The 48,430-nt window shown below is 37.0% G+C and carries 40 protein-coding genes and 1 riboswitch (1 of these 41 cut by a window edge); of the genes, 37 read left to right on the top strand and 3 right to left on the bottom strand.

Annotation, left to right across the window (positions count from 1 at the left end):
- Both ade and DFR79_RS02495 read left to right on the top strand, forming a co-directional pair.
- Positions 1-1,450 carry the 3' portion of an adenine deaminase gene (ade, locus tag DFR79_RS02485; RefSeq protein WP_133513917.1) on the top strand. The gene continues 302 nt to the left of window position 1, outside the view, so the window shows 1,450 of its 1,752 coding nt (coding positions 303-1,752); its start codon lies beyond the left edge, outside the window; its stop codon occupies positions 1,448-1,450.
- 148 nt (positions 1,451-1,598) lie between these two features.
- Positions 1,599-1,698, top strand: a riboswitch (purine riboswitch).
- A 247-nt stretch (positions 1,699-1,945) separates the two neighbouring features.
- Positions 1,946-3,262 carry an NCS2 family permease gene (locus DFR79_RS02495; protein WP_133513919.1) on the top strand — a complete coding sequence of 439 codons (1,317 nt, stop codon included), beginning with the start codon at positions 1,946-1,948 and terminating at the stop codon, positions 3,260-3,262.
- Positions 3,263-3,428: 166 nt separating this feature from the next.
- On the opposite strand, the gene DFR79_RS02500 is transcribed toward DFR79_RS02495, so the two are convergent.
- Complete coding sequence (locus DFR79_RS02500) at positions 3,429-4,688, bottom strand: APC family permease (RefSeq protein ID WP_133513920.1); 1,260 nt, start codon at positions 4,686-4,688, stop codon at positions 3,429-3,431.
- Between the two features lie 217 nt (positions 4,689-4,905).
- Between DFR79_RS02500 and DFR79_RS02505 the strand changes: the two genes are divergently transcribed.
- The gene (locus DFR79_RS02505) at positions 4,906-5,256 is read left to right on the top strand and encodes a cupin domain-containing protein (RefSeq protein WP_133513921.1); all 351 of its coding nucleotides are present in this window, start codon (positions 4,906-4,908) and stop codon (positions 5,254-5,256) included.
- A 131-nt stretch (positions 5,257-5,387) separates the two neighbouring features.
- Here DFR79_RS02505 and DFR79_RS02510 read toward each other — a convergent pair whose 3' ends face one another.
- Complete coding sequence (locus DFR79_RS02510) at positions 5,388-5,909, bottom strand: TlpA family protein disulfide reductase (protein WP_133513922.1); 522 nt, start codon at positions 5,907-5,909, stop codon at positions 5,388-5,390.
- Positions 5,910-6,270: 361 nt separating this feature from the next.
- On the opposite strand from DFR79_RS02510, the gene DFR79_RS02515 reads away from it, so the two are divergent.
- The 24 genes from DFR79_RS02515 (at position 6,271) to DFR79_RS02630 (ending at position 39,550) form a co-directional block, all read left to right on the top strand.
- Positions 6,271-7,521 (top strand): adenosylhomocysteinase, encoded by a 1,251-nt coding sequence (locus tag DFR79_RS02515; protein ID WP_133513923.1) that lies wholly within the window; start codon positions 6,271-6,273, stop codon positions 7,519-7,521.
- 75 nt (positions 7,522-7,596) lie between these two features.
- Positions 7,597-8,847 (top strand): nickel-dependent lactate racemase, encoded by a 1,251-nt coding sequence (larA, locus tag DFR79_RS02520; protein WP_133513924.1) that lies wholly within the window; start codon positions 7,597-7,599, stop codon positions 8,845-8,847.
- A 67-nt stretch (positions 8,848-8,914) separates the two neighbouring features.
- Positions 8,915-9,853, top strand: coding sequence for an AAA family ATPase (locus tag DFR79_RS02525; RefSeq protein ID WP_243727686.1), 939 nt, complete (start codon positions 8,915-8,917; stop codon positions 9,851-9,853).
- Positions 9,846-11,189 carry a DUF58 domain-containing protein gene (locus DFR79_RS02530; protein ID WP_133513925.1) on the top strand — a complete coding sequence of 448 codons (1,344 nt, stop codon included), beginning with the start codon at positions 9,846-9,848 and terminating at the stop codon, positions 11,187-11,189. The genes DFR79_RS02525 and DFR79_RS02530 overlap by 8 nt, the downstream gene beginning before the upstream one ends.
- On the top strand, positions 11,170-12,624 hold the full coding sequence (locus tag DFR79_RS02535) for a DUF4129 domain-containing protein (RefSeq protein ID WP_133513926.1): 1,455 nt from the start codon (positions 11,170-11,172) through the stop codon (positions 12,622-12,624). The genes DFR79_RS02530 and DFR79_RS02535 overlap by 20 nt, the downstream gene beginning before the upstream one ends.
- Positions 12,625-12,751: 127 nt before the next feature.
- Complete coding sequence (locus DFR79_RS02540) at positions 12,752-13,513, top strand: alpha/beta hydrolase family protein (RefSeq protein ID WP_133513927.1); 762 nt, start codon at positions 12,752-12,754, stop codon at positions 13,511-13,513.
- Between the two features lie 197 nt (positions 13,514-13,710).
- On the top strand, positions 13,711-14,643 hold the full coding sequence (locus DFR79_RS02545; protein ID WP_133513928.1) for an ArsR/SmtB family transcription factor: 933 nt from the start codon (positions 13,711-13,713) through the stop codon (positions 14,641-14,643).
- Positions 14,644-14,881: 238 nt separating this feature from the next.
- Complete coding sequence (locus DFR79_RS02550) at positions 14,882-16,123, top strand: ABC transporter substrate-binding protein (protein ID WP_133513929.1); 1,242 nt, start codon at positions 14,882-14,884, stop codon at positions 16,121-16,123.
- A gap of 79 nt (positions 16,124-16,202) precedes the next feature.
- Positions 16,203-17,093, top strand: coding sequence for a carbohydrate ABC transporter permease (locus DFR79_RS02555; RefSeq protein ID WP_133513930.1), 891 nt, complete (start codon positions 16,203-16,205; stop codon positions 17,091-17,093).
- Position 17,094: 1 nt separating this feature from the next.
- Entirely contained in the window at positions 17,095-17,925 is an 831-nt protein-coding gene (locus DFR79_RS02560; protein WP_133513931.1) for a carbohydrate ABC transporter permease, read from the top strand.
- A gap of 78 nt (positions 17,926-18,003) precedes the next feature.
- Positions 18,004-19,782 carry a glycoside hydrolase family 2 protein gene (locus DFR79_RS02565; protein WP_133513932.1) on the top strand — a complete coding sequence of 593 codons (1,779 nt, stop codon included), beginning with the start codon at positions 18,004-18,006 and terminating at the stop codon, positions 19,780-19,782.
- A gap of 311 nt (positions 19,783-20,093) precedes the next feature.
- Positions 20,094-21,356, top strand: coding sequence for an ABC transporter substrate-binding protein (locus DFR79_RS02570; protein WP_133513933.1), 1,263 nt, complete (start codon positions 20,094-20,096; stop codon positions 21,354-21,356).
- A gap of 67 nt (positions 21,357-21,423) precedes the next feature.
- Positions 21,424-22,314 (top strand): carbohydrate ABC transporter permease, encoded by an 891-nt coding sequence (locus DFR79_RS02575; RefSeq protein WP_133513934.1) that lies wholly within the window; start codon positions 21,424-21,426, stop codon positions 22,312-22,314.
- A gap of 3 nt (positions 22,315-22,317) precedes the next feature.
- On the top strand, positions 22,318-23,151 hold the full coding sequence (locus DFR79_RS02580) for a carbohydrate ABC transporter permease (RefSeq protein ID WP_133513935.1): 834 nt from the start codon (positions 22,318-22,320) through the stop codon (positions 23,149-23,151).
- Between the two features lie 196 nt (positions 23,152-23,347).
- Positions 23,348-26,422, top strand: a complete 3,075-nt coding sequence (locus DFR79_RS02585) for a glycoside hydrolase family 2 TIM barrel-domain containing protein (RefSeq protein WP_133513936.1) — start codon at positions 23,348-23,350, stop codon at positions 26,420-26,422.
- 94 nt (positions 26,423-26,516) lie between these two features.
- A complete protein-coding gene (locus DFR79_RS02590; protein WP_133513937.1) occupies positions 26,517-27,830 on the top strand; it encodes an alpha/beta hydrolase family protein in 1,314 nt (437 codons plus the stop codon).
- Positions 27,831-27,917: 87 nt separating this feature from the next.
- A complete protein-coding gene (locus tag DFR79_RS02595; protein ID WP_133513938.1) occupies positions 27,918-28,922 on the top strand; it encodes a LacI family DNA-binding transcriptional regulator in 1,005 nt (334 codons plus the stop codon).
- Between the two features lie 144 nt (positions 28,923-29,066).
- Complete coding sequence (locus DFR79_RS02600; protein WP_133513939.1) at positions 29,067-30,314, top strand: ABC transporter substrate-binding protein; 1,248 nt, start codon at positions 29,067-29,069, stop codon at positions 30,312-30,314.
- A gap of 105 nt (positions 30,315-30,419) precedes the next feature.
- Complete coding sequence (locus DFR79_RS02605; RefSeq protein WP_133513940.1) at positions 30,420-31,286, top strand: carbohydrate ABC transporter permease; 867 nt, start codon at positions 30,420-30,422, stop codon at positions 31,284-31,286.
- Positions 31,286-32,128 (top strand): carbohydrate ABC transporter permease, encoded by an 843-nt coding sequence (locus DFR79_RS02610; RefSeq protein ID WP_133513941.1) that lies wholly within the window; start codon positions 31,286-31,288, stop codon positions 32,126-32,128. The genes DFR79_RS02605 and DFR79_RS02610 overlap by 1 nt, the downstream gene beginning before the upstream one ends.
- A 171-nt stretch (positions 32,129-32,299) precedes the next feature.
- Positions 32,300-33,430, top strand: coding sequence for an aminotransferase (locus DFR79_RS02615; protein ID WP_133513942.1), 1,131 nt, complete (start codon positions 32,300-32,302; stop codon positions 33,428-33,430).
- Positions 33,414-34,514 (top strand): Gfo/Idh/MocA family protein, encoded by a 1,101-nt coding sequence (locus tag DFR79_RS02620; protein WP_133513943.1) that lies wholly within the window; start codon positions 33,414-33,416, stop codon positions 34,512-34,514. Before DFR79_RS02615 ends, DFR79_RS02620 begins: the two co-directional genes overlap by 17 nt.
- A gap of 170 nt (positions 34,515-34,684) precedes the next feature.
- Complete coding sequence (locus DFR79_RS02625) at positions 34,685-38,302, top strand: 5'-nucleotidase C-terminal domain-containing protein (RefSeq protein WP_133513944.1); 3,618 nt, start codon at positions 34,685-34,687, stop codon at positions 38,300-38,302.
- 147 nt (positions 38,303-38,449) lie between these two features.
- A complete protein-coding gene (locus tag DFR79_RS02630; protein ID WP_133513945.1) occupies positions 38,450-39,550 on the top strand; it encodes a DUF362 domain-containing protein in 1,101 nt (366 codons plus the stop codon).
- A gap of 71 nt (positions 39,551-39,621) precedes the next feature.
- On the opposite strand, the gene DFR79_RS02635 is transcribed toward DFR79_RS02630, so the two are convergent.
- Positions 39,622-40,521 (bottom strand): prenyltransferase, encoded by a 900-nt coding sequence (locus DFR79_RS02635; RefSeq protein ID WP_208107477.1) that lies wholly within the window; start codon positions 40,519-40,521, stop codon positions 39,622-39,624.
- A 199-nt stretch (positions 40,522-40,720) separates the two neighbouring features.
- On the opposite strand from DFR79_RS02635, the gene DFR79_RS02640 reads away from it, so the two are divergent.
- The 10 genes from DFR79_RS02640 (at position 40,721) to DFR79_RS02685 (ending at position 48,022) form a co-directional block, all read left to right on the top strand.
- Positions 40,721-41,626 carry an ABC transporter substrate-binding protein gene (locus DFR79_RS02640; RefSeq protein ID WP_166637945.1) on the top strand — a complete coding sequence of 302 codons (906 nt, stop codon included), beginning with the start codon at positions 40,721-40,723 and terminating at the stop codon, positions 41,624-41,626.
- On the top strand, positions 41,623-42,384 hold the full coding sequence (locus DFR79_RS02645; RefSeq protein ID WP_133513947.1) for an ABC transporter ATP-binding protein: 762 nt from the start codon (positions 41,623-41,625) through the stop codon (positions 42,382-42,384). Before DFR79_RS02640 ends, DFR79_RS02645 begins: the two co-directional genes overlap by 4 nt.
- Positions 42,365-43,120: an ABC transporter permease gene (locus DFR79_RS02650; protein WP_133513948.1), complete on the top strand. Its 756-nt coding sequence runs from the start codon at positions 42,365-42,367 to the stop codon at positions 43,118-43,120. Before DFR79_RS02645 ends, DFR79_RS02650 begins: the two co-directional genes overlap by 20 nt.
- A 151-nt stretch (positions 43,121-43,271) precedes the next feature.
- Entirely contained in the window at positions 43,272-43,463 is a 192-nt protein-coding gene (locus DFR79_RS02655) for a YgaP family membrane protein (RefSeq protein WP_133513949.1), read from the top strand.
- Between the two features lie 163 nt (positions 43,464-43,626).
- A complete protein-coding gene (gene wrbA, locus DFR79_RS02660; protein WP_133513950.1) occupies positions 43,627-44,253 on the top strand; it encodes an NAD(P)H:quinone oxidoreductase in 627 nt (208 codons plus the stop codon).
- A 147-nt stretch (positions 44,254-44,400) separates the two neighbouring features.
- Complete coding sequence (locus DFR79_RS02665; RefSeq protein ID WP_133513951.1) at positions 44,401-45,000, top strand: nitroreductase family protein; 600 nt, start codon at positions 44,401-44,403, stop codon at positions 44,998-45,000.
- Between the two features lie 139 nt (positions 45,001-45,139).
- Positions 45,140-45,373, top strand: coding sequence for an AbrB/MazE/SpoVT family DNA-binding domain-containing protein (locus DFR79_RS02670; protein ID WP_133513952.1), 234 nt, complete (start codon positions 45,140-45,142; stop codon positions 45,371-45,373).
- Positions 45,357-45,827 (top strand): type II toxin-antitoxin system VapC family toxin, encoded by a 471-nt coding sequence (locus DFR79_RS02675; protein WP_133513953.1) that lies wholly within the window; start codon positions 45,357-45,359, stop codon positions 45,825-45,827. Before DFR79_RS02670 ends, DFR79_RS02675 begins: the two co-directional genes overlap by 17 nt.
- Before the next feature lie 150 nt (positions 45,828-45,977).
- Positions 45,978-46,985 (top strand): LacI family DNA-binding transcriptional regulator, encoded by a 1,008-nt coding sequence (locus tag DFR79_RS02680; RefSeq protein WP_133513954.1) that lies wholly within the window; start codon positions 45,978-45,980, stop codon positions 46,983-46,985.
- 254 nt (positions 46,986-47,239) lie between these two features.
- The gene (locus DFR79_RS02685; protein ID WP_133513955.1) at positions 47,240-48,022 is read left to right on the top strand and encodes an IclR family transcriptional regulator; all 783 of its coding nucleotides are present in this window, start codon (positions 47,240-47,242) and stop codon (positions 48,020-48,022) included.
- Positions 48,023-48,430: the final 408 nt, after the last annotated feature.

A 48,430-nucleotide genomic window follows, 5' to 3' on the forward strand; every position in this document is an offset into this window, starting at 1 on the left:
CCACGAAATTGCCAATGTAGCAGGTTTAACCGGGATTAAATACCTGCTGAAAGCCGGTAATTCTCAGCCCTGGAATTTTAATCTGATGCTCCCTTCCTGTGTGCCAGCTTCTAAATTTGAAAATTCAGGGGCTAAACTTTCGGCAGCTGATCTCAAGACATTAATTGATGAAAAGGGCATTTTTGGGCTGGGAGAAGTGATGGATTTTCAGTCAGTAATTAATGGTGAGCCTGGAATCTGGGATAAAATTGAAATGGCTTCTGACTTATTTAAAGATGGTCATTCTCCAGGTTTATCGGAGAAAGATTTAAATGCCTATTTACTGGCAGATATTAAAGCAGATCATGAGGCAACAACTGCTGCAGAAGCTTTAGAGAAGGTTTCTAAAGGAATGTATATTATGATCAGAGAAGGTTCGGTTACCAGAGATTTAGTCAGCCTGCTGCCCGCTGTTAACAGCAGCAATTCTTCCCGATTCCTGTTTGCAACAGATGACAGACATCCGGGAGATCTGATCAGCGAAGGTCAGATTGATTTTGCTGTCCGGAAGGCAATTCAGTATGGTCTTTCTCCTTTAAGAGCAGTTAAGATGGCGACAATTAATGCCGCTGAAGCTCTGGGGATGAAAAAACTGGGAGCCATTGCCCCCGGTTATCAGGCAGATTTATTAGTTTTTGATAATTTAAGAGAATTTGAAGTAAAGAAAGTTTATAAGGATGGGCGTCTGGTCGCTGAAGACGGAACTTTGCTTAAATCAATTGATGATAAAATCTCCCTGGATCAAGAAGATTTTATGAATCAGGAAATTGAAGAAAAAATCTTTAACTCAATCAGAGTTGGAGAAATTTCGGAAGCTGATTTTCTACTGCCGGCTGCCAGCAAATATAGGGTTATAGAACTGATCAAAGATCAGGTAGTAACTGGAGAGTCCCTTTATCAGACGGAGGCAGAATATGAGGAAGAACCGCCTGCAATCGAGCTGATTGGTCACAATCTGGTTAAACTGGCTGTTGTAGAAAGACACCACAAAACCGGAAATGTTGGTCTGGGTCTGCTCCGCAATTTTGGCCTGCGTCAGGGGGCAATTGCAACTTCGATCGGACATGATGCTCACAATATAATTGTGGCAGGAGTGGGAGCTAAAGATATGGAGCTTGCTGTTAGAGAAATCGAAAAGATGCAGGGCGGCCTGGTGATAGTTGTTGACGGGAAAGTAAAAGCATCACTGGCTTTACCGGTAGCTGGATTAATGGCTGTTAAGTCGGTCAAAGAGGTTGCAAACTGCTTAAATAAAATGAGGGAAATCGCAAATGATCTGGGAGTTAGCAGGGATGGTCCTTTTATGACTTTATCCTTTATGGCCTTAACTGTAATTCCAGAACTCAAATTGACTGATCAGGGATTATTTGATGTTAATAAATTTGAAAAGGTTGAGTTGATTATAGAATGATTTAAAAGCCTATTTAAAATATTGTATTTATGTATTTCAGGAACTGATTTTAAAAGTTTATTGACAAGCTGCTCAACATTATCTATAATAATAGATGGAATTAAAATCAGCTCATTATTTTTAAAGATGTAAATAATTATAAATTTAATCTATAAATTTAAATAGGCCTCGTATAATTGTGATGATATGGTTCACAAGTTTCTAGTGTCAGCCGATAACTGACAACTATGAGGGAAATAAATTAGTCTATCTGTTTTGAAAAAGGGAAATCTTTATCAATTTTTAATGGATAAAGAAAGCAGTAGAGCTAATTTATACATGGAGTACATGTTTTATCTTGCGGATATAACCCGTGAAGGTAGATTCCTCTTAGTTGAGGTCTCTATTTTTGCGGGTTTTTTTATTTTTGATAGATCAGAATTATGGGCGAAGGGCGGTGAAAACTTTAATTCAGTTTTAGATATCTAGATAAAAAATAAGGAGGGTATTTAATTAATGACTAATAACAATGGAACTTTAGAAAATTTATTTAAGTTAAAAGAAAACAATACTGATGTAAAGACTGAGGTTATTGCTGGTTTCACTACTTTTATGACAATGGCTTATATTATTTTTGTTAATCCGAATATTTTAAGTGCTGCAGGAATGCCTTTTGATGGAGTATTTATTGCTACTATTATGGGTGCAATTTTAGGTACCCTGGCCATGGCGTTTTTAACAAACTATCCCTTTGCTCTTGCTTCTGGAATGGGTCTTAATGCATTTTTTGCCTATTCTGTAGTTATTGGGATGGGAGTTACCTGGCAGGCGGCACTGGGAATTATATTCCTGGAAGGTATTATCTTTATTATTTTGAGTGTGACCCCTGTTAGAGAAATGATTGTAAACAGTATTCCGATGGCTCTAAAAACAGGTATCAGTACTGGTATCGGTTTGTTTATTGCCTTTATCGGTCTGCAGAATGCAGGAATAGTTGTAGCAGATCAGGCAACATTAGTTTCAATGGGTAGTGTTTTAACAGGTCCTGGTCTGGTTGCTTTATTTGGTCTGATCTTAACAGGTATTTTACATGCCAAAAGGGTAAAAGGTGCGCTGCTCTGGGGTATCCTGGCATCTACAGCTTTTGGCTGGATTAATGGTGTAACTCCTGCATTTAGTGGAGTAGTTGCAATGCCGCAGATGGCTGACTGGTCAGAAGTATTATTTCAGTTAGATATTGGCTCAGCTTTAAGTATGGGAATGTTTGGAGTTTTACTTTCATTCCTCTTTGTAGATATGTTTGATACAGCCGGGACTTTAGTTGGTGTAAGTCAGCAGGCTGGTTACTTAGATGAAAATGGAGATTTACCAAAAGCAAGTAAAGCTCTTTTAGCTGATGCTATTGGTACTACTGGTGGTGCTTTATTCGGTACCAGTACAGTAACAACATATGTTGAGTCTGCTTCTGGTGTAGCTGAAGGTGGACGTACAGGTCTAACCGGAGTTGTAGTTTCTATACTATTCTTCCTGGCTTTATTCTTTAGACCTTTAATTGGAATAGTTCCTGGAGCTGCAACTGCACCAGCCTTAATTGTTGTTGGTACAATGATGATGACAAATATTACAAAGCTGGACTGGGATGACTTTACTGAAATTCTGCCTGCTTTTATAGCGATGATTGCTATGCCTTTAACCTATTCAATCTCTAATGGTATTGCACTTGGATTTATCGTTTATCCATTAGTTAAGCTCTTTACTGGTAAGGGTAAAGATGTTCACTGGTTGGTATATGTCCTGGGTATAGTATTTGTATTCTATTTTATTGTGCACTAACAGTTATTCAAGCTTCAAATGATTTTAAAAAGGTAATAATATTTTTTAAGCGGTTAAAGCTCTTTTTACTGGGCTAAAACCGCTTTTTTTAATTTCTAATAAATTATCCTGGTAATTTATTGTAAAGATTGATATTTTCTATTTTTAGTTATTTATAGATATTCAGTTAAGAACTATGGCTGTAAAACAACTTTCTTCCTAAAGTTGCCAGGATTAGTAAAATAGTCAGGGTTATAATTATTTCTAGATCCCGCTGTAAAAATCGAATGAATAATAAAACTGAAGCAAGTGCTGCTCCAGCCCCTCCTAAAAAGGAGATGATCTTAGTTTTAGCAATCTTTTTAAAGGCTACAAAATTGACAATAGCGAAGGTAACTAAGAAGATAAAACTGGCTGCCTCTACCAGAGAAGAAAGATTTCCAAAGGCTGCAAGTAGTGCTCCAACTCCCCCTATTATATAAATTGATCTATCAGGAATACCGGCCTGGTTTTTGTGTGCTAGAAATGAAGGCAGTTCTCCATCGTCAGCTACCTTAATAGCCAGTCTTGAAGTAGCAAAGATTGTCGAGTTGATGGCAGAACCAGTTGAAAACAGAGCCGCAATTGAAGCAATTATTAGACCGGCTGTTCCCAGAATATTTTTTCCAGCAATTGCCAGCACAACTTCTTTTTCTTCAATAATTGTTTGATAACTGACCAGATTAATCGTCCCCAGGGTAACTATAATGTAGACAATAATAACAGAAATAACTGCCAGTATTTCAGCTTTATAAATTGTATTATCAGGATCTTTTATTTCATTATAGTCATAAGTTATCAGCTGAAATCCTTCATAAGCCATAAAAATCGTTGAGGCCCCAATAATAGCATTAACAAAAGTCCCCCCCGACCTCATTGGTTGACTGTTAACCATTTCTGGGTTAAAATTCGACAATCCTACTCCGGCAATTGCTACTAAAATGGCCAGCTTGGCCCAGACAATAAAAACTTCTAAATGAGATGCGTCACTAACACCTCTCAGATTAAAGTACATAAAAATAAGAATAATAGAAATAGAAACAAGCCTGGGGAACCAGGGACCAAAATTTAATAGCTGCTCTAAATACTGACCAAAAGTAAATGCATAAACTGAAAGAGTAAGAATATATCCTATAATTAAAAGCCAGGAAAGTCCACCGGCTAAACCTTCATGGTTAATATCTTTGATATAAGTAAAGGCTCCCCCACCTTCTTCAAATTTATTTGTTAGCCTGGAATAGCTAATTCCTGTGGCCAGCGCAATTAAACCGGCAATTAAAAAACTTAACCAGGCTAGATTACCAGCAGTAGCAATGATCACTCCCAGGACAGAGAAGATACCGCCCCCTATCATTCCGCCAACAGCCATACTCCAAGTTTCGTTTAAACCCATTTTGTTATTATCCATTTTTTCCTCCCCTCATAGGACAATCTTATTAAATCCATTTTGAAATTATATGTTCTAGTATATTTTTTTAAAAAAGAACCGCTAATTTTTAATTTGAATCAATAACTGATATAATTAGTTTAACAAAAATAAATAATAATTTTGATTAATTATTTAACAATTTGGTCCAAAAAAGTGATAAGTTGAAGTGAAATCTGAAAGAAAAGGAGTGTTAATTATGGAAAAATTTAATTTAGCCGATTATACTACAGTTCCCGAAAAAAGTGTAGCCAAAAGAGTTATCTATTCTGATCAAAATACGCTGGCCTTTGTCTTAAATATAGCACCTGGTGAATCACTGCCTGATCACACTCATTTTGAGTCTACAGTGCTGCTGCAGGTGATCAGCGGTATGGCCAGATTAATTGTCGATGATAAGTCTTTTAATATTCAGGAAAAAGATTTAACTAAAATTGATGGTCCGGAAACTATGTCGATCCATAATACTGGTCGTGAAGATTTAGTTCTTTATGTTACTATATCTCCTCTACCATCTGATGAAAAATATGCAAAAGAAGCTGATTTTTAAGCTTGATTAGCTGAACTCTTTAGCAGTAGAAATCATTACTATAGCAGTGGACATCAAAAGCAAATATAAAAGCCACATGCGGATTGAATAAATCTACATGTGGCTTCATTTAATTAAACTAATTATTTAATTTATTCTTCTATTCTATTTAATTCCAGCATTCTCTGATAACTAATTGCACCTACAACTTTTTCCTGAATTACACCATTCTGATCCAGAAAATAACTGGTCGGGATTCCTCTAACTAAATAATTTTGAGCTGTGCTTTTATCAGTATCCAGCAGCACAGAAAACTCAAGTCCATTTTCCATCATAAAATTAGCAGCTGCCGATTTACTTTCGCCAACATTTACTGCCAGAATTACAACTTCATCTCCATATTCCTCATGGAGTTTTTGCATATCCGGCATTTCTTTTCTACAGGGAGGACACCAGCTGGCCCAGAAGTTAAGAAAAACTTTCTTGCCCCGGTAATCACTCAGACTTACCTCCTGATCATTCATGTTTTTTAAAGTGAAATCAGGTGCCTGCATTCCTATTTCGGTACCTACTGCAGCAGAAACTACTGCATTTCCGGGTGACTGCAGAAAGAAAAAAGAAAGCCCACCTACTATCAGAGCAGCTATTAAAAATATTGATATTTTTTTGTTCATTAATTATCCCTCCATTCTTAAACTTATTATATAAGTAAAACACTCAAATTTCCAGTTTTTTAGATAAAATATCGCAAAAAACAGATGTAATTTTAAATTAAATGCAATAAGATTTTTATAAATATTTCGGATAAACTTTAATTTATAACTGCTTTTTCAATAAGTTCTTTACTTTTTTGCAATAAACTCAGGATAATAGTTGATTTTTCTTTTCATTACTCTAATCTATGATAAAATGATAATAAGAGGAAAATTCGGATAATTATTTTAGTAATAGATTGATTAATAAAGATTTTTTTAATCGGAATTTTATTTCTTAAATCACTTATTATATTTATAAAATTTAATGAGGAGGACGATTATGATTACTAAATCAACACTTAGAAACCCAGAATTAGCAGAAGAGGGCTGGCGCAAGATCCAGTGGGTAGCAGATAAAATGGACATTTTAAATGAAATCTTAAAAGAACATAAAGACTCACAGCCGCTGGCAGGTAAAAAGGTGGCTATCTGCCTCCATTTAGAAGCTAAAACTGCCTATATGGCTTATGTGATCAGTCAGCTTGGAGCAGATGTGGCTATTGCGGGTAGTAACCCACTTTCAACTCAGGATGATGTGGCAGCAGGACTGGCTGCTCACGGAATAATGGTTCACAGCTGGTATGGTTCAACACCAGAAGAATATAAGGAGCATTTAAATAAAGTTTTAAATATTGAGCCGGATTTGATTATCGATGATGGTGGAGATATGGTTGAGACTCTACATACAGAGAGAAAAGAGCTTTTAGAAAACATTATCGGTGGGGCAGAAGAAACAACAACCGGAATTCACCGCCTGGAAGCAATGGAAGGTGATGGGACTCTTGCTTTTCCCATGATGGCAGTTAATGATGCTAAATGTAAATCACTATTTGATAACCGCTATGGTACCGGTCAGTCTGTCTGGGATGGAATAATGAGAACAACAAACCTGGTAGTTGCCGGTAAAACTGCAGTTGTTGCTGGTTATGGCTGGTGTGGAAAAGGTGTAGCTATGAGAGCAAAAGGTCTGGGAGCCAGAGTAATAGTAACCGAAATTGATCCCATTAAGGCAAGTGAAGCCTGGATGGACGGTTTTGAGGTAATGCCGATGCAGGAAGCAGCTAAAAAAGGAGACTTCTTTATTACAGTTACCGGCTGCAGAGATGTAATTGACGAAGAAGATCTGCGGGTAATGAAGGATGGAGCTATAATGTGCAATGCAGGTCATTTTGATGTAGAGGTTTCCAAACCTGCTTTAAATAAGCTGGCAGTAGAAGTTAGTGAAGCCAGAAAAAACATCAGGAAATTTGAACTAAAAGATGGGCGCAAGCTTTATTTACTGGCAGATGGCAGACTTGTTAACCTGGCAGCAGGAGATGGCCATCCAGCAGAAATAATGGACATGACCTTTGCCCTGCAGTTATCATCACTGTTATATTTAAATCACATTCAGAATCTGGATGCTCAGGTCTATAATATTCCTGATGATATCGACAATATGGTAGCAGAATACAAATTAAAGTCATTAGGACTGGAAATTGATCAGCTGACAGAAGAGCAGGAAACTTACATCAACAGCTGGGAGAACTAACCGGAATTGGTACCGGGTTCTTGGTAAATTTTACCAAGTACCCGGTACCAAGAGAATTGAGGAGTAAAAGCAGAAATGAAATTAAAATATGGAAGAGAAAATTTAGAATTTGAGATTGAGAGTAGTAGAGTATTAGATGTTTTAAAGGCAAATGAAAAAGAAGGGGTAAAAGATCCTCTTGCAGAAGTGGAAAGTTCCTTAGAGGTTCCGATTGGTACAGCTTCACTGGCAGAGCTTTTAGCTGCCAGTGAAATAAATGAGCTGGTAATTATAGTTAATGATGTAACCCGCTATACCCCCTATGATTATCTGCTGCCACCACTGCTAAAAACTATTTCTGAGGCCGGGATTAAAAATGAGCAGGTAACATTCATTGTTGCGACCGGGGTCCACAGTCCCCATTCTGATGAGCAGAACAGAGAAATTTTTGGGGAAGAGATAGATGACAATTATAATTTTATTCATCATGACTGTGATCAGGATCTGGCTGACTTAGGTCAACTGAGTACCGGCAATCAGCTTCAGATCAATAAAAAGGTTGTAGATGCAGATTTTTTAATTACTACCGGGGTTATTTTACCCCATTATATGGCCGGGTTTTCTGGAGGGAGAAAATCTATACTGCCGGGAGTTGCAGGCAGAGAAAGTATTGAAAACAATCATGCAATGATGGTTGAGGTGACAGAAGAAAAACCTGCTTTAAAGAATAATCCAATCAGTCAGGAAATGTTTGAGGCGGCAGAAAAAGTAGGAGTAGATTTTATTCTCAATGTGGTTACCAACAGCAGGCGGGAAATAGTGCAGGTGGTTGGCGGTGATTATCGTCAGGCCTGGGAAGCAGGAATCGCTAAATCAGCAGAGATGTATCATCTATCTCTAGCGGAAAAAGCTGAAGCTGCAATTGTTAGTTCAGGAGGATTCCCCCGGGATATCAACCTTTATCAGGCACAGAAAGCTTTAGATCATGCAGATCATGCTGTCCAGAAAGGTGGAACAATTATCTGGGTTGCAGAATGTTTGGAAGGCTACGGAGAAGAGCGGTTTCAAAAATGGATGGATCAGGCTCAAAAGCCGGAAGACAATATTGACAGGATTAAAAAGAAGTTTTTAATCGGCGGCCATAAAGCATTTGCTATTTCTAAAGTAGCAGCCGAAAAAGAGATAATCTTAATTTCAAGTTTAAATCAGGAACAGACAGAGAATATATTTGCTAAAAAAATGGAGACTATTCAGGAGGCAGTTGATTATCTGGAAGCTAAACATCAGGCAGATTATTCAGCTTACATTATGCCCCAGGGTAGTTTAACAGTACCGGTTGTAAAATAATATTGGTACCGGGTACTTGGTAATTTTTACCAAGTACCCGGTACCATAATAATAAGAGGTGTAGTAATTGCAGAATATAGAAAAAGTACAGAAAATTATTGATAATGTGGAAGAAGTAATTTTAGGTAAAAACCGGGTAATCAAACTTGCTCTGGCAGCTATGATGGCTGAAGGACATATCTTATTTGAGGATGTACCGGGAGTTGGAAAAACAATTCTGGTGCGTTCGCTGGCCCAATCAATTGGCTGTTCCTTTAAAAGAGTTCAGTTTACACCCGATCTTTTACCATCTGATATTACAGGTGTTTCCATTTATAATCAAAAGAACAATGAATTTGAATTTAGAGAGGGTCCAATTTTATCACAGGTGGTGCTGGCAGATGAGATAAATAGAGCTACACCCAGAACTCAGTCAGCACTTTTAGAGAGTATGGCTGAAAAACAGATTACGGTCGAGGGCATAAGCCGCAGGCTTTCTGACCCCTTTATTGTGATGGCAACTCAAAATCCGATTGAATATGATGGAACCTTTCCCCTGCCGGAAGCACAGCTTGACCGCTTTTTAATCAGGCTGGAAATTGGTTATCCGGAATCAGTAGATGAACAGCAGATTTTAGAGAATTTACAGCTGCAGCACCCGGTGGAAACACTGGAAGCAGTGATGACTGATCAGGAATTTATTGAGCTGCAGGATGAGGTTAAAAAAGTTCATGTTGATCAGAAATTGAGAAAATATATTGTTTCACTGGTTAATCAGAGCCGGAACCACAGCGACCTGGAGCTGGGAGCCAGCCCCAGAGGAAGTATTGCCTTAATGAAGATGGCGCAGGCCTGGGCGGTAGTTAATGAGCGGGATTATATTATTCCAGATGATATTAAAGAAATTGCCCCTGCTGTCCTTGCTCACCGCTTAATTATTAAATCCAAGAGCCGTTTACGAGGTGCAGATAAAGAAAAAATCATTGATGAGATTGTCAGAAGAACCGAGGTGCCGGTAATTGATTAATTTTTTAGCACTTGGTTTAGTAACCTACCTGGGAGGAGCAGTCCTGCAGCGTACAATTTTATTTAAGCTGGCCTATTTTTTCCTCCTTTTTCATTTTATAATTAAATATTATCATTATAATATTTCTAAAAACTTAAAAATATCTCATCAATTAAAAAATGACCATCTATTTTTTAATGAACAAATCGAGACAATCATTGAGGTTGAAAATAACAGTTTTCTGCCCATTCTCTGGCTCAAATTAGAGGAATTTCTGCCGGGAGAGCTGACAACTTTAGAAGAACAGCATTTAAGTTATTTTAAAGCAGGAGAAAAGAAGGAATGGCGTTTTCAGCTGCGAGCAAAAAAGAGGGGTCTTTACAATATTGGTCCCCTGAGATGGGAAATGGGAGATTTTCTGGGCTATGAGCTGACAAAAGGCGAGCTGGAGGAACTTGAAGTTTATATTTATCCAAAAATTATGGATTTAGAAGAGCTGGGACTTGCTTCCAGAATACCCTTTGGTAATTCTAAATGGCCTCAGCCAATTTACAAGGATCCCTACCGCAATGCAGGGATTAGAGAATATCAGCCTTCTGATCGGTTAAATAAAATTCACTGGAAAGCTACAGCCAAAACAGGTGAACTTAAATCCCGCAAAAATGAATCAACAGTTTCGATAGATACAGCCTTAGTTTTAAATATGTCGCAGAAAGACTATGGTCTTAAATTCCTGGAGAGAAAGACTGAGCTGGCGGTAACTGCAGCTGCTTCGATGGCCTATTATTTAAATCGAGCCGGCCACAGCTATAAGTTTTTGAGTAATGCAGTTATTGAAGGTAAAGATAAGGAAGAATTTAATGCCTATCAGGCTCAGGTTTCGGAAAACGAAGCCGCTGAACAGGATTCTAAGATTGAAGAGAATGACAAAAACACAAATAATGAACTGGAAAAAAATGAGCAGGAGCAGTCAGTTCAGCAAAATGAAGCCGCAGAGCTAAGTGATGATTTTGAAAGCTATCTAAAACTGCCTTCGGGAAGTGGGGATGCCCACCTGCAGGAACTTTTAGAACTGCTGGCCAGAGCTGAAATTTCAAAAGCCGATAATTTTCTCAATCTGCTGACGGAAGAGCTTGATCTGGGCTGGGGTGGAACCCTAATTATTTTTACAGAAAAAGATGACCAGGAATTAATGCAGGTTGTGCAAAATCTGCTGCGTCGGGGATATAACATCAAAATCATGATTATGGGTGAGGAGCTGGTTCACAGAGAATATCAGCATAAACCATTTACAGCTCCCCTTTCTATCCATCACCTCAGGCAGGAGCGTGATTTAAATGAAAGCAAAAGAATATAATTTTAAATATAACTATCTATATCCGCTGTTGGGAGTTCTGCTGTATTTTATCCTTTCATTAATGTTTTTCTATCTAATCGAGGTTAAATTTGAATTTATGCAGCTGAACAATACCCTGTATCTGCTGTTTTTTATATTTTTAATTGAAGCAATTTTACATGCTAATGCAGCTCAGGAACTTAAGATTCCGGCCTTAACCTTTATTCTGGAATTTGCAGTTTATCTATTTGCAATAATTATTTTTAGTGGTCGTTATCAGGGACTTGACTCTATTTTAACTCTGAATAATCTGGATCTTTTTTTATTCTGGGGTTTCAGTATTTTTATCTGGTATCAGACAGCAGAATTATGCAGACTTCTGGAATATTTTCGCAAAGATTTTGATAAAATATATGATCGTTCAAGTGAAAATTGGAATCTGGAAGAATTTCGCCGCTTGCTTGATTATCCAGTAATCTGGCCCAGGCTGACCCAGAAGATTAGCTGGCTTAATCTGTCGCTTTTTATAATCTGGGCTGCTGTGGGAGAAATGAATTCGACGATTATTGTGCTGACAATTCTGTTTTTAGTAATCGAGGTTTTTTTGCTGGCGCTGACTTATCTGGATAAGAAAACAGTTGACTGGCGGGTTAATCGGATTAAAGAACCGGCTGCAATCAAGAGCGGCTGGCGTAAATTTCTATTATTTTTCATTATTTCTGCTCTTCTGCTGGCTTTTCTGCTGCCGGCAAATTATCAGCCTCTGCCCATGGATCGGATTAACAGCTTTTTAGCTCAGCGGCTGGCACTAACCGAAATGCCGGAAATAAATCCGGAAGCAAATTTGCCGGAAAATTCAAATTCAGGAAAAGTTCCGTCTGCAGTTGAGGATGAAGAATCGCTTCTGATAGAAATATTATTTATTATAATTCAGGTTGCTCTGACACTGTTTCTGGGCTTTATTTTGCTGGCTTTAATCCTCTTTTTAATTAAATCTGAACTGAGCAAAATCAAAAATCTACCTCAGTTTTTTAAGTCTTTTTACACTTTTTTAATAAAAGCACTTAAAGATATTTTTGCTTCAGTTAAGGAAATGAACTTTAATTTAAGTTCCAGCTGGAAGAAGAGACGAGAGAAAAAGAAGAATAAAAAATTGAATAAAAAAGAAGTAAAAGATATAAAAAATATTGACTTAAGTGGAGAGAGTAACTCGATTATTATTAGAATCTATAATTCACTCTTAAAACTACTCTCACTTAAAGGGATAGGCAAAGATCCGGCTGCAACCCCCTATGAGTACAGCTCCTACCTGCAGGATAAATACCAGGATTTAAAAGAAGAGATTAATAACCTGACCGATATCTTTGTAGAAAGTGCTTACAGTAATCACTCACTCGGAGAAAATGCAGTTAAAGCAGCAAAATCAATCTGGAAAATCTTGAAAAAGAAAATTTAGACAATCAGACTTTAAATTCTTCAAAATAGTATGAGATTAAACTAGAACAGTAGATTATTAAAATAGTAATTTATGATCTGCTGATCAGATATTTTTTTGAAGATTAATGAAGACAGGGAGTGTTTAAATGTATAGTTACGGAGAAAAAGTGATAAAAATTAATCAAAATGGGCGTCAAATTCACGGTGTTTTGTATCTTCCCAAAAGGGAAAGTAAATCACCACTGGTGATATTCAGCCATGGTTATAATGGCTCAAATGAGGATTTTAGAATGAATAGTGAATATCTGGCAGCAAGGGGGATAGCAGCCTATTCCTTTGATTTCTGTGGTGGATCAGTTAATTCCAAAAGTGATTTAAAGACAACAGAGATGACTCTATTTACCGAAAAAGAAGATCTATGTGCAGTAATTAATCATTTTCAGGGCAGAGAAAAGATAGATCAAAATAATATATTTTTATTTGGTGGAAGTCAGGGTGGTCTGGTTTCTGCTCTGACAGCTGAAGAGCGTCGAGAAGATATTAAAGGGCTCCTGCTCTTATTTCCGGCATTCTGTATAGCGGATAACTGGAATCAAAAATTTCCGGACTCTGAAGATATTCCCGAAACTCATGAATTCTGGGGGATGAGACTGGGGAGAAAGTTTTTTGAGACAATTCAGGGCTATGATGTTTATAAAAATATAGGTAAATACAATAAAAATGTGCAGATATTTGTAGGAGATCAGGATTCGATTGCTACAGCTGCTTCCTGTAAAAAAGCTTCAAAATTGTATTCAGATGTGGAACTTGAAATATTTGATGGAGAAGGACATGGATTTTCGGAGGCAGGCAACAGAAAAGTTGCAGAGATGACATATCAATTTGTGGAGCACAACAGCGGCAGCTAAAACAGACTGAAATTAGTGATTTTTGATCAGTGAAATAAAATATTATAGTATTTCTAAATCCTCTCCAGTTGTAACGATTGGGGAGTTATTTTTATAAGTAGTTAAAATGAAGAATTAAAGATTTAGATTTAATTGCTTTTTACTTTAATAATTGTTAAAATAAAGACAGAAAATGTAAGATGAGTGGAGGTATAAAAATGAAGGGTAATATAATGGAACTAAAAGATGAAGAACAGATTATTGATGTTCTTAAAGCTCTGGGATCAGAATCCAGAATGAAAATTATTGAAGTTTTACAGAATGAAGATATGAATTTAAATCAGATTTCTGAATTTATAAATATGCCGGCTTCTTCAGTCACAGTAAATATTAAAAAGCTGGAAGAGGCAGGTTTAATTGAAACAGAATATAAGCCGGGAAATCATGGATCTCAAAAAATATGCAGTTTGAACTATGATAAGATATTAATTAATTTACCTGGAAATAGAGAACTAAAAGATAAAAATTTAATTGAAACATCGATGCCAATTGGTAACTATAAGGATTTTGAAGTCAGCCCCACCTGTGGTCTGGCCTCCGAAAAAGCAGTAATTGGAGAATTAGATGATGTTAAGTCTTTTCTGCATCCAGAACATATTCATGCTCAGATACTCTGGTTTGGCAAGGGTTATGTTAAATATGTTTTTCCAAATAACCTGCCCAAAAACTCTCAGGCAGCAAAACTGGAATTGAGTATGGAAATTTGCTCAGAAACTTCGGATTATAATGAAGACTGGCCTTCTGATATTTCTCTCTGGATTAATGGTGTGGAAATAGGTGTCTGGACTTCTCCTGGAGATTTTGGGGAGAAAAGAGGAATTTTAAATCCGGACTGGTGGTATTTTGATCAGACTCAGCATGGATTATTAAAAATCTGGAAAGTTACAGAAGAAGGTACTTATGTAGATGGCAATAAAATTTCGAATGTGACTTTAAATGAGCTAAACCTTGAAAAAGAGGATTTTATCGATGTAAAGATTGGTGTAAAAGAAGATGCCCGCAATGTAGGTGGAGTCAATCTTTTCGGCCGTAAATTCGGTAATTATAGACAGGATATTATGCTCAGATATAGATATAAATTCAATGATTAATGAATTAAATCAAAAAAATATAAAATAAAAGCAGGAATTTCAGATTTAGTGTTGAATAGTAATAATAGAGCCAAATAGTCAGATCAATTTTTTAGGTGCTTTAATTCAACTTTTATTAAACTAAAGCAGTAATACATAAACTAAAGAGGGGGCGATATTTTTTCGGTGATTAATATTCGCAATATTGTTAATTGAAAAAGTAGTTGGGCAATCTAAAAATTCTTAAGGGGGATTTATAATGAAGAAAAAGATTTTGTTTTTAGTTTTAGCTGCTGTATTGGTTGGATTTACTTCAAATGCACTGGCTGAAACAGTAACTGTTGAGTACTGGAATCTCTTTGGTGGTGGAGATGCTGAATTTATGGACGCAATTGTAGAAGAATTTAATGCCAGTCATGAAAACATCGAAGTAGATGTAACAAGATTGGAATGGGAAGAATATTATACTAAATTGAAAACTGCAACTGCCAGTGGTAATGGACCTGATCTTGCAATCAGTCATGTGACCAGAGTTAAAGAACTTGCAGATGAGGGCTTAATTGTTCCTTTAAATGAACTGGGAGAAAAGGTTGGAATTAATTGGACTGAGTATAATAAAAATATTTTAAGTGGGGCAGAAATTAATGGCGAAATTTATGCGGTGCCGCTGGATACTCATCCACTTGTTTATTATTATAATAAGGATCTATTAGCTGAGGCTGATTTGCTTGCAGAAGATGGAACTCCTAAAATTGAGGGTTCATTTAAAGATTTTCTGGCAAAATTAAAGTCTGATTCTTCTGCCAAATATCCAATGACAAACTGGACAAAATTAACTGCCGAAGGTCACTACAGAGTCTGGTGGAGTCTTTACAACCAGCTTAATGGATCGCCTGTTGTAACGGGAGATAAAGTTACCATTGATCAGGCAAAAGCAGTTGAGGCAATTAAATACATGAAAGACCTTTATGATAAAAAATATTCGCCACTGCACTCAGAGTATATGGAAAATATTAATTTATTTAGAAATGGAGAAGCAGCTTCCTTATTAACTGGGGTCTGGATTACCGGTACTTTAGAAAATACAGAGAACCTTGATTTTGGTGTTATTCCGATGCCGCAGATTTTTGACAATCGATCTGTCTGGGGTGACTCTCATACTTTAGTAATCCCCTATGCAAGAAGTATTGACCAGGAAAAGAGAGAGGCGGCTTTAACCTTTGCTAAGTGGGCTACAGATCACGGTGAGCTCTGGGCTAAGGCAGGTCATATCCCAAGTAAAGAAACAGTGATCGAAAAAGAAGCATTTCAGAATATGCCTTACAGAATGGATTATGTTAAGGCAGCAGATTATGTAACCTTTGATAGTGCTGGTTCTGATACCTGGGGGATTAGAACAGAAATAACTACCGCTTTAAGTAGAGTCTGGAATGACGAAATTACTGCAGAAGAAGCAGTAGAACAGGCAGTTAAAGGTATCGAGAGATTATTGAGCAGATAAGAAGAAAACTGTTAATTGTGCACAGGTGCCGTGGTGGTGCCTGTGCCTGATTAACTAGATTAAACGAGGAGGTATTATTTTGAAAAGTTATAATCAGTTATCAGATAGGTACCCATTTTTAAAAGCTTTACCTTTCATGCTGCCATTTGCTCTAGTTTACGGTATATTTTTGATTTATCCAATTTTTCGAGGTTTCTGGATGAGTTTACACCGCTGGACAATGATCAGAAATATGGGGTTTGTAGGGTTGGATAACTATCTTTATATGATTAAAGATCCGGCATTTTGGGGGTCGCTGGGAAACACTTTGCTGTTTGTTATTATTTCCACACCTACAATTGTTATTGGAGGATTAGTTTTAGCATTACTGGCAAATCAAAAAATTAAAGGTCAATTATTTATTAAAATAGCATTTTTTCTTCCCTATGTTTTATCGGTTGCAGTAATTTCTTCAATTATGGTTTACTTTTTTCAGCCCCACAGTGGACTTTTAAATGGTATTTTACAGAGTTATTTTGGTATGGAAGAGACTATTTTCTGGTTGGGAGAAACCAAACTGGCCTGGTTTGTAATCGTTTTTGCAACTCTCTGGTGGACAGTCGGTTTTAATATGGTCTTATATCTGGCCGCATTACAGGATATACCGGAGTCTTTTTATGAAGCAGCAGAAGTTGATGGGGCAACCAAACTCCAGCAGCTTTTATATATTACCTTGCCATCATTAAAACCGATAACCTGGGTAGTAACTCTGCTGCAAATCATATTTTCATTTAAAATTTTTGCCCAGGTCTGGTTAATCACCGGCGGTGGACCGGGTACAGATACCCGACCCATTGTTCAGTATATTTATGAAGTAAGTTTTAAACAAAACAGTATGGGTTATGGTGCAGCAATGGCCTTTGCCTTTTTTATCATCTTAGTCTTAGTATCTATGGCACAAATTTACTTACGTAAAAGAGAGGAAGGTTAATATGGAAAATAAAACTTCACCAACCGCTAAGGTCCTAAAATATTCCTTTTCTTATCTGCTGGCAGTACTATTTATTTTTCCTATATTATGGATGCTTTTTGCCTCACTAAAACCATCCGGCTATCATGTTTCACAGATTATTGAGTGGTTTTTACCACCTTATTCTATTTCTAATTATTTCTCTGTTATTAATCAGGCACCTATCCTAAAATGGATGTTAAACAGTTTTATTGTTTCAGCAAGTGTAACATTTATTGTTATTATCTTCGATTCACTGGCTGCCTTTGCTTTATCAGTAATTGATTTTAAACATAAAAACATAGTGTTTATCTTATTTACAATTGGCTTAATGGTTCCTACAGAAGCGAATGTAGTAGCTTTATTTGATATTGTACAGAAGTTAGGTCTAATTAATACTTATCCCGGTTTAATTTTACCAAGAATTGCAATTCCTTTAGGAATAGTAATCCTGAAAGAATTCTTTGACGCTATTCCAAGGGATTTAATTGACAGTGCTCGAATTGATGGCTGCGGCTTATTTAGAATATATTTTTCTATATTCATGCCGCTTTCCAAAGCAGCAATTGCATCAATTGGTATTTTTACCTTTATTCAGTCCTGGAATGCTTTTTTATGGCCCTTTATATCAATAATGACCAAAGAAATGTTTACTCTACCTGTAGGTGTACCAACATTTACAGATGCTTATACACCGGATTATTCAATTCCGATGACAGTCAACATGATTGCTTCCTTACCAGCTATAGCAGCTTTCTTATTATTTCAAAAACAGATTATTCAGGGTATTAAGTTTACAGGAATTAAAGGATAAGGCTTTTAGAAAAGTTGTAAACAGGATAATTTTCGCCTAGATTTTTTTAATTGAACTAATTATTTTAGGAGGTAGCATATGGAGAATAGAATACCGAGGCCTGAACATCCAAAACCTCAGTTCCAGAGACATAACTGGCAGAATCTAAATGGAAGCTGGAACTTTGCCTTTGATGATCAGAATCAGGGAGAAAAAAATAAGTGGTATCAAAATAAGAAATTGGAAAAGGAAATAATAGTTCCCTTTACTTTTGAAACTGAAGCAAGCGGCATTGCTGACAGGAGTGAACATAATTATATCTGGTATCAGAGGAGTTTTAAAGCAGAGGCTGAGTCTGAGCAGAAAGTAATTTTAAATTTTGGGGCAGTTGATTATCTGACCAAAGTCTGGATTAACGGCAGCTTTATCGGCAGTCATACCGGAGGTTATGATTCTTTCAGTTTTGATATCAGTGACTTTGTCAATTATCAGGAGAAGAATAAGATTGTAGTTAAAGTTGAAGATTCACGCTCAAAAACTCAGCCCCGGGGTAAACAGACTTACAAAAAAGATAATTTTCTCTGCTGGTATACCAGAACTACAGGGATCTGGCAGACTGTCTGGCTGGAGTTTATGGATCAAAAGCTTCAATTTGAAAATATTAAAATCACACCAGATATAGATCAGAAGGAAGTTGAGCTGGAATACACTTTTGAGGCAGCTGATTTTAAAACCGGAGAATATAAACTTTTGACAGAGATCAAATTTGAAGGTGAGCTGATCAATAAATTTGAGTTTGAAATAAATAAAAAAAATCATAAATATAAAGTTAATCTAGATGATCATAATCAGATAAAACTCTGGTTACCGGAGCAGCCGGACTTATATGATCTGGAAATGACTGTTTATAAAGATAAAGAAGTAGTAGACCAGGTTAATTCCTATTTCGGGATGAGAAAAATTTCGATTGAGAAGGATAAAATATTATTGAATAATCAACCGCTTTATCAGAAATTAATACTTGATCAGGGTTACTGGCCGGAAAGTTTAATGACTCCTCCTTCTGATCAGGCCTTAAAAAAAGATGTAGAACTGATAAAAAAAATGGGCTTTAATGGTGCCAGGAAACATCAAAAAATAGAAGATGATCGTTTTTATTACTGGGCAGACAAATTAGGACTTTTAGTCTGGGCTGAAATTGGTTCTACATATGAGTATAATGATCAGGCTGTAGAAAACTTCAGCAATCAGTGGCTTAAGGTGGTCAAAGAATTATATAATCACCCTTCAATAATCACCTGGGTTCCTTTTAATGAATCCTGGGGGATTGAAGATGTTGCAAAAAATATAAAACAGCAGAATTTTACTGAAAGCATTTATTATCTAACCAAAAGTATTGATCCTCAAAGGCCAATTATCGCCAATGATGGCTGGGAACATACAATTTCTGATATAATTACTTTTCATGATTATGTAGAAAGTACAGATAAGCTTAGAGAGACATATCTTGAAAACATAGATAAACTGCTTCAGAACAAAAGGGTTTTTAATGATCAGGAATATATAAATGGTGGTAAGTTTATAATGGCAGATAATTACCAGTATCAGGGTCAGCCGATAATCTTCAGTGAATTTGGAGGTATAGCATTTCAGAACAAAAAAGGCTGGGGCTATGGTGAACAGGTAGAAACAAAAGAAGAACTTAGTCAGAGAATCATACAGCTGTTGAAAATTATTAAAAATGCTGATTACTTTAAAGGCTACTGCTATACCCAGCTGACTGATGTTGAGCAGGAGAAAAATGGACTTTTAGATGAAAATAGAGAATTTAAACTGGATTTAGAAAAAATAATTGAACTTAATCAAATAGTTGATTGATCAAAGAACAAGAAATTTAGACCTCCCTTATAAAGCCTCTTAGAGTATTAGAATCACTTATCTAATCTTTAAGAGGTTTTTTGATCTCTTAATCATAATTTTGAGAATATTATTGAAATGTCTGATAATTTGTGCTAAACTATATTTGTAAGATATTTTTTTGAACTTATTTAAAACCTTTTAAAGGGTCTTAAATAAGTAAAATTCAATATTATTAAAACGTTTGAATTTCATACTAGTAAGGGGAGGTGAAGTTGAGCTCTACTGAGTCTGTTGATTTAAAAAAACAAAAATATCAGGAGGGAATTATTTTGAAAAAAACTTTAGTAATAACTTTAACTCTTATTTTTGCTTTATCACTGACTATGGGTGCAGCTGCAGAAGAAATAACTGTCTGGGGCTGGGGAGTTTATCCTGACACCTTAGAAAAAATGGCTGATCAATATCAAGAGGATCATCCTGACGCTACCATTAATGTTGAATTAATTGGCTGGAGTGATATGGTGCCAAGATTACAGGCTGCAATGTCAGCTGGTACAGGTGGACCTGATCTGGCAACTGTTACCCTGGGCACTCATATTGCAAGTTTTGCTGAACTTGGTGGTTTGACAGATCTTTCTGAATATGTTGATCCTATCTCTGATCAATTTACAAATGCTGCTTATGCAGGTTCAAGATATAAAGATACAACATATGGAATTCCTGCCGATATTGGTCCTTACACAATGTTTTATCGCACCGATATTTTCGAAGAAGCTGGAGTAGATCCTGAAAGCATCAAGACCTGGGAAGATTATATCGCTGCCGGGAAAACAATTATGGAAGAGACCGGAAGCCACATGTTACCCTGGCCTACAACTCATTATGAGTTAGGAAATTGGAACTTCGAGCCTGCTTTAAGAGCTGCAGGTGGAAACTTTTTTGATCAGCAGGGTAATCCAATTGTAAATAAACTATCTATTAATTATAAAGTTATAGAAGTTATGCAGAAAATCACTGATTCTGGTATTGGCTTAGAGGCAACACCATGGACAACTCCCTGGAATGCAGCTATCCAGAATGGTGATGTAGCAACTGTTTTAGCAGGCGGCTGGTTTATTGGTAATATTACTGAAATAGCACCTGAAACTTCTGGAAACTGGAGAGTTATGCAGGCTCCAAACTTTACAGCTGAAGCAGCAGGGTCTATGGGTGGAACCGCAATGGTTGTTCCTTCTACCTCAGATAATGTAGAACTTGCAGTTGATTTTGCAAAATATGTCCTGGCTACTAAAGAAGGTACTAAATTTTTATTCCAGGATGCTGGAGTAATGCCTGCTTATAAACCTGTATATGAAACAGAAGCATTTAGCAAAGAAATTGAGTTTTTTGGCGGTCAGAAGGTCTGGCAGAAACTTGCTGAAATAAGTAAAAAAGAGTTAGCTACCTGGAATGCAACTCCTTATTCTACTCAGGTATTTGGTAATGAAGGTGCTCCAATTAACCTGCAGTTAACAAGAATCTTAACTGATAGAGTAGAATTAAATAAAGGTCTAGATAAGGCACAGGAGGCAGTTGTAGATCTCATGGAATAAGAAAATAAGTAATCTTTAAAGCAGGGTCAGTCTGACCCTGCTTTCTTAAAAGGATGGTGAATAATCATTGGAAATTAAAAATACCTGGCAGAAAATTAAAGATAATCGGCATTTTTATTATTTTTTAGTTCCTTTTTTATTGTTTTTTTCTCTGTTTATGCTTTTCCCTATTTTATTTTCTTTTTATATGAGCCTCCATGACTGGGGTGGTCTGGGAAAGGCTGTTTTTATTGGTTTTGGTAATTATTTAGACATTTTGACAGACTCTACATTTCATACAGCCTTATACAATACCACTTTTATGTGGCTGACAAGTACACCCTTGATTCTGGGTTTTGCTCTTATTTTAGCGGTGATGTTAAATAAAAAGGAAGTTAAATTTTTAAAATATTTTAGAGTTGGTTATTTTATGCCATTTGTTACCTCCACCGTAGTAGTTGGAGTTATTTTTACTATTTTATTAGATGGAACTTTTGGTCTGGTTAACTTTTTTATTGAAAGTATTGGTTTTGAAAAAATTCGCTTTTTAACCAGTACAGCCTGGTCCAAAATTTCAATCGTCATTGTGCTTACCTGGCGCTGGGTCGGTTATAATACAATTATAATGCTGGCTGGACTGCAGAACATACCAGAAGATTTGTATGAAGCAGCGGAGATAGATGGAGGAAGTACTTTACAGAAATTTTTCTATATTACAGTCCCCATGATGAGACCAATTATTCTTTTTACTTTTATCCTTTCCACAATTGGTTCTTTTCAGATTTTTACCGAGCCTTATATTATGACCGGTGGAGGACCCATGCAGTCTTCATTATCTGTGGTCCAGTATTTATATAATGCCGGTTTTCAGCAGTTTAGAATGGGATATGCTTCAGCTTTATCCTATGTCTTATTTGCTATTATCTTTGTAGCTTCATATTTTCAGATTAAAATTGGTTCCGGCGAGGAGGGAATTTAAGCAATGTTTACAAAAGATAAAATAACAACAATTATATTTTATATTTTACTGATCACAGGAGTTATTATCTCTTTATTCCCTTTTTTTTGGATGATTTCTTCATCTTTTAAAACTCTGGCTGAAATCTCAGCTTATCCTCCCAGTTTGTTTCCAGATAATATAATGTGGAATAATTATGTAGATGTATTTGACACTTTACCTTATGGTAGAAATCTCTTTAACTCATTTTTTGTTGCCTTTATGTATACTTTTTTTGGAGTCTTTATCTCTGCAACTGGTGGTTATGCGCTGTCAAAGTATAGAGAAGCTCCAGGGAGAAGATTGTTTTTTGCTGTAATTTTATCAACGATGATGATTCCAATGCAGGTACTGGCAATCCCCTTATATATTTTAATGGCTCAGATCGGCTGGATTAACTCCTATCCGGCCTTGATTTTACCATTTGCTGCTCAGGGCTTTGGTTTATTTATGCTCAAACAGTATATTGATGGGATTCCCGATGATCTGATCGAAGCAGCCCGGATTGACGGCTGTGGAGAATTCAGGATTTTCTTTCAGATTATTTTGCCGGTCATCAAACCTGCTGTGGCAGCACTGGGAACAATCTACTTTATGAATAATTATAACCTGTTTTTCTGGCCTCTGATTGTAACAAACAAAACAATTATGTATACTGTTCCGGTGGCTATCGCTCAGCTGCAGGGCCAGCAGTTTGGAATACCCCTGCACCACATTATGGCAGCAGCCACAATGTCAACAGCACCTCTGATAATTATTTTCCTCTATTTCCAGAAATACATTATCTCAGGAATTACAATGGGAGCTCTCAAAGGCTAAGAGATTATGGCTTCAGCTGCAGAGCAAAATAGGCTGAAGCTTTAATTATTTAAGCAGATATTAATAATTTAATTGAGGAAATTGGATAATTAATAATTAAGACTCGCAAAAGGATGATAAAAAGTTAAAAGTGTCATATAATGAGATTAGTAATTAAAAGCGTTTAAAATAAAAAATATTAGAAGAGGTGAGTTAAATGAAAGAATGGGAAGATCCAACAATTTTTGCAGTTAATAAGCGTCTACCAAATGCAAATCGTATTTTCTTTTTAGATCAGCAGACATTAAAAGACTATAATTTTCAATCATTAAATGGAGAGTGGGATTTTAAGTATCTCTCAAACCATAATACATATCAGCAGGACTTTTACAGAAAAGATTTTTCTACTGTCGACTGGGATACAATTACTGTCCCCTCTAATTGGCAGCTTCAGGGTTATGATAGACCACATTATACCAATGTGAATTATCCATTTCCCGTAGAACCACCAAAGGTACCTTCAGAAAATCCGGCCGGTCTTTATCGCCGCAAATTTTATCTGAGTCCGGACCGGGAAGGTGAGCAGAATCTTATTCGTTTTGAAGGAGTTGATTCGGCTTTTTATCTCTGGTTAAACGGGGAATATATTGGCTACAGCCAGGGAAGCAGACTGGCGGCAGAATTTGATTTAACTAAACATTTAAATTATGGTGGAGCCAACATTCTGGCAGTTAAGGTTCTCAAGTGGTCAGATGGAAGTTATTTAGAGGATCAGGACATGTGGTGGTTGAGCGGCATTTTCAGGGATGTTTATCTCTATTCTCAGCCATTTTTTCAGATTGAAGATTTTAAGATTGAAAGTGAATTTAAAAGAAATCAGGAAATTGGAATTCTTAACTGTGATTTTGAGGTGCTTTCCTACCAGGAATTTATTCCAGCAGGAGGTAAAATAAAAATTAACCTTTATGATCAGGGAGTTAAGGCAGCAGACAAAATACTGGAACTGCCAGCTTTAAAAAAGACCAGGCTTAAAAAATTTGAAACTGATTTAGAAATAACTGAGCCAGTACCCTGGTCAGCCGAAAATCCGTATCTTTATCAGCTGGAGGTTGAACTTTTAGATCCAGAAGGAGAAACAATCCAGACTATCAGACAGAAAGCTGCTTTTAGAACAGTTGAAATCAAAGATGCCCAGCTGCTGGTTAATGGAGAACCTGTAATGATCAGAGGAGTCAACAGACATGATTTTGATCCAGATCTGGGACGGACTGTCAGCAGAGCCCAGATGGAAAAAGATGTACTGCTGATGAAGCAGCACAATATCAATGCAGTCCGGACAGCCCATTATCCAAACCACCCCTATTTTTACGAGCTCTGTGATAAGTATGGACTTTATGTACTGGCAGAAACAGACATAGAATGTCACGGTATGGAACCGGTTGGCCGCTGGGATGAGCTGGCAGATTCCAGGGAGTGGACAGCAGCTTTTGTGGATCGGATGGATAGAATGGTCGAGCATTATAAAAACCATCCCTCTATCATAATCTGGTCTTTAGGGAATGAGTCAGGTTTTGGTGACAATCACCGCAAAATGACGGAGCTGACCCGCAGACTTGATCCGACTCGTCCTATCCATTATGAAGGTGATCGCAAGCAGGAAGTCGTTGATATCATTGGACCAATGTACCCTACAATTGAGCAGACTGCAGAACTTGCAAAAAAACAGGAAAAACCGGTTATCCTCTGTGAATATGCTCATGCAATGGGGAATGGTCCGGGTGAACTTAAGGAATACTGGGAAGTCTTTTATGAGCACCCTTCCGCTCAGGGAGGATTTATCTGGGACTGGCTTGATCAGGGAATTGCAGTTGAGAACGCCGGGGGAGAAATCTGCTATACCTATGGTGGAGACTTTGGAGAAGAGCCCCATGATAAAAATTTTAACATCAACGGGCTTGTATTTCCAGACCGCACTCCTTCGCCCGGCCTAAAAGAATATAAGTATGTGATGGCCCCATTTAAGATTAAAGATTTTAATTTTAAAGATGCTGTAGTTACAATAGAAAATCAATTTGACTTTATAGACAGCTCAGATTATCAGCTGAATTGGGAAGTTAAAACTGCCGGCAGAGTAATCGAAAGCGGCAGTCAGGATTTCGAGTTAAAAGCAGGAGAGGTTAACGAATTCAGAGTCAGAGGTCTTCAGCTGGATAATCTGGAGCTTCTGATTGAAGAAAAGGGAAGAGAAATTGGCGCCAATCTACCGGCTGACAGTTACATTAATTTCAGGATTGTGCTGAAGAATAAGAAAAATTGGGCAGAACCCGGACATGAGATTACTTTTAAACAGTTCAAATTACCATTTGTTTTTGACCGTCTCTATCACCCGGCTGAAAGTCATTCCCAAAATAAGGAGTTAACTATCCAGGAAAGTGATCTTTACTTAAAAATTGACGGCAGTGATTTTAAGATTTACTTTAATAAAGCCAGTGGTCAGCTCAGTGATTATAATTATCGAGGCAAAAGAATTATCGAAAAAGGACCTGAGCTTAATTTCTGGAGAGCGCCAATTGATAATGATAATACAGAAGTTACCCATAATTATACAACTGCCTGGCAAGAAGAGGGTATTGATAAGTTAAGACAGCGGCTGGAACTGCTCAAAGTTGTAGAAGTTAAACCTACTTATGTTATAATCAAAAGCAAATATACACTTGCTCCAGCAGCTAAGGATTTAATTATCAGAGCCAGTCTTGAATATAAGATTTACAATAATGGAGAAGTTGAGGTTACCGCTGCCGGTGGATTTGCAGATCAAAAAGAGCATTCACTACCAAGAATTGCTCTGGAACTGGAGTTAAGTCAGGATTTAGAGCAGATTAGCTGGTTTGGTAAAGGACCGGGAGAATCATATCCGGACAGTAAAAGAGCAGCTTATATTGATTTCTTTACTAAAAAAGTGGGAGAACTGCATACACCTTATGTCTATCCCCAGGATAATGGAAATCGGTCTGAGACTAAATGGATGCAGTTAAAAAATAGAGTTGGAGCTGGAATTGAATTCTATAACTCCAATAAATTTGATTTTACTGCTCACTGTTACAGTAAAAAAGATCTGGAGCTGGCTGATCACGACTGTGAACTTCCCTATAGAGATGAAATTCATCTGGAATTAATCCATCGAAATCGAGGTCTGGGAAGTACTTCCTGTGGACCAAAAGCCCTGGAGAAATATGCGCTGAAAGTAAAAGATTTTGAATTCCAGATTAAATTTAAGGGAATAGATTATTAATAATTAAATACACTGGCTGTCTGCTTAATTAGCGGACAGTCAGTAATAAAATTAATTAAAACCTTTTAAAATAATTCAAGAGGAGATGTTTTTAATGAAAAGTACTCTTATTATTTCGATTATTTTAATCTGTGCCTTAAGTTTAACCGCTGCTGCAGAGGAGGCTGATTTTTTGATTGGAGATTTGATGCCTGATGCCCCGGAATTAGCTGCAAGGGGAGACTATAAAGTTGGAGTCAGGACTCTGGAAATTGTAAATCAGGACCAAATCGATATCCTGAGTTTTTCGGAAAAGAATGAAAATCCAACTTATGACCGTGCCTTAACCCTCGAGATCTGGTATCCGGCGGAAATTCCGGCAGCAAGAAAAGAAATGACCAGATATAAAGATCATTATTTTAAAAATGAAGCCCTTATCTATAAAGGGAGAGCTTTACGAGAAGCAGAGTTGGATAGATCTGAAGGAGAATATCCCCTAATCATAATTTCTCACGGTTATCCCGGCACCAGATATATGATGTCCTATCTGGCAGAAAATCTGGCTTCCAGAGGTTATGTTGTAGCTGCAATCAGCCACACCGAATCCACTGTCAGGGATCAGGCAGGATTTGCCAGTACCTTACTCAATCGTCCTTTAGACATTGAATTCACACTTGATAAAATTTCTCAATTTGCAGAAGCTGACAGCAATCATTTCTTAGCTGAGGCGGTAAATGCTGACAAGACAGGCTTGATTGGTTATTCTATGGGTGGTTATGGTGTAATCAATGCAGCTGGAGCCGGTTATACTGAGTCGGCAGTTAATTTAAACTGGGGTGTACCTGGTGGTCATTTGAAAATCAGACAGGCTGGAAATGAAGCATATAAAAACTCACTGGATGATAGAATTAAAGCTGTTTTTGCAATGGCTCCCTGGGGAGCAAATAACGGTTTCTGGAATCAGGAAACCATGAAAGGTTTAGAAGTTCCTACATTTTTTGCTGCCGGGGATCAGGATGATGTTTCCGGTTATCAAAACGGGACAAAAAGATTATTTGACTGGGCGGTTAATTCAGACCGCTATCTATTAACTTTTAAAAATGCCAGACATAATATTGCTCCCAATGCCTATGGAGTAAGTCCTCTCGTTTCTGTTGAGATGACTGCTGCAGATTTAATGCGTTATAATGAGCCTGTCTGGGATAATAGGCGTTTAAATAATATCATGCAGCATTTTGCAACAGCTTTTATGGGGATTTATATTAAAGGTAAAAACTATGAAGAGTATTTAGATTTAATTACTAATTCGAATCAGGGAATCTGGGACCAGAATCAGGATGGGTCATTTACAGAAGATCACACTCACTGGATTGGTTTTCCAAAAAGAACAGCATTAGGAATGGAACTGCATTTTAAAAAAGCTGAATAAAAAATTAAAGATAAATCTTGCAAATTGTATGAAAATTTGTTATTATATAAATATGTTAATTTAAACGTTTTAAAAGAGGGCGATTATATGGCTGTAACTTTAAATGATATTGCCAGAAAAGCAGGAGTTTCGCTGGCAACTGTTTCACTTGCACTAAATAATAGTGATAAAGTTAATAAAGATACAAAGTTAAAGATCAAGAGAATAGCAGATAAACTTAACTATGTCCCCAATGCCAGAGCGAGAGCTTTAGTTAAAAAATCAACCAAAACAATTGGACTGGTAATACCGGAAGTAGTTAACCCATTTTTTGCTGAACTGGCCCAATCAATTAAGGATTATGTACGCAGCCAGGATTTTAATGTTATTTTATGCAGTACTGATTACCAGAGTGAAGAAGAGCTGCGATACATTAATATGTTTCGTTCTGGTCAGGTCGATGGCGCAATATTTGCCTGTGTGGGAGATATGATGGCTCAGCATAATGAGCTAATTATCAAACTTGTAGAAGAGAATATACCTGTTGTCTATGTAGACCGCGATGGTGTTGACCATGATCTTATTCCTGTTGTAAAAAGTGATGTTTATCATGCTGCCTATCAGGCGGCCGACTATCTAATTTCACTGGGACACAAAGAACTTGCTTTTGCCGGTCAGAGTGTGGAAAGATTAAATGGTTTTAAAAGTGCTTTAATGAAACACGGACTGGATTTAAAAGATAAAAATGTTTATTATGATTATTTGAAGATGGAAGGTGGTTATACTGTTGGTGAGAAGATAGCTGCCAGAAAAAATAAACCCGAAGCTGTAGTCTGTTTAAATGATGAAATTGCGATTGGTGTTATTCAGGCCTTAATCGCTGAGAAAGTTAAGGTTCCAGAAGAAATTTCAGTTATTGGAATAGATAATATTAAAATGGCCAATTTCTATAATCCTTCACTGACTACGGTTAATATACCTGTTAGTCAGATGGGGAAAAAAGCAGCAGAAATTTTGCTGAAGAGGATATCAGGACAGACTTTAAGCCCAAAAGAAAAGTTTTTTATCTTTCCGACAGAATTAGTAATTAGAGATTCTAGTTGGAAAGCTTAAATAAAATTAGAATTCGACAAAAAGCAAAAAAAGTACAGGTGCCTGGTACTTGTAGGTTTTGTCGAATAAAGGAGGGGGTATTTTAAACAAAATTTAAAACGTTTAAATTTATTTTTTTAAAAATCAAAAGGGGGTTATTTTTAAATGAATTTTAAGAATTTTTCACTTATTACAATTACTTTAGTGATGATTATGGTTTTGTCTTTTTCAGCAGCAGCTCAAGAAAAATTAGTTGTCAATACCTACACTAGTGACCCGGCACCAAGAAAAGCAATGAAAGAATTGGTGGCTAAGTATGAAGAAATGAATCCTGATGTTGATGTTCAATTAAACATAACAGCTCACGAAGATTTTAAGCAGGCAATCAGAATTTGGTTAACTTCTGATAATCCACCAGATGTATTCAGCTGGTTTGCTGGTAACAGAGCGGCTTACTTTGTTGAAAAGGGTCTGGTTATGGATATTTCTGATGTTTGGAAAGAAGAAAATTTTTATGAAAAATTTCCAAAAGCTTTTAAAAGTATTAGTGTTTTCAATGACAAGGCATATTTTCTGCCTCACAATTATTACTGGTGGTCTGTATTTTACAGAGAGTCAATTTTTAAAGAATATGGCCTAAAAGAACCGCAAACATGGGAGGAATTATTAGAGGTTGGTGAAACATTAAAAGCAAATGGAATTACACCTTTTGCAATTGGAACCAAGTTTCGCTGGACCGCAGCTGCCTGGTTTGACTATTTAAATTTAAGGATCAATGGTGCTGACTTCCATAAAGATTTAATGGCCGGGAAAATTCCTTTTACTGACGAAAGAGTAGCAGAAGTGTTTAAAAAATGGAAGTATCTAATTGAAAATGATTTCTTTGTTGAAAATGCAGCAGCTTACTCATGGCAGGAAGGATTAAGATTTCTGTCAAATGGAGATGCAGCGATGTATTTAATGGGACAGTTTATTTTAGATGCAACTTCTGAAGAAGTGAGCAAAGACCTAAACTTCTTTCGCTTCCCTATTTTGGACAAAAGTGTTCCTGTAGCTGAAGATTTGCCAACAGATGGTTTCATGGTACCAGCTAAAGCACCACATCCAGAATTAGCAAAAGACTTTATAGCCTTCCTGGGTTCTGTAGAGGGACAGCGTCTTTTTGCTGAAGACCTCGGTCGTCTAGTAACAAATAAGAATATGCCTGCTGAGGTATATGACAAATTGACACTTAAAGGTAGAGAAATGATTGATAATACTGATAAACTGGCTCAGTTCTATGACCGTGATATGGATCCTGAACTTGCTGATAAAACTATGAATTCTCTAATGGCATTCTGGTATTCACCAGAAGATTACAGAAACATTATGAAAGAAATGGAAGCACATCGTCAGAACTTTATTAATGATTAAATATTATAATAAAACTTTGAAAGCTAAGATATATTAAGCTATAAATTAAGATCTCACCTGTGGGATCTTTAAATCTCACAGGTGAAAATTTTTGGAGGTGTTAGTTTGAAAAGAAAATATATACCCTGGGCTTTTTTGTCAATTCCTCTGGCTTTTTATACAGTCTGGGTAATCGGCCCAACAATCTATACGATGTATTTGAGTCTAACTGAGTGGGATGGAATGACTGCTCCTCAGTTTCAGGGCATAGATAATTATCTACAGTTATTTAATGATCCTATTTTTTATACTTCTCTGGTCAATAACTTTAAGTGGCTGGTCATTTTCATGGCAATTCCTGTTGTAATTGGCTTATTTTTAGCAATTCTACTGAGTAAAGAAATTAAGTGGGCAAGAGGATATAAGGCGGCAATTTATTCACCAATGATTTTAGCTCCAGTTGTTATTGGTTTAATCTGGTCCTGGATTTATCAGCCTCAGGGTGGACTTTTAAATAATACTCTTACTTATATAGGGCTGGAAGAATTAACCAGGGGCTGGCTCAGTAACCCCAACACTGCTTTATATGCTGTGATTGGAGCAGCAGTCTGGCGGCATACTGGTTATGTAATGCTTTTGTTCTTATCCGGTTTAACAGCAATTTCTCCGACAGTTATCGAAGCTTCTCGGATTGATGGTGCTTCTGCCTGGCAGCGTTTTAGATATATTATATTACCACTTTTAAAACCAACTACAGTAATTGTAATTGTAATTACCATGATTCAGTCTTTAAGAGCCTTTGACTTTGTCAGCATGATGACCAGAGGTGGACCATTTAACTCTACCAATGTTTTAGCTCACTACATGTATACAGAGGCCTTTAAAAATTATAATATGGGTTACGGAGCTTCGATTGCAGTAGTTTTATTTGCTATCATGTTTATATTTATTGTCATGTATTTACGTCAGATCAGGAAGGGTGAGCTGGAATAATGGAACTATCAATACATCAAAAAAAGAGAATAAGACAGGGAATAATTTTTGCTGCCCTGCTGGTCTTTACGATTGTCTGGCTTTTACCAATCTTTGGAGCAGTTTTAACTTCAATTAGAACTATGGATGATATTATGAATAACGGCTTCTGGAGCCTGCCGAAAAATGTGACTTTTAAAAACTTCTTTACTGCCTGGTCAGAAGGTAATTTAAATACATATTTAAAAAATAGTTTTATTATTACTATACCTTCTTTAATTGGAACTCTTGCTTTATCTTCTCTGGTAGGTTTTGCTCTGGCAAAGTATAAATTTAAGGGGAATATGTTCATTTATTTAATGTTTGTTGGGGGAATGCTGATTCCTTTTCAGATCCTTTTAATTCCGGTATTCAGGCTCAGCAATTATCTTGGCATTTACAACAGTTATTGGGGCTTAATTATGATTCACACTGTATTTCAGATGGGATTTTGCTCCTTCTTTTTAAGAAATTATATGATAACAATCCCCGAAGAGCTGTCTGAAGCAGCAAGAATAGACGGAGCTTCTGAGTTTAAAATATTTTATAAGATCTATATGCCACTTTCTCTGCCTGCAATAGCGGCTCTGGCAACGCTGGAATTCACCTGGATTTTTAATGATTATATCTGGGCCCTGGTTCTGCTGCGAGATGATAGATTAAAACCTGTTACAGCAGGTTTGGCCACACTCAAAGGAAACTTTATTACTTCCTGGAGTGTACTGGTGGCTGGAGCAATTCTGGCTACTATTCCTACAATTGTAGTTTTTGTCTTCCTGCAGAAATACTTTATCCGTGGGCTGACAATGGGCTCTGGAAAATAAATTTGTACCTCCCTTCTCAGTAAAACTCTGCTGGATATAATCTGGTGGAGTTTTTCTGACTTATCTGATAAAATTAAAGTAATAGATTGATTGGTACCAGGTACAAAAAGTCCTTTTTGTACCTGGTATAGAAGAAATAATTCACAAATAAATCAAAACTGGAGGCTAAAAATGAAAATAGCACCATTTAAAGTAGAAGAGTGGATGAACGAGTATGAGATGGATGCTGAATACAATATCGCAGAAACCTGTGTTGAATCGCTGACGATAGAAGAATTATTAAATTTTAGTGATGATCCGGAGGCCAGGCTGGAGGAAATTAAGAAACTGCAGCTTACTTATGGGGATATTAAAGGTTCAGCTGCTTTTAAAAAAGGAGTGAGCAGTCTTTACGAAACTGTAGAACCAGAGAATATTTTACCCTCACATGGAGCAATTGGAGCCAACTTTCTTCTGCTGTACTCTCTAATCGAGGCCGGAGATGAAGTCGTTTCGGTTTTCCCAACCTATCAGCAGCTCTATTCCATTCCCGAATCTTTTGGGGCTGAGGTTAAAAGGCTGGACTTAAAATATGAAGATGGATTTCTGCCGGATTTAGAAAAATTAAAATCGCTGGTCAGTCAAAAAACAAAGCTGATTGCAATCAATAATCCCAATAATCCTTCTGGAGTAGTAATCAAGAGGGAGCTTTTAGAAGAGATAGTAGAAATAGCGAGAGCAGCCGATGCCTATATTCTGGCTGATGAGGTATATCGGGGTTTTAATCTGGAAGAAGAGATTCCTTCAATAGCTGACCTTTATCAAAAGGGAATCAGTGTGGGCAGTATGTCCAAAGTTTTTTCTCTGGCCGGTCTGAGAATGGGCTGGATTGCTGGCCCGGAGGAGGTAATTGAGCTCTGTCAGCTGCACCGGGATTACACAACGATCAGCAACAGCATGATTTCCGATTATCTTTCTGTAATTGCCCTGGAGAATAAAGAAAAGATTCTGGCAAGAAATTTGACAAAAGTAAAAAAACAGCTGCAGATTCTGGATGACTGGGTTCAGAGTCAGGAATTAATTGAATATGTTAAGCCAAATGGAGGGACCACTGCTTTTTTAAAATACCAACTGGATTTGGATTCTGAAAGCTTTGCTAAAAAATTATTGGCAGAAAAAGGAGTTTTAGTAGTGCCCGGAATTGCCTTTGGTAGAGAGGGATTTTTAAGAATTGGTTTTGCCGGCAGTGAACCGGTGTTAAAAAATGGTTTAGCTTTATTAGAAGAATTTCTGGAGGAGAATAAAAATGGAAAAAATTTCTAAGTACCCGGTACCAAAAACAAATTTTGCGGTTATCGGAATCGGCTGGCGGGCTGAATTTTTCTTAAGAATTGCCAGAGCTCTGCCGGAACAGTTTGAAGTCTCAGGTGTTGTCAGCAGTAGAGCCGGTAAACGAGAAGAGATTAGAAACAAGTGGGGTTTTAAACCCTACCAATCAGCTGAAGAACTGCTTGCAAATGAAAATCCAGATTTTGTAGTGCTTTCAATCAGTAAAGAGGCAGCTGCGGAAGTGATTTTGCAGCTGGCAGAATCCGGGATTCCAATTTTAGCTGAGACTCCACCGGCAGCTAATTTATCAGAACTGATTAAGTTGAATAAAAAACTGGGTAAAAATTATCCAATTCAGATTGCCGAACAGTATCACCTTCAGCCCTTACATCAGGCGATTTTTAAGCTTGTTGAATCCGGACACCTGGGGGAAGTTAATTATGCTCGAGTTTCAATCAGCCACGGCTATCATGCAGTAAGTCTGCTGCGTAAGGCTCTGGGAATTGAATTTGAAAATGCAGAAATTGAGGCCCGAAGTTTTGAACATCCGATAGTAAAAGGACCTGATCGTTCTGGCCCACCGGAGAAAAGAGAAATTGTAAGCAAAAAGCATGAGTTGGCGTTGTTGAATTTTGAGGATAAATTAGCTTTTTATGATTTTGAGCGGGATCAGCATCGGTCCTGGATTAGATCTCAGGAGATTTTGATTAGAGGCAGTGAAGGTGAGATAAAAAATTCAACTTTAAAATATCTAAAAGACTATCAGACTCCAATTGAATTAGAGTTAAAAAGAGTAGAAGCCGGAATTAATCAGAATCTGGAAGGTTTTTATCTAAAGGGAATAACCTGTGGTGAAGAGTGGCTCTATCAAAATCCATTTCTTCCGGCTAGATTTTCAGATGATGAGATTGCTGTGGCAGCAGCTTTAGTTAAAATGAAGCAGTTTTTAGAAACCGGAAACAGTTTTTATTCTTTAGCGGAAGCTTCTCAGGATCAGTATTTAGCTTTAATGATCGAAGACACTTTTCAGAAAAAGGGAAAAATTGAGACTGAAAATCAGATCTGGAGTTCCTATTAGGGAATTATTTTGGAAAAAATTTCTAAGTACCCGGTACCAAAAACTTGAGCAGGAGTTCTGTTTTTTATGTAGAATATAATATATAGAAGAAATAGTAAATTTTAGCGCTTTAATTTGCAAAAGTCTGAATTTTTCTATTTTAATCTCAAATTTTAAGAGGGGGAATTAGATTGTTTATTAAAAAGAAAAAATTGATGCTGACTTTAATTTTGGCTTTGAGTTTTGTTCTGCTCATCGGGGGAATAATTTCGGCAAAAGAATTAACGGTGATTGCAACCAGTGATATTCATGGTGCAATTTACCCCTGGTCCTATAAAATAGGGGAAGAAGCTGATATAGGTCTGGCCAGAATAGCTTCAATGGTAAAAGAAGCCAGGCAGGAGAACCCCAATCTTCTTTTAGTAGATGCAGGTGATACGATTCAGGGAAACACGATGACTGCACTTTTTAAAGACCGCCGTGATGTAGTTCATCCAGTGATGAAAGTAATGAACCACATGGGCTATAGTGCGATGACTCTGGGTAACCATGAGTTTAATTTTGGATTAGAAACCCAGCAGGAAATTTTAGAAGATGCCGAATTTCCTATTTTATCTGCCAATACTATAGTTAAAAAAACAGGTGAAACATTTGTTAAACCTTATACAATCAAAGAAATTGATGGAGTTAAAATTGGAATTCTGGGCTTAACCACAACCAATATTCCGCTCTGGGATGGGGACAAGGTAAGAAGTTTAGAATTTAAAGATATGGACAAGGCTGCAGCAGAGTATCTGCCGGAATTAGAAGAGAAAGCAGATGTTATTATTGCTCTGGTCCATGCCGGTTTAGAAGGACGTCATGATCCAACTGAGGGAGACAGAGCCCGCAAGGTGGCAGAAAATAATCCCGGTATTGATTTAATGATTACCGGTCATGATCATGAAACAGTCAACGAAGTAATAAATGGTGTACTGGTCATGGCAGCAGCAGATGCGGGGGAACAGGCTTCTAAAATCAAACTGACAGTCGAGGAAGAAAATGGTGAGTGGGTTGTCACCAAAAAAGAAGGTACTCATCTGGAGGCTGAAAATTATAAGGCAGATCCAGAAACTCTGGCAGCTGCTGAACCTTATCACAAAGAAGTAGTAGAATATGTAAATACACCAATTGGTTATGCAGCGGGAGACTTCCGACCTGCAGATCCAGTAGAAGGTATTCCTTCTGCTCAGATAATGGATACCGCTTTAGTAGATTTAATAAACGAAGTTCAGCTGGCAAATACTGATGCAGATATTTCCTCGGCTGCTTTATTTGATTCAGATTCTACTATTAATAAAGGACCAGTTTCAATTAAAGATGCTGCTCGTATTTATAAATACAGCAACACCCTTTATGCAGTAGAAGTAAGTGGCAGTGAATTAAAAGAATTTATGGAATCTAGGGCTGCCTATTATAATAAATATCAGCCTGGAGATGTAACAATCAGCTTTGACCCGGAAATGCGCGGTTATTCTTATGATATGTTCCAGGGTGTGGACTACAGGATTGATATTTCTGAACCTGTAGGTCAGAGGATCAAAGACTTAAGATTTAAAGGGAAACCGGTCAGAGATGATCAGACATTCAAGCTGGCAGTTAACAACTACCGCTACAGTGGAATGAAGTCAGCCGGTATTTTTTCTAATCAACCTTATTTTAAATCAGAAGAGGGAATTAGAGAAATGATTATTGACTATATCGATCAGAAAGAAACCATTGATCCTGAACAGATTGTTGATCATAACTGGGAAATCATTGGTGCTGATTTAGATCATCCTCATAAAGAAGAAGCCCTTTCCTTAATAAACAATGATATTTTGAAAATACCTGCTATTAATCGTTCCTGGAATGCAGCCAGTATCAATTTAGAAAAAAAGCTGACAAAGATGGACCTGACAAAGGCTCTAATCAGAATGTTTAATTATGATATTCCAGAAAACGTTGAAGAGCCAACATTTAAAGGTCTGGAAGGAAAAGAATTAGCTTTTGCCGAAGCTGCCCTGATGGCAGGACTGGTTGAAAAGAATAATGGTAATTTTGAAGCAGATAAAGTGCTGACTCGAGAAGACGCTGCTGTAATGTTAATTAAGGCAATGAGAATTGCAGATGAGGCAGACCCTTCTGTTTTAGATCAGTTTAAAGATGAAAGTAAAATAACAAGAAATTTAAGGGATAAAGATAGGCTCGCTTTAGCAGTTGAAATGGGATTCTTAGTCGGTAGAGCAGATAATACTCTTGCTCCCAGGACAGCCATGACATTTGGAGAAATGGCAGCAATGCTTTACAGAGTTCGGGATAATTATAAGCAGATAGATGTGCTTTCGACAAATGATTTCCACGGCAAGATGGAAGCTGGTTATGAAGCAGGAGCAGCTAAGCTGATGGGTGCAATTAATCACTATCGTGGTGCTAATCCAAAAGGCACAATTCTGGTTGATGGTGGAGATGCCTATCAGGGAACACCAATTTCCAGTCTTAATAATGCAAAACCGGTAATTAAGTTTATGAATCATGCCCGTTATGTAGCACAGGCTGTAGGTAACCACGAATTTGACTGGGGAATTGAAGAATTGAAGCGGATAAATGAGCAGACATATTTCCCCCTGGTGGCAGCCAATATCGTTAATAAAAATACTGGTGAATTAGTTGAATGGGCTCAGCCAACCCGTATGATTCCAGCTGATGGAGTCAAAATTGGTTTGATCGGTATTTCAACACCTGATACTAAGGGTACCACAATGCCTTCCAATATCGCTGAGCTTAAATTTACTGATCCAGCGGCAGCTATTGAAAAGTACAGTGCCCGCTTAAGAGAACAGGGAGCAGAAATGATAATAGTTGTCAGTCATCTTCCTGGAACAACTGATTATGATAGTGGTCAGGTAAGTGGAGAATTGGTAGAAGCAGCTAAGAAAGTTGATGTTACAGGTATAGTTGGCGGTCACAGTCATCATACAGTAACTGCCGTTGTTAATGGCAATCCAATTGTAGAAGCTTATAAGCACGGGCGTGAGCTGGGTAATCTACGATTCTTTGTAAGTGAAAAGACAGGTGAAATATATAATGCAGTTCCAATGAGCCATCCAGTTCGTAAAAGTGTAATTGATCTGGAAAAGGATCCCAAAATTGAAGAAATGGTCAGTAAATATCAAAAAGAATTGGAACCAATTATGTCGGAAGTTCTGATTGAGACTGAGCAAAAATTAGTCAGCAGCTATGATAAAATTTCTAAAATAGGTGCTCTAACTACTGATGCAATGGCTCAGGAAGTAAATGCTGATATTGCCTTCCAGAACCCGGGTGGATTAAGAATTGATCTGCCTGAGGGAGAGGTTAATGTGGGTCATATTTATGAACTGCTGCCCTTTGGAAATACAATTGTAACTGGGGAAATGACCGGAAAACAGATCGTATCAATTTTGGAGCAGAGCTTTACCTTTGAAAAAGGGATGCTTCAGCTTTCCGGTTTAAGGGTAAAATATGATAAAAATAAGCCTGAGTATGAGCGGGTAGTAGCTGTAACTCTTCCCGATGGTACTCCACTTAAAATGGATAAAGAGTATACAGTTGCCACAAATAATTTCCTTGCAGAAGGTGGAGATGGATTTGCTACCTTTACTGAAGTTGATTTTACAGATAGCTATATTAAAGTGAGAGATGCCTTAATTGAGCATCTGCGTGAACTGGAGGAAATTAAAGTGGATCCTGCTCAGAGAGTAATAGAAGTAGATCAGTCAGCAGCTCTAAGAATCAGAAATGCTGCTTAAATAGACAAATAATTGTTTCAATTGAGCTTAGAGGGCAGCATCCTTTTTAAAGAGGTGCTGTCCTGCTTTTTTTGGGTAGGGTACCGGGTACTTAGCAATTATTTCCAACAACAAACAGCTATTAAGCTAAAAAGAGAGGTTAAAAAAATGGATAAAAATCAGATTATTATAAATTATGGTGATCAGGGTAAAGAGATGGTTAAAGAACTGCTGCAGAGAATAAAGATTGAAGAGGAGCTGCAGCCAGATGACCTAATTGCCTTGAAACCTAACTTAATTAATGCTACTAAATCAGAAAAAGGAGCGACTACTGATCCGGAAATAGTAAAGGGAATTATTGAATATTTACAGGACAAAGATTTTAATAATTTAATGATTATTGAGGGTTCCTGGGTGGGAGCAGACACCGATAATGCTTTTGAAATCTGCGGATATAACAAGCTGGCCCGGGACTATGAGATTCCTCTGTATAATCTAAAAAATGATAACTTTAGCAGAAAGTCCTATCAGGGGCTGGAAATTGAGATAGCGCAAAAAGCTCTTCAGGCTGATTATTTGATCAATCTGCCGGTGCTTAAAGGGCACTGCCAGACGAATATCACCTGTGCCCTTAAAAATCTTAAAGGCTGTATTTCTGATTCAGAAAAAAGAAAGTTTCACCGCCAGGGGCTGCATCAGCCAATTGCTTATTTAAATAAGCTTTTAAAACAGGGTTTGATTATTGTAGATGGAATTTACGGGGACCTCGATTTTGAAGAAGGTGGAAATCCGGTTAAAATGAATAGAATTATTGCCGCTCAGGATCCTGTTCTGGCAGACAGCTATGCAGCTGAACTGCTGGGCTATTCTACGGCAGAAGTCGAGTATATAGAAATAGCAGCTCAAATTGGAGTCGGCAGTAAAGATTTATCTGGGGCAGAGATAATTGAGCTAAATCAGGATCGGGCAGAAGAAATTGAATATTCTTCTCGCAAAATTAAAAAGCTGGCAGCCAAAGTTAAAGCAAAAGATGCCTGTTCAGCCTGCTACGGGAGTCTGATCCATGCTTTAAAAAGAATAGAGAAAACAGGTCAGCTGGATAAAATTGCCGGAAAGATCAAAATCGGTCAGGGTTATCAGGGAGAGAAAATCTCCGGAATTGGAATCGGCAGCTGCTGCAGTGGAGCGGACAGCTTTGTTAAAGGCTGCCCACCTTCAGCCAGAGAAATCCTGGATTTTCTGGAAGAAAAGTATCATATCAGAGTTTAAATTTTTAGGCACCAGGTAAAAAAAGGCCTTTTTGTGCCTGGTTAAAAAAATATTTCACTATAACCTGGTACCTAAAAGAGAAACAATGCCAGCAGCTGGATTAGACCAAAGGTTAAATGAAGCTGATTTGTTACAGGAACTCCTTTTTTCTCAGCTTCGGCCACATTTTGATAAGCCTTAACAGCTAGCGGCAGGGTCAGCAGTGATAAAAGAGCTGCTGCTGGATAGAGATTTAAAATAACAAATATAATTGTTAAAAGATAGGAGCTGCTCAAAAGGAATAGATAGAGCATTTTACCTTTTTTAAATCCAATCCGTACAGTTAAAGTTTTGATGCCCAGTGATTTATCCCGCTCATAGTCCCGCAGTTCATTACTCAGCATTAAAACCGGAATTAACAGACTGATCGGCAGGCCCAGGATTATTGGACGCCAGGAATAATACTGGCTAAAAGCAAGATGGGTTCCCATAACCATTAATGGTCCCATCAGCAGAAAAGAAAGTGGAGTCCCTAAACCCCGCTTTTTATATACAATCGGTTCTCCGGTATAGGCATAACCGCCAATAATACCTAAAACACCAATCAGAATTAATTTTCTGGTAGTAATGGAGATTATATAAAGTCCCAGGAAAGCTGTAATTAGAAAAGAAAGCATTCCCAGCAGAAAAATTAAAATATCAAAAGCCTTTCTTTTTTGGCCGAGAAATGAATATTTTTTTCCCTCTTTAAAATGGAGGTTTTTGTACTCACATTCAAAATAATCATTGATAAAATTGGTTCCTGTCTGCACAAAAAGGCCGGCCAGTGTAACCAAAAAAATTAATTTCAGGTCAAAAGCTAAACTGCCGCTGAATAAGTTACCCTCCAGGTGGGCGACAGCCATTCCCAGAGTAGTGGAGTAAAACGCCAGGGTTAAAGAAAGCGGACGTGAAGCCTTCCAAATTTCTTTTAAAAATCTAATATTTTTCAATTTTAAACTTCCTTTCGTTACTTTTTTAACATGTATATTGTTTCATATTTATAGAGAAAATGCAAAATAAACGGCGCTTTAGAATATAGTGAAAAAAATTACTTGTACCAGGTACAAATCAATTGATTTGTACCTGGTACCTATATATTATATAATAAACTAAAAGATAATGGTCAAAAAATTTAGGAGGAATAACAGAATGAGAGAAAAAAAGGTATTTTTATTGCTAGCAATGTTAATCTTTTCACTTATTATTTCAAGCGGAAGTGCAGCCGCCTCTGATATGACACTGGAGATCGGTATTATGCCGGCTGTGGATTCAGCCCCAATTCTGCTGGCCCAGGAAAAAGGATATTTTGCTGAAGAAGATCTAAATATCCAGATTGGGATTTATACAAATGCAGTTAACAGACAGACTGCGCTCCAGACCAATAAACTTGATGGTGCAATGACTGATTTGATTGCCTTTGTTAATAATGTCAACAATGGCTTTCCGGTTAAAATAACTACCAGTACTGACGGAAGTTTTCCTATTTTAGTCAGTAAGGACTTTGGAGAAAAAGAAGAGGTTAAGATTGGAATGATGGAAGTTAGTGTTTCCAATTTTTTAGCTGAGCAGTTTCTGGAAGAACAGTATAATTTAAATAAAATTTTTGTACCTGCAATTCCCGCCCGTCTGGAAATGGTTAAATCAGGACAGCTGGAGATGGCTGTAATTCCGGAACCCCTTGCTTCCACAGCAGAACTGCAGGGTCTGGAAAAAAGAGTTTATAAAAATGAATATGATTTTATGCCGGAAGCGATGATTTTTACTGAAAAAACTCTTACAGAAAAAGATGAAGCTGTTGCAGCCTTCCACAGAGCCTATAATAGAGCGGTTAAAGAAATTCAGCAGGATGATTCTGAAGCCAGAGAGATTTTAATTAATAAATTAGATTTACCGATGGAGATCAAAGATTTAATTGCAATGCCCGAATACCATTTAACAAGAGTACCAACAGAAGCATATTTAAATCGAGTTATTGAGTGGATAGAAAAAACCGACGGCAGTCAGATTGACATCGATTATAATCAGGTTATAGAAGGGAAGTACAGCAGTCAATGATTGAGGTAAAAGATTTAGATTTTGCCTATCAAAAAGAAGAGGTTTTAAAAAACATAAATTTAGAGGTAAAAAAAGGGGAGAGTCTTGCTGTAATCGGTCCTTCCGGCTGTGGTAAGACTACTCTGCTTTATCTGCTGGCAGGTCTGGAACAGGCAGATCGGGGAACTATTAAAATTAACTCTCAGCTTTTAACTGGGATTAGAGATAGAAGTGGGGTTATTCTGCAGGATTACGGCCTTTTTCCCTGGAAAACCGTTTATAATAATCTGGCTCTCGGCCTCAAAATTAGAGGAGCAGTAGGCCGGGAAATCAAAGCAAAGGTTAATTCAGCTTTAAAGCGGCTTAAAATATCGGAGCTAAAAGATAAATATCCAGCAGAATTAAGCGGCGGTCAAAAACAGCGGGTAGCTGTCGGCCGCGCCCTGGTTCTGGCTCCGGATCTATTATTAATGGATGAACCTTTTTCCGCCCTGGATGCACTAACCAGGGAAGAAATGCAGAATCTGATTCTGGAAATTCACGCCCGGGAAAGCTTTACTTATGTCCTGGTAACCCATGATATTGCAGAAGCTGCTTTTTTAGGTCATAAAATTGCGGTAATCAAAGAAGGGAAAATTGCAGCAGTTTTAGAAAACCCACATTTTGGAGAAAAAGATCTGCGGGAAAAGGAAGAATTTTTTGAGCTGCAGAAAAAGCTGAGAAATTTAATGTCTTTAAAGGCTGAAGGAGTAGATAAAGATGAAAAAGCAGAAATTTGATAGCTTATATGCCCTGCTGTTAATAGTGGCTGTCTGGTATTTACTCTATTTTAGCATTGATTCGGCAATTATCAGCTCTCCCACAGCAGTTATTAAAGTCTTTACTGCCAATTTCGGCCGTGAGATTTTGCCTCATCTCTTAATGAGTTTTTATCGGATTACAGCTGCAGTAGCTATTTCTCTGATCCTGGGAGTCAGTATTGGTCTGCTGACAGGGATGCACCCTAAAATTGATAGATATTTAGCTCCCCTGATTTATCTTTTATATCCAATTCCCAAAATTGCTTTTCTGCCGGTATTTATGCTTTTATTTGGCCTGGGAGATCTCTCAAAAATAATTTTGCTGATTGTAATAGTGATTTTTCAGATAATAGTTACTACCCGAGATGGAGTCCGCAGTATTGACAGTAAATATTTTGCTTCGGCTCGTTCGCTGGGGATGGACCGGCTTGATATCTACCGACATCTGGTCCTGCCTGCTGTTTTTCCGGGAATCCTTACGGCTTTAAGAATTACTATTGGAACCAGTATTGCGGTTCTATTTTTCGCAGAGAATTTCGCAGTCAGATATGGAATTGGCTATTATATAATGAACAGCTGGTCGATGGTCAATTATCTAAAAATGTACAGCGGTATAATCGCAGTCAGCCTGCTGGGTTATTTCTTATTCAAAGGAATTGACCTGCTGGAGGATAAATTCTGCAGCTGGCAGAAGCTCTCCGATAAAAAGGCATAAATTAATTTAATTAAATTGAATTGCGCTTAATTTAATTCTGGAAATGTAATCAATAATACAGAAAATTAATAGCTCAGGTGATAATTTATAATTAGTAAGTAAAAATAATAATAATTTGCAATTCAAATTGCAGATTGAAGGGGGAAAAATAATGAAAAACGTGGGTCAAACTGATAAGTGGATTAGAATAATACTCGGTATTGTTCTGCTGTCGCTGTTTTTCTTTGTCGAAGGAAATGCTAAGTATTTTGGTATTTTAGGAATAATCCCTCTCTACACGGGATTGTCCGGAAATTGTTTATTGTACAAACTTTTGGGGATTAGTACCCGAAAAGATAATTAGGTAATTTATTAGCCCCGGTCAAATGGGGATAATTAATATAAATTTTTTTAAGCTGAATTCGGAGTAAAAAGCTCGGAGATGGAACTAATGAATCGAATATGACCAATGAAAATGAACCATTTTACTTAACATTAAGCAAGATATTTTTGGGGAGGTATTATTAATGACTAATTTATTAATCACATATTATAGTTCATATGGACACATGTATCAGATGGCAAAGGCAGCTCGAGATGCGGCAGCAGAGAACAATGATTATGATGTAAAACTGCGCAAAATTCCGGAACTGGAAGCCGCTAAGAAGGCAATGTCCGGCCAGGATCCTTATCTTCAGGCTCAGGAAGCTCAGTCAGATGTAGAAGAAGTTGCTCTAGCTGATCTGGAATGGGCAGATGGTATTGTCTGGGGTATTCCAACCAGATTTGGTAATATGCCGGCTCAGGTTAAGCAGTTTATTGATACTGCTGGAGGCTTATGGGCTCAAGGTAAACTGGAAGATAAAGCAACCGGTATTATGAGCAGTTCCAACACTCTTCATGGTGGTCAGGAAAGTACAATTTTAAGTTCTATGATACCACTGATTCACTTTGGCATGATTTTTGTAGGTTCACCTTATGGACAAAATCCTGAACTAAGTGAAGATAATCTGCATGGCGGCTCACCTTACGGCCCATCTACAGTTGCTGGTAGTGATGGCAGTATGCAGCCGACAGAGGGCGATCTGAAAATGGCAGGCAGACTTGCCAAAAGAGTAGCTAGAGTTGCTAAAGGAATTAAGTCTACTAAATAAGAAATTTAAATCAGCAAAAATTCAAATTAATATTAATAAATAAATTGAATTTAAGCAAATAGATTTCCAATATATTCTCAAAAGCCCTGGCCCTAAAAGCCGGGGCTTTTACATAAGACTTTAAAATATTAAGTGGAGGTTTTACAAATGGCAAAAGATATTTATCAGGCAACAAAGGAAAGAAGAAGCTATTATAATATAAATGACAAAAAGATAGTGCCGGAAAAAAAGGTGGAAGAAGTGGTTGAACATGCAGTAAAATATACACCGACTTCTTTTAATTCTCAGACAGGCCGGGTGATTCTTCTCTTTGATGAGGAGCACAATAAGTTCTGGAATATAGTTGAATCCAATTTACGACCTGTGGTGCCGGAAGAAGATTTTGACTCAACTAAAGAAAAAATCGACGGCTTCCGCAGTGGTTATGGAACGGTCCTCTTTTTTGAAGATATGGAAATAGTGGAGGATCTGCAGCAGCGCTTTCCCCTCTACAGCGAAAATTTTCCAAAGTGGTCCCAGCACTCCAGTGGAATGCTGCAGTATAATGTCTGGACTCTGCTGGAGACAGAAGGTCTTGGTGCGTCTCTGCAGCATTATACAGAACTGATAGTTGAAGATGTAAAAGCAGAATGGGATGTACCGGAAGAGTGGCGTTTTGTAGCTCAGATGCCCTTTGGTAATCCGGTAGAAGAGCCGGACAAAAAGGAATTTGAACCTTTAGCAGAGAGAATTAAAGTTTATAAATAAATAGTTTTATTCAAATCGGCAGCAGGTCAGATAAGTTTAAATCTGGTTAATGCCGGTTTTTTTATTGTATTTTTACTTAAATAGTAGTATAATAAAAGTAAGAAATATTAATCTTACTTTAAAATAAGAAGGTGAGCTTATGTATCAGGTTAAAATATCTTCCAAAGGACAGATTACAATCCCCAAAAAGTTGCGGGAGAAATTGAATTTAAATAAAGGTGATCAGTTAATAATTAAAGAGAGTAAACAGGGCTATTATTTTGAAAAAAAAGTTGATCAAAATAAAATCAAAAACTATGTAGGAATTTTAAATGGGAATAAGAGCAGTGATCAATTAGTTGAGGAGTTGAGGGGTAATGCAGATTACAGTTGATACAAATATCTTATTTGATATTTTATTACCTGATCCTGACTATAAGGAAAGTTCCCTAAATTTAATTTTAAACTATAGTTCACAGAATTTAATTATTTCTCAAATAGTTTATGCAGAACTTGCTGCTCACTTTAACAATCCGGCTTTACTGGATAGTTTTCTGGAAGATTCAAATATACAGCTTAAATCTATTGGTAAAAAAGGACTGCAGTTTGCCGCGGCTGCCTGGAAAGAATATAATCAAAATCGAGATAGTCAATTAGAATGCAGTAAGTGTGGTTCAAAAAACACTTTTTATTGTTCAGATTGTGGCAGTAAAATAACTTTCAGACAGTATATAATGGCAGACTTTATAATTGCAGGGCATGCAGTAGAAAATGAAGCTTTACTATTAAGCAGAGACCGGGGTTTTTATCGAAAATACTTTAAGGACCTGGAAATTAAATCTTCATAACTGCTATAATATTAAGAAATTACTAAATCAATTTCGTTTCTTTTTCGACAAAAAAGTTAAAATGCTTGTAAGTAGCACTAAATTAATGATAAAATAGAAGACAGGATAATAATAGGGGAAATATATGTAATAAAAAGAGGGCTGATTTGAATGCTGACAATTAAGGACATTGCCAGAAAGGCAGGGGTTTCAGTAGCAACTGTTTCCAAGGTAATGAATGGTTATGATGATATTGGGGAAGTTACAAAGGCAAAGGTTTTAAAAATTATTGAAGAAAATAACTATCGACCAAATGCTAATGCACAATCTTTAAGAACAAATAAATCTTTTCTGGTCGGTCTTTTTTTTAAGGATCACCAGGACAGTGGAGTTAAGCATCCGTTTTTTAGAGGTATAATATCGGGTCTGGAGGAGAAGCTGCTGGAAAATAATTATGATATGATTTTATTTTCCGCTAACTGGGAGGACCAATTTAGTTATTTAGAAAAGTGTCAGTTCCGTAATGTTGATGGGGCTATTTTAATGGGGATGCCCAAGGATGATCCTAAAATACCGGAACTTTTAAATGCTAAAATTCCCTCGGTTTTTATTGATCTTGATATGTCTGCTGAGCGTGCCTCTTATATTATTTCGGATAACGAAGAAGGTGCTCGCAAAGCCGTCAGGCATCTGGCAGAACTGGGACATCAAAAGATTGCTACTATTGAGGGTGAAGAAATAACTGTTCCAACTCAAAAAAGACTGGCCGGTTATAAAGCTGAAATGAAAGCTCAGAACTTAGAGATCAGAGATGAATGGGTGATTCAGGGGCGGTTTAGTGTAGATGGTGGCTATCAGGCGATGAAAGAAATTTTGAGATTAGAAAATAAACCAACCGCAATTTTCTGTCAGGGTGATGAGATCGCAGTTGGAGCAATGCAGGCGACCAAAGAAGCTGGGCTCAAAGTTCCGGACGATTTTTCTATTGTTGGTTTTGACGATATCGAAATTAGCCAGTATTTAAACCCCGCTCTGACTACAGTCTGTCAGAAAAAAGAAGAGATGGGGATTGAAGCTGCTAATATGGTTATAGAGTTAATTAATAATCACGAAGAAAAAGTAGAGCCCGAAATAATTGATACAGAACTGATAGTCAGGAATTCGACCAGGAAACTTTAAGAATTAATAGAAAATATAATTTTTAAAATTGAATCAGAAATTTAAGGGCAGCTTTCTTAATTGAGAGCTGTTTTTCTTTTTAAATGAAGAAAAATGGTTTATAATTCCTGTATCCAGCCATATAAAGCCTAAAATAATTGAACTCCAGCCTGAAATTAAAATATTCAAAAAACTTCTTGACAAATTCAGAGCTGCAGGGTATAATTAATTTGCTGAAAAACATTTTATATATATGAAAAATATTTCAAAATGAGGTGATTTCAATTCCAAACAATGGTAAGAGCAAAGAATCTACACTTGAAAGATCAATCAAGGTCCTTGAATATTTAGCAGAGACAAAAGAAAACAAAAACATGTCTGAGATTGCTAAAGATCTTAAAATTCCAAATGGAACTTCCCATAAGATTTTAAAGACCTTAGAGGATTATCAGTTGATTGAAAGAGATGAGTCAACAAAAAGGTACAGCCTCGGCTTTAAATTATTTAAACTGGGTAATAATGTCAAGTATATTCGCGATTTAAGAGATATTTCTATGCAGTATATGCGTGAACTTACCAGAGAAACTGGAGAGACCTCTCAGTTAGGTATTATCTTTGAAGAAAACTTATATTTTCTGGAAATAATAGAAACCCCTAATAATAAAAAAACAAGGGGAACTGTGGGCTTAAGTCTGCCCTTATATGCCCCGGCAGCCGGTAAAGTATTACTTGCCTTTCAGCCGGAGGAAAAAAGAAACGAATTATTAGATAACATTGAGTTAAAGGCATTTAATTTAAATACAATAACTGAGCGAGATCAACTAGAAGCTGAATTAGAAGATATCAGGAATAATGGATATGCTGTTGACCGAGAGGAAGTTTTTCTGGGTACAACCTGTCTGGCAGTTCCTGTTTATAATGCAGAAAAGAATGTTGTTGCTGCCTTAGGAATAACTGGTGATACTGAAAGGGTTAAAAACAATATGGATAATTTAGTTAATACGATCCATCATGAGGCCTTAAATATTTCTTTTAAACTTGGCTATCAATTATCTTAAAAAATAAAAACCTAAATTTTTTTAGCCAGCTTATTGAAAAATTTTTCATATATATGAAAACTATCATTATCTTCAGTAAAATTATTCTGATTAATTAAAGCGGAAAGAGAATTATTTAAGCTGTAAATTTTCAGAAAATTATTTTTTATAAAAATATTTTTTCATTTTTATAATTATCTAAAAGAACGGTTATCTGCCCCTTATCTTCAGGGCCTAATATATAGTTGAGATAGGAACAAATAAGATTAGAGAAAGGAGGGTGATAGATCAGGATTTAAAAGGCATTAAAATTAAGTTAATTAGTATAATAAAAGATAACGTCAAATAAAATATGATAGTTACCATAAAATGTAAGTAAATAGTAATAGATCACCACTAATTTTAATTATAATAAAAATATTCAAAATG

Origin of the sequence: Halanaerobium saccharolyticum (assembly GCF_004362045.1) — a bacterium.
In the GTDB taxonomy this organism is placed as follows: Bacteria; Bacillota; Halanaerobiia; order Halanaerobiales; family Halanaerobiaceae; genus Halanaerobium; species Halanaerobium saccharolyticum_C.

Excerpts from the sequence above, each read along its gene's own strand:
- DFR79_RS02585 (WP_133513936.1), top strand. The coding sequence starts at position 23,348 with ATGAAAGAATGGGAAGATCCAACAATTTTTGCAGTTAATAAGCGTCTA.
- DFR79_RS02650 (WP_133513948.1), top strand. The coding sequence starts at position 42,365 with ATGAAAAAGCAGAAATTTGATAGCTTATATGCCCTGCTGTTAATAGTG.
- DFR79_RS02665 (WP_133513951.1), top strand. The coding sequence starts at position 44,401 with ATGGCAAAAGATATTTATCAGGCAACAAAGGAAAGAAGAAGCTATTAT.
- larA (WP_133513924.1), top strand. The coding sequence starts at position 7,597 with ATGAAATTAAAATATGGAAGAGAAAATTTAGAATTTGAGATTGAGAGT.
- DFR79_RS02675 (WP_133513953.1), top strand. The coding sequence starts at position 45,357 with ATGCAGATTACAGTTGATACAAATATCTTATTTGATATTTTATTACCT.
- DFR79_RS02655 (WP_133513949.1), top strand. The coding sequence starts at position 43,272 with ATGAAAAACGTGGGTCAAACTGATAAGTGGATTAGAATAATACTCGGT.
- DFR79_RS02505 (WP_133513921.1), top strand. The coding sequence starts at position 4,906 with ATGGAAAAATTTAATTTAGCCGATTATACTACAGTTCCCGAAAAAAGT.
- DFR79_RS02515 (WP_133513923.1), top strand. The coding sequence starts at position 6,271 with ATGATTACTAAATCAACACTTAGAAACCCAGAATTAGCAGAAGAGGGC.
- DFR79_RS02580 (WP_133513935.1), top strand. The coding sequence starts at position 22,318 with ATGTTTACAAAAGATAAAATAACAACAATTATATTTTATATTTTACTG.
- DFR79_RS02600 (WP_133513939.1), top strand. The coding sequence starts at position 29,067 with ATGAATTTTAAGAATTTTTCACTTATTACAATTACTTTAGTGATGATT.
- DFR79_RS02560 (WP_133513931.1), top strand. The coding sequence starts at position 17,095 with ATGGAAAATAAAACTTCACCAACCGCTAAGGTCCTAAAATATTCCTTT.
- wrbA (WP_133513950.1), top strand. The coding sequence starts at position 43,627 with ATGACTAATTTATTAATCACATATTATAGTTCATATGGACACATGTAT.
- DFR79_RS02500 (WP_133513920.1), bottom strand. The coding sequence starts at position 4,688 with ATGGATAATAACAAAATGGGTTTAAACGAAACTTGGAGTATGGCTGTT.
- DFR79_RS02510 (WP_133513922.1), bottom strand. The coding sequence starts at position 5,909 with ATGAACAAAAAAATATCAATATTTTTAATAGCTGCTCTGATAGTAGGT.
- DFR79_RS02610 (WP_133513941.1), top strand. The coding sequence starts at position 31,286 with ATGGAACTATCAATACATCAAAAAAAGAGAATAAGACAGGGAATAATT.
- DFR79_RS02670 (WP_133513952.1), top strand. The coding sequence starts at position 45,140 with ATGTATCAGGTTAAAATATCTTCCAAAGGACAGATTACAATCCCCAAA.
- DFR79_RS02680 (WP_133513954.1), top strand. The coding sequence starts at position 45,978 with ATGCTGACAATTAAGGACATTGCCAGAAAGGCAGGGGTTTCAGTAGCA.
- DFR79_RS02590 (WP_133513937.1), top strand. The coding sequence starts at position 26,517 with ATGAAAAGTACTCTTATTATTTCGATTATTTTAATCTGTGCCTTAAGT.
- DFR79_RS02595 (WP_133513938.1), top strand. The coding sequence starts at position 27,918 with ATGGCTGTAACTTTAAATGATATTGCCAGAAAAGCAGGAGTTTCGCTG.
- DFR79_RS02620 (WP_133513943.1), top strand. The coding sequence starts at position 33,414 with ATGGAAAAAATTTCTAAGTACCCGGTACCAAAAACAAATTTTGCGGTT.
- DFR79_RS02615 (WP_133513942.1), top strand. The coding sequence starts at position 32,300 with ATGAAAATAGCACCATTTAAAGTAGAAGAGTGGATGAACGAGTATGAG.
- DFR79_RS02540 (WP_133513927.1), top strand. The coding sequence starts at position 12,752 with ATGTATAGTTACGGAGAAAAAGTGATAAAAATTAATCAAAATGGGCGT.
- DFR79_RS02630 (WP_133513945.1), top strand. The coding sequence starts at position 38,450 with ATGGATAAAAATCAGATTATTATAAATTATGGTGATCAGGGTAAAGAG.
- DFR79_RS02535 (WP_133513926.1), top strand. The coding sequence starts at position 11,170 with ATGAAAGCAAAAGAATATAATTTTAAATATAACTATCTATATCCGCTG.
- DFR79_RS02550 (WP_133513929.1), top strand. The coding sequence starts at position 14,882 with ATGAAGAAAAAGATTTTGTTTTTAGTTTTAGCTGCTGTATTGGTTGGA.
- DFR79_RS02495 (WP_133513919.1), top strand. The coding sequence starts at position 1,946 with ATGACTAATAACAATGGAACTTTAGAAAATTTATTTAAGTTAAAAGAA.
- DFR79_RS02640 (WP_166637945.1), top strand. The coding sequence starts at position 40,721 with ATGAGAGAAAAAAAGGTATTTTTATTGCTAGCAATGTTAATCTTTTCA.
- DFR79_RS02545 (WP_133513928.1), top strand. The coding sequence starts at position 13,711 with ATGAAGGGTAATATAATGGAACTAAAAGATGAAGAACAGATTATTGAT.
- DFR79_RS02645 (WP_133513947.1), top strand. The coding sequence starts at position 41,623 with ATGATTGAGGTAAAAGATTTAGATTTTGCCTATCAAAAAGAAGAGGTT.
- DFR79_RS02565 (WP_133513932.1), top strand. The coding sequence starts at position 18,004 with ATGGAGAATAGAATACCGAGGCCTGAACATCCAAAACCTCAGTTCCAG.